Raw genomic sequence first — 56,404 nt, 5'->3', positions numbered from 1 at the left:
AATCTCGCCATGGCGTACCCGTTTTTAGCATCGCATTGAGCCGTACGATAAAGGTCCTCATGCATGCCACGAGAGCGACTTTGGCTACTTTGCCCCGATCGCGAAGCGCCTCATACCGAGCCTTGAGCGCTGGGTTGTACTTCACAGCCACAAGGACGGCCATATACAGCGTCCGCCTGATCTCAAACCGGCCTCCTGAGATTGAACGCTTGCCGACCGACTTTCCGCTGTCGTGGTTAAACGGCGCAACACCGACCAGGGACGCTATTTCCCTGGATTCCACGCGGCCTAGCTCTGGCAGCAACGTTACAAGCTTGCCCGCTGTCACCATCCCAATGCCCTTGACCCGAGTCAGCTGAGTAATTCGCCCATCGAGTCAGCGAATTTCCTGGCTCGCAAGGGATTGACGCGTATGACCTTGTAGCCAGCGTCCTGCAGAAAGCGCAGAACATCACGCTCGTAGCCACCTGTAGCTTCTAGCAAGACGCGCTTGATACTGAACTTGCGCAGGATCCTTTCCAGCGCCTCAAATCCAGCCGGGTCATTGGTCACAGCAATTTTGACGCCCTGCGGACTCACCCAGCCATCCAGAGAAAGTTTGGAAACATCGATACCCAAGAAGGAAGCCATCACCAAAACCTCCTAAACTCAACACAGTGAGAGGACTTTGGCTTGGCCCACGCTTGTGATTCGAGATCAGAGCCGCATCCAACTGTTTGGGCTCTCGCCAAAGTGGAACGGTGAATGGCAGCTTGTGCTCCCACTCGTGCTCATGGCACCTGCGGCATTCAGCTGGCCATTCACCGCTCTCACTCCAGATTCTAATCCCACCTCAAGACACAAGCGGGTTTACCCGCGAAGAGGCCGGTACAGGCTACCGAGCAATGATCAGGCCGGTACCATGGCAAACCCGACCCCGAAGCGGTTCCAGGCATTGATGGTGGCAATCGCCAGGGTCAGGTTGGCCACCTCTGCTGGCTCGAAGTGTTCCTGCAAGGCTTCGTACTCCCCCTGCGGAGCCCCACGCTCAGGCAGGCGGGTCAGGCTCTCGACCCAGGCCAGCGCCGCACGTTCACGCGGGGTGAAGTAGGCGGTTTCGCGCCACACGCTCAAGGTCTGCAGGCGTGCTTCGGTCTCACCGGCCTTGCGCGCATCGTTGGCGTGCAGGTTGACGCAGTAGGCGCAGCCGTTGATCTGCGAAGCCCGCAGGCGCACCAGTTCCAGCAGCGAGCTCTCCAGGCCGCTCTTGGCCAGGGCCTGTTCCAGGCCGACCATGGCTTTGTAGGCTTCCGGGGCGTGCTTGGCCCATTCGATACGGTTGTGCATGGCTGTCTCCAAAGGGTGTGGGGTGGGAATGGCTCTACTGTAGCGCTGCCCTTTGGCGTCCCCGATAGCCAATTGCACACATAAGCCGGAGTCCAATCGTCCATTCAGGTGGCCACTGACAAGCATCCAATCTCTTCATTTCTGCCAGGCCCGCCAAGCCGGGATAATGGCCGTGTCCTGCTACCCGAGAACCGATGCACAATGAGAGCTGCCTTGAACCTGTTGCTGGTGATTTTGCTGGCGCTGAACCTGCGGCCGATCCTGACCAGTATCGGCCCGTTACTCGAACCCATGCGCGCCAGCACCGGCCTGGGCTACCAGCAGGCCGCCCTGCTGACGGCGTTGCCGGTGCTGTGCATGGGCCTGGTGCCGTTGCTGCAGCCGTGGTTGCGCCGCTGGATCAGCGAGCACGGCGGCATGCTCGGTGGCCTGGCCGCCATTGCCTTGGCCTGTCTGTGGCGCCTGCAACTGGACAGCGCCTGGGCGCTTATCGCCAGTGCGGTGGTCGCCGGCCTGGGCGTGGCGGTGGTGCAGGGCATGATGCCGGGGCTGGTCAACCGCTGGTTCCCCAGCCGCCTTGCGGGGGCGATGGGGCTGTACTCGGCGGCGTTGATGAGTGGTGGCGGCATGGCTGCCGTGCTTGGCCCGCATATCAGCGGCCATTTCGGCCACTGGCAGGTCGGCCTGGGCCTGTGGGCGATCCCGGCGCTGCTGGCGCTGCTGGCCTGGGCCGTGCTGCGGCCTCGGCAGGGGGCGCCAAAGCTGGCCGGGGCCGCTGGCGGGCACTGGTTCGGCACGCGCCGGGCGTGGTTGCTGGCCTTGTACTTCGGCCTGATCAATGGCGGCTACACCAGCATGGTGGCCTGGCTGCCGGCGTACCACATCGAGCACGGCGGCAGCGCTCAGGGCGGCGCAGACCTGGTGGGCCTGATGACGGTCTTCCAGGTGGCCGGCGCACTGGGGTTGCCGCTGTTGCTGCGGCGCTGGGCGGATCGCCGCCCAGGCCTGTGGTTGGCGCTGGCAATCCAGCTGGCCGGTTTCCTCGGCCTGCTGCTGGCACCCACGCAGGCTTCGGGGCTGTGGGTGGCGATGATCGGTTTTGGCCTGGGCGCCTGCTTCAGCCAGAGCCTGACGCTGACCCTGGAGCACCTGAAGACGCCCGCCGAGGCCGGCAGCCTGGCGGCGTTCGTGCAGGGCATCGGCTTCATCATCACCGGTATCGTGCCGTACATCACCGGCTGGCTGCGTGACGTGAGTGGCGACTTCCAGGCGTCGTGGACGCTGCTCACCGTGACCGTGCTGGCCATGCTGCTGGTGACCACCTGCTTCAACCCGCGTGGCTATGCCGCAGCTATCGCGCGCCCGGCCGCAACGGGCAAGCCCGTGCCGGTCAACTGAGGCGTTGCAGGGTATCGCGTACCCGGTCCAGTGCCGGGTCGATGTCCAGCAGTTCGATGGCGCCGAACCCCAGCAACAGCCCCGGGCGTACCGGCGCTTCGCTGAAGAACGGCGCCAGCGAGTACAGGCCCACTTCCACCTTGCGCGCCAGGTTGGCCAGCAACTCGACATCCACCCCGGGTTTGGCCAGGGCACTGAGGTGGAAGCCGGCGCTGGCGGGAATCGCACTCAGCCACGGCGACAGGTCACCGCCCAGGCGCGTCAGGATGCGCTCGCGCCGGGCGCTATAGATTTCGTGGCAGCGACGGATGTGCTTGTTCAGGTGGCCTTCGCCCAAGAAACGCGCCAGTGCCCATTGCAGCAATGTCGGGCTGTGCCAGTCACTGAGGTGCTTCGCCACGCAGGCAGCCTGCAGTACCTCTGGTGGCAGCACGGCATAGCCCAGGCGCAACTCGGGTAGCAGCGTTTTGGAAAAGGTCCCCACGTAGGCCACCAGGCCATGCCGGTCGAGGCGCTGCAGGGCATCCGAGGCCGGCCCGTGGTAGCGGAACTCGCAGTCATAATCGTCTTCGATGATCAGTGCACCCAGTTCGGCGGCCCGTGCCAGCAGGGCGTGGCGGCGTGGCTCGCTCATCGGCATGCCCAGCGGGAACTGGTGCGAGGGTGTTACGTAGATCAGCCGGGTGCCCTCGGCGATCTGCTCCACGCACAGGCCTTCATCATCCACTGGCACGGCCTGCAGGTTTGCGCCCAGGGCCAGGAACAATTGCCGTGCCGGCGGGTAGCCGGGGTCTTCCATGGCCACCTGGCAACCTGGCTCGACCAGCACCCGGGCGATCAGGTCCAGTGCTTGCTGGGCGCCGTTGCACACCAGCAGGTCGGCCGCGCTGCAGTGCACGCCACGGGCGTAGGCGATGTGGTGGGCAATGGCCTCGCGCAGCTCCGGCAGGCCCTGGGCTGTGAACTGTCGCTCGGGGTGGCGCTGGCTGCGGCGCAAAGCGTAGTTCAGGCAGCTGCGCCACTGGTCGAACGGGAACTGGGCCTTGTTCGAGGCACCGCCGATAAAGTCATAGCGCGAGGGCGCTTGCAACTGGCGTTGGCTGAGTACGGTGGCGCGCTGCTGCCAGCGTTCGAGGGACGCGGCGCCGGCCAGGGGAACACTGGCGGATTCATTGGTACGCAGTGGTTGGCGCGGGCTGATGAACGTGCCGCGGCCGACCACGCCGCTGAGCAGGTTGTCGTAGGTCAGCCGCGAATAGGCCTCGGCCACGGTCTTGCGCGACACCCCCAGTTGCTCGGCCAGCAGGCGGGTTGGCGGCAGCTGGGTGCCGGCGGCCAGGTGGCCGCTGTCGATACCGGCGCGCAGTTGCTGGTAAAGCTGATCGGCCAGGCCTTTGCGGCCCTCCAGGCGAATGTGCAGTTCCATGGGGCGGTCCGGAGCGGGGAAGTGCTCAGGATAGCGGATTGGACAGGGAAGGGCATGGGGCCGCCTTGCGGCCCATCGCCGGCAAATCAGCTCCCACAGGTATCGCGTATGCATCAGGCTTGACGCGGTCCTGTGGGAGCTGGCTTGCCGGCGATGGGCTGCAAAGCAGCCCCAAAAAACTCAGAACCGGGCGGTGCTCACGGTGATATAGCCCTTGTCCGCCACCGCGATGCGGATCACCGTCTCGTCCGCTGGCGCCTTGCGGTTGCGCTTGATACGCACGCCATCCACTGCGGCAGCTTTCAGGTGTTCGGTGATGGCCCGCCCGTTCGGGTCGAAGAACACCTCGCTGGCCAGCAACTCGATACGTTCGATCAGTTGCCGGGAGTGCTCGTCGGTGGCGCAGAAGAACATCACCCCCGACAGATGGGGGTCTTCATCGGGGTTGCTGATGTCATGGGTCAGCATTTCGCGCAGGCTGCTGCGCAGTTCGGCAATGGAGCGGGCGTACAGGTGCATACCGAGCCTCCTCTGGATCGCGACCTTGCGTTGTCCAGCTCCGATCTTGTTTTCTGGGTGCAGAGGCAGCAAGTAGGACGCTTCTGAGAAGGCCGTGGGAAAATTCCGAAGACGCCGGAATGCCACCCCTTGACTGGCAGGTGGCAGAGGTCTGCGGCACAATTCGCCCGTCTGATACCTGCCTTGCCGAGGATTGCCGTGAACAGCCATTTCCAACCCGTCGACCTGAAAAAGGCCTATCGCCTGCTGAACCATGGCCCGACGGTGCTGGTGTCGTCCAGCCACGAGGGGGTGGACAACGTGATGGCGGCTGCCTGGGCCTGCGCACTGGATTTCGACCCGCCCAAGGTGACCGTGGTGCTCGACAAGATCGCCCGCACCCGCCAGTTGGTGGAGGGCAGTGGCTGGTTCGTGATTCAGGTGCCGACTGCGGCCCAGGCGCACCTGACTCACCAGGTCGGTACCCGCAGCCTGTTCGACCAGCCTGACAAGCTGGCCAGCATCGGTGTGCAACTGGCGCGGGTCGAAGGGCATGCGGCGCCGCTGGTGCAAGGTTGCTCGGCCTGGCTGATGTGCCGGGTGATCGATGAACCGCACAACCAGAGCACCTATGACCTGTTCATTGGCGAGGTAGTGGCGGCCTGGGCGGATGACCGGGTGTTCCGGGATGGGCACTGGGCCTATGAACATGCCGACCCGCAGTGGCGCAGCTTGCACTACGTGGCGGGTGGGCATTTTTATGCGATTGGCGAGGCGGTGGTGGTCGATTCGCAGGGTTGAGTCCACATGCACCGGCCTCATCGCCGGCAAGCCAGCTCCCACAGGTGCTGCGCCGCCCTGAGGTTTGGCGCTATCCCTGTGGGAGCTGGCTTGCCGGCGATGGGTCGCAAAGCGGCCCTGTCATTTTCAGTGCAAAAGGTCTTGCTTGAAGCGCAACCGCCAACCATGCAACAACGGCTCGGTATAGCCGCTTGGCTGCTGCCGCCCTTTGAACACCAGCTCCCGTGCAGCGCGGAAGGCATGCGATGCCTCGAAACCGGCCGCCATTGGCCGGTACGCCGGGTCCCCGGCATTCTGCTGGTCCACCACCCTGGCCATGCGCTGCAGGGTCGCTTCGACTTGTGCGTCATCCACCACCCCATGGTGCAGCCAGTTGGCAATGTGCTGCGCCGAAATGCGCAGGGTGGCGCGGTCCTCCATCAGGCCCACATTGTGAATGTCCGGCACTTTGGAGCAGCCGACCCCTTGTTCGACCCAGCGCACCACGTAACCGAGGATGCCTTGGCAGTTGTTGTCCAGCTCGGCCTGGATATCCGCGGCGCTCCACGGCCGTTCGGGGCTCACTGGAATGCTCAGCAAGTCATGCAGCAACGCCTGGCGCTGGGCATTCAGGTCAACCTGTTCCAGCGCCTGCTGCACGGCGGCTACGTCCACCTGGTGGTAGTGCAGCGCATGCAGCGTAGCGGCAGTGGGCGACGGCACCCAGGCGGTGTTGGCACCGGCCTTTGGCTGGGCAACTTTCTGTTCCAGCATGGCTGCCATCAGGTCAGGCATGGCCCACATGCCCTTGCCGATCTGCGCCTTGCCGCGCAGGCCACAGGCCAGGCCGACCAGCACGTTGCTGCGTTCGTAGGCCTGGATCCAGGCGCTGCCTTTCATGTCGCCCTTGCGCAGCATGGCGCCGGCTTCCATGGTGCTGTGCATCTCGTCCCCGGTGCGGTCGAGGAAGCCGGTGTTGATGAACACCACCCGTGACGCGGCACTGGCAATGCAGGCTTTGAGGTTGACGCTGGTGCGCCGCTCCTCGTCCATGATGCCCATCTTCAGGGTGTGCGCAGGCAAGCCCAGCAGTGCCTCGACACGGCCGAACAGCTGGTCGGCGAAGGCCACTTCGGCCGGCCCGTGCATCTTCGGCTTGACGATGTACAGGCTGCCTTCGCGGGAGTTGCCGCGGCGCTTTAGGTCGTGCAGGCCGATCAGGCTGGTGACCACGGCATCGAGGATGCCTTCGGGGATTTCCCGGCCATCGCGGTCGTGGATGGCCGGGTTGGTCATCAGGTGGCCGACGTTGCGGATGAACAGCAGCGAGCGGCCCGGCAGCGTCAGGGGTTGGCCGTTTGTACCCTGGTACTGGCGGTCGGCGGCCAGGGTGCGGCTGAAGGCCTTGCCGCCTTTGCTGATCTGCTCGCTGAGGTCTCCCTTCATCAGGCCCAGCCAGTTGCGGTAGACGTTGACCTTGTCGTCGGCATCCACGGCAGCTACCGAGTCTTCGCAGTCGATGATGGTGGTCAGTGCGGCTTCCAGAACGATGTCCTTGACCCCGGCCAGGTCCTGCTGGCCGATTGCACTGGTCGGGTCGATCCGGATCTCGAAATGCAGATGGTGGTGCTGCAACAGGATCGCCGTGGGTGTGTTCGGCTCACCCTGGTAGCCCTGTAGGTGTGCAGGATTCTGCAACCCGACCTGGCGGCCGTCGGCCAACGTCACCTGCAGCGTACCCTGGTTGATCGCATAGGCCTTGGCGTCGCTGTGTGAAGCGCCGTCGAGGGGCGCGTTGGCGTCGAGGAATTGCCGGCCATAGGCAATCACCTTGGCGCCGCGTACCGGATTGTAGCCCTGGCCGCGTTCGGCGCCAGCGCTTTCGGCAATGGCATCGGTGCCGTACAGCGCATCGTACAGTGAACCCCAGCGGGCGTTGGCGGCGTTGAGGGCGTAGCGGGCATTGCTCAGCGGCACGACCAGTTGCGGGCCGGCTTGCACGGCGATTTCACGGTCGACGTTGACGGTGCTGATCTGCACGTTTTCGGGGGCGTCGACCAGGTAGCCGATGCCTTGCAGGAAGTGCTGGTAGGCGGCCATGTCGCGGACCGGGCCGGGGTGCTGGCGGTGCCAGTTGTCCAGCTCGGTTTGCAGGCGCTCGCGTTCGGCGAGCAGGGCACGATTTTGCGGGGCGAGGTCGTGGACCAGGGTGCTGAAGCCTTGCCAGAAGGTGGCGGCTTCGATGCCGGTGCCGGGGAGGACTTCGTCTTCGATGAAGCGCTGGAGGGTGGGGGCAACCTGGAGTTCGTTTGGCATTATCTGTTCGCTCGATGATCGGTCTACGGGAATTCAGTCGCCTGTACCGGCCTCTTCGCGGGCTTGCCCGCTCCCACAGGTACTGCGTGGGATTCGGGACCTGTGCGGTCCTTGTGGGAGCGGGCAAGCCCGCGAAGAGGCCGGTACAGGATTTACAAGGCAGCAGCCCCAGCCTTGGCTACCTGGGCATCCTGTTCGGACTTGACCCCGGACACGCCAATGGCACCCACCACCTGGCCATCCACCCGCAACGGCACGCCACCTTCCAGGCTGGTCAGCAGCGGTGCGGTGACGAATGCGGTGCGGCCACCATTGACCATTTCCTCGTAGTCCCGTGTTTCCTTGCGCCCCAACGCGGAAGTACGGGCTTTCTCCACGGCAATGTAGGCACTGGCGGGCGCACAGCCATCCATGCGCTCCAGGGCCAAGGGGTGGCCACCGTCGTCGACCACGGCGATGGTCACGTTCCATTGCTGGGCCAGGGCTTCCTGGCGGGCGGCGGTCAGCACACGGGCGACTTCGGCCTGGCCGATCACGAACTTGCTATGCATGGGGGTTCTCCGGGTTCAAGGCTGCTTCGACGATTTCGATCCAGTGCCGTACCGGCGTGCGTCCGGCCCCGTCGAGGTGGGCCTGGCAGCCGATGTTGGCGGTGGCGATGACTTGCGGTTTGTCGCTTTCCAGTGCGTTGAGGCGGTTGTCACGCAGTTGCAGCGATAGCGCTGGCTGGGTCAGCGAATAGGTGCCCGCCGAGCCGCAGCACAGGTGGCCGTCTGGCACCGAGGTCAGGGTAAAGCCCAGGCGCGTCAGCAGCGCCTCTACTGCACCCCCCAGTTTCAGGGCGTGTTGCAGCGTGCACGGGCAATGGAAGGCCAGGCGTTGTTCGGCGCACAGGCCCAGTTGCTCGACCGGCTCATCGCGCAGTACTTCTACCAGATCGCGGGACAGGGCGCTGACCCTTGCTGCTTTGGCGGCGTAGCGCGGGTCGTGCGCCAGCAGGTGGCCATAGTCGCGCACGAACGCGCCGCAGCCGCTGGCGGTTTGCACGATGGCCTCGGCGCCTGCTTCGATGGCCGGCCACCAGGCGTCGATATTGCGCCGTGCACGTTGCAGGCCTTGCGCCTGGGCATTGAGGTGGTAGTCCACCGCGCCGCAGCAGCCGGCCTGGTGGATGGGTTCGATGCTGATGCCCAGGCGGTCCAGCAGGCGTGAGGCGGCGGCATTGGTATTGGGCGACAGGGCCGGCTGCACACAGCCTTCCAGCATCAGCACCCGGCGCACATGGCGCGGTGCCGGGCGCTGGCCGGGTGGGGCTATCCGCGCCGGCAGCTTGCGCTTGAGGGTAGCCGGTAAGAGAGGGCGCAGGGCCTGGCCGCTGCGGGTCAGGGCCTTGAACAGCGCCGGGCGCGGCACCACCGCACGCAGGCCCTGGCGCAGCAGGCGCTGGCCGAGCGGGCGCGGCACCTGCTGTTCGACCACTGCGCGGCCGATGTCCAGCAGGTCGTGGTACTTCACCCCGGATGGGCAGGTGGTTTCGCAGTTGCGGCAGGTCAGGCAGCGGTCCAGGTGCAGTTGGGTGCTGGCGGTGACCGGCTCGCCTTCGAGCATCTGCTTGATCAGGTAGATGCGCCCGCGCGGGCCGTCCAGTTCATCGCCCAGCAGCTGGTAGGTGGGGCAGGTGGCGGTGCAGAAACCACAGTGCACGCAGGACCGCAGGATGCTTTCGGCCTCGTCGGCGCGGGCCAGCCGGCGGGATGTTTCGCTCAGTTTGGTTTGCATGGTCTGGCCTCACAGGTCCGGGTACAGGCGGCCAGGGTTGAACACCCCCTGGGGGTCGAGCTGCTGCTTGAGGGCGCGGTGGTAACGCATCAGTGCGGCGGGCAGGGGTGGGCTGCTGGCCGCGCCGGGTGCGTAGCAGGTGGCGTGGCCGCCCACCTTGGCGACGTGGTCGCGAATCGCCTGCGCCGGTGCACTGGACTTCAGCCAGCGCTGGGCGCCACCCCAGTCGATCAGTTGCTGGCCAGGCAGGTGCAGCTCGCCGGTGGCGTTGGGCAGCGACAAGCGCCAGAGCGGCGCAGGGTCGTTGAAAAACGCCAGGCGCTGTTCGCGCAGGTCGCTCCAGAAGCCGCTGTCGAGGGTATCGCCGCCCAGGCGCTGGCGTGCCGACTGCACCGAGCCTTCACCGCCTTCCAGGCGCAGGTACAGCGCCTTGCCGTCATGGCAGGCGGCGCTGATCGGCAGTGGCTGTTGGCCCCACTCGGCCAGCTCGGCCAATGCCTGGTGGCAGCCCATCGGCAGGCGCAGGCTCAGGCATTCGCGCGGCCGCGGCAGCACTTTCAGGGACACTTCTGTCAACAGCCCCAGGCAACCAAAGCTGCCCGCCATCAGCCGGGATACATCGTAACCGGCCACGTTCTTCATCACCTCGCCACCAAAACGCAGCAGCTTGCCGTGGCCGGTGATCACCCGCGTGCCGAGCACGTAGTCACGTACCGACCCGGCCCAAGGCCGCCTGGGGCCAGACAGGCCCGCCGCGACCATGCCGCCCAAGGTGGCCTCGGGGCCCAGGTGCGGGGGTTCGCAGGGCAGCATCTGGCCGGCCGCGTGCAGGGCTGCTTCGATGTCGCGCAGCGGTGTGCCTGCCCGGGCGGTGAGCACCAGTTCGGTCGGGTCGTAGCTGACGATGCCACGGTGGCTGCGGGTGTCGAGTACGTCGCCGGTTACCGGGTTGCCGAGCATGGCCTTGCTGTTGCTGCCCTGGATACGCAATGGCGTGCGCTGCTTCAAGGCCTGGTTGACCTGCTCCAGCAGGGCTTGGCTGATGTCGCGGTCCATGCTCATCAGAAGCGCTCCAGGTCGGGGAAGGGCAGTTGCCCGTGGTGCACGTGCATGGCGCCGAACTCGGCGCAGCGGTGCAAGGTAGGAATGTTCTTGCCGGGGTTGAGCAGGCCCTGCGGGTCGAAGGCGGCCTTGACCGCATGGAACAGGGTGATTTCGTCGCTGTTGAACTGCGCACACATCTGGTTGATTTTCTCGCGGCCTACGCCGTGCTCGCCGGTAATGCTGCCGCCAACCGCCACGCACAGTTCGAGGATCTTGCCGCCGATGGCTTCGGCCCGCTCCAGTTCGCCGGGCAGGTTGGCATCGAACAGGATCAACGGGTGCATGTTGCCGTCGCCGGCGTGGAACACGTTGGCCACGCGCAGGCCGTATTCGCTGGACAGGTCACTGATGCCCTTGAGCACCCGCGGCAGTTCGCGGCGTGGGATGGTGCCGTCCATGCAGTAGTAGTCCGGGGAAATGCGCCCCACCGCCGGGAAGGCGTTCTTGCGTCCGGCCCAGAAACGCACGCGCTCGGCCTCGTCGCAGGCCAGCCGCACCTCGCGGGCGCCGGCTTGCTTCAGCACGGCGGCCACCCGTTCGCAGTCGTCGTGCACATCGGCCTCCACGCCATCCAGTTCGCACAACAGGATGGCCGCCGCGTCCACCGGGTAGCCGGCGTGGATGAAGTCTTCGGCGGCGCGGATCGCCAGGTTGTCCATCATTTCCAGGCCGCCGGGAATGATGCCGGCGGCAATGATTTCGGCCACCGCCCGGCCGGCGTCTTCGACGCTGTCGAAACTGGCCAGCAGCACCCGCGCCACCTGGGGTTTGGGCAGCAGTTTCACGGTAACTTCGGTGACGATGCCGAGCATGCCTTCAGAACCGGTGAACAGCGCCAGCAGGTCGAAGCCGGGGCTGTCCAGTGCATCGCTGCCCAGGGTCAGGTGTTCACCTTCTACCGTGAGAATGTCCACCTTGAGCAGGTTGTGCACGGTCAGGCCGTACTTCAGGCAATGCACGCCACCTGCGTTCTCGGCAACGTTACCACCGATGGAGCAGGCAATTTGCGAGGAGGGGTCGGGTGCGTAGTACATACCATGGGGCGCGGCGGCCTGGGAGATGGCCAGGTTGCGTACGCCAGGCTGCACCCTGGCATAGCGGCCCTGCGGGTTGACTTCAAGGATGCGGTTGAAGCGTGCCATCACCAGCAGAATGCCCTTGGCCAGCGGCAGGGCGCCGCCCGACAGGCCGGTACCGGCGCCACGGGCGACCACCGGCACACCGCGCTTGTGGCACAGCTTGAGCAGCGCCTGCACCTGCTCCAGGCGCTCGGGCAATACCACCAGCAGCGGCACCGTGCGATAGGCCGACAGGCCATCGCATTCGTAGGGTTTGAGGTCTTCTTCGCGGTGCAGGACTTCGAGGTCCGGCAGGGCACTGCGCAGTGCCTGCAGCAGTTCTGCCTGGTCCACGGCGGGCAGCGCGCCATCGACGCGTTCGTCGTACAGGATATTCATCGGCTCACTCGGCAACGGTTTTTGTTGTTGTTGGCAAAGCGGTCACCGTTGCAGCCTGCGCGTGAGAACGGCTGGGGTCGAGTAGGGTGGGCACTGGTCCTACCAGTTTTTCCTCTGGGTACTGGCTATTGATGGATTTACCCGGCTAGATTGGGGCAGGTGGTCTAACTGGTCCTACCAGCAGGAGGGTACGCAGTGGTTACTGATGGCAAGGCCAAGGTCGCCGACCAGGTGGCCGAGCGGGTCGAGCGGCTGATCGTCGACGGCGTGCTGAAGGTGGGCCAGGCCCTGCCTTCGGAGCGGCGGTTGGTGGAGAAGCTGGGTTGTTCACGCTCGGCCCTGCGTGAAGGGCTACGCATTTTGCGGGGGCGCGGCATCATCGACACCGAGCAGGGGCGAGGCTCGTTCGTCGCCGACCTGACGGGGCAGGCGGGCGCCACACCGTTGATGCACCTGTTCAGCTCGCAGCCACGTACGCTGTTCGATTTGCTGGAGGTGCGGGCGTTGCTGGAGGCCGAGTCGGCGCGGCTGGCGGCGTTACGTGCCACCGAGGTCGACCGCTTGCTGATTCGCCGGCGTTATGAAGAAATGCTGGCCGCCCACGAGGCTGCAGAGGCGCTGGACGCCCGTGAGCACGCCCGCCGTGACCATGCCTTCCACCGGGCGATCAGCGAGGCGTCGCACAACCCGGTGCTGGTGCATACCCTGCAATCGCTCAGTGACCTGACCTTGAGCACCGTGTTTGCCTCGGTCAACAACCTGTATTGCCGGCCGGCGCAGAAACGCCAGATTGATCGGCAGCATGCGCGGCTGTATCACGCGGTGATGGAGCAACTGCCCGAGCAGGCGCAGCGGGCGGCACGTGAGCATATCAACGGGATACGTGACAGCTTGCGGGAGATTGAGCAGGAAGAGCAGCGGCTGGTGCGGGCGACCATGCGTATGGATGGCTGGGGGTGATGTCTTCCTGCACCGGCCCTATCGCCGGCAAGCCAGCTCCCACAGGTACAGCACAGCCTTCGAATGCAGTGATGTACCTGTGGGAGCTGGCTTGCCGGCGATAGGGCCGGTACAGGCTGACTTCAATGATCAGCTATGCGGTCATCCTGGGAAAGAATAGCCCTGGCCAATTCTTCATCATTTGCCTGGAGGCCAGGGTGGTCCTTGCGGGCCTGTTCCAGCGCCGACTCTACATAGGCGCCACGGATCGCACCGCCGCTGGCGACGAAGGCAGAAAGCTCGTCACGGGCCGGGATGATCCGTTTGTCGTCCTTGAAGGTCGAATACAGCGAAGCGGAAACACCGGCCGAGGTGGCGACGTCGCCCGCATCGACGCGGGCCAGGGCAGCACCGGCAGGCAGCAGGAGCAGCAGCGCAGGGGCGAGGAGTAGGTGGCGCATGACGTGTTCTCCAGTAGCGTGAAGCACAGGGAAATAAACCACTCAGTGCTTAAGAGAGCCGGAGTGTGCGGGTAGTTCCCTTTGCTGGCTGGAGATTGTCGGGGCCGCCATGCGGCCCAATCGCCGGCAAGCCAGCTCCCACCCCGACCGCATGGGCAGAAGCCGTGTGCAGTACCTGTGGGAGCTGGCTTGCCGGCGATAGGGCCCTGTCAGGCGAGTTGGTAAGTGGTCTTCACCCGGGTAAAGAACTGCCGCGCATGCGTCCCCTGCTCACGCGAACCCAAACTCGATGCCCCATTCCCCCCAAACGGCACGTGATAATCCACCCCGGCAGTAGGCAAGTTGACCATCACCATCCCCGCCGAGCTGTTGCGCTTGAAATGCTCGGCATGACGCAGCGAGGTGGTGACGATACCGGCCGACAGGCCAAACGCCGTGTCCTCAGCGGCAGCGAATGCTTCGTTATAGTCACGCACCCTGAGCACACTCAGCACCGGCCCGAAAATTTCTTCGCGGTAGATGCGCATGTCCGGCGTCACCTCGGTAAACAGGGCCGGAGTAAATAAATACGCCCCATTCTGGCTGTCGATCCGCTCGCCGCCACACGCCAGCGTCGCGCCCTGTTCAAGGCCGGCGGCCACGTACGCCAGGTTCTGTTCCAGCTGCCGGCTGTCGACCACCGGGCCGACGTCGGTACTGGCCTGTAGCGCATCGCCCACCTTCAGGGCGCGGGTGCGTTCGGCCAGGCGTGCGACGAAGGCATCATGAATGCCTTCGGTCACGATCACCCGCGAGCTGGCGGTGCAACGTTGGCCGGTGCTGTAGAACGAACCGTTCAGCGCCACTTCCACGGCCTGCTCCAGGTCGGCATCGTCCAGCACGATCAGCGGGTTCTTCCCGCCCATCTCCAGCTGCACCTTCTTCATGCCTTCGGCGGCCAGCCGGGCAATGTGCCGGCCAGTATGCTCGGAGCCGGTAAAGCTGATGCCATCGACCAGCGGCGAGCGAATGATGGTATCGCCGACGCTGCGCCCCGGGCCGATCAGCATGTTGAATACCCCGGCCGGCAAACCGGCGCGGGAGATGATGTCGGCCAGCGCCCAAGCTGAGGAGGGCACCAGCTCGGCCGGCTTGAACACCACGCAGTTGCCAAAGCACAAGGCCGGGGCGATCTTCCACGCTGGAATGGCAATGGGAAAGTTCCACGGGGCGATGATGCCGATCACGCCCAGCGGCTGGGTGAACACATCGATCCCCACGTCCTGGCGCACCGACTGGTACTTCTCGCCTTCGGCACGCAGCGCTTCCTGGGCGTAGAACTTGAACGAGCGCCCGGCGCGGTCCACTTCGCCCAAGGCTTCACGTACCACCTTGCCTTCTTCGCGGGCCAGCAGTGTGGCCAGCTCCTCACGGCGTGCGAGGATTTCGCTGCCGATGAAGTCCAGCGCGTCGGCGCGCTGCTGCGGGTTGCTGCGCGCCCAGGCGGGCTGCGCGCGGCGCGCTGCGGCGATGGCCCGTTCGGTCAGCACCTGATCGGCGCGTTCGAAGCGCTCGACCACTTCACCGGGGTTGGATGGGTTGCGGTTTTCCAGGATGTCTGCGCTGCTAGCGAGCGGGACGAAGGCGCCGTCGACGTAGCTGCTTTTGGTGGCAAGGGTCATGCGGTGCGAATCCTTTTTTCAGAAACTTGGCGGGCGACGAAGTCGCTGATATTGTCCACGGCGCTGTCCATCAGCTGCTGCATGGCGTCTTCGCTGCTCCAGGCGATGTGCGGGTTGAGCAGGAAGTCGTCACGGTCGATCAGCTGGAACAGCGGGTTGCTGGGGTGCAGCGGCTCCACTTCCACCACATCCAGCGCCACACCGCCCAGGCGCCCCTGTTGCAGCGCCTGGATCAGCGCCGCTTCGTTGACCACACCGCCACGGCCGGTGTTGACCACGATGGCATCGGGCTTCATCAATGCCAGTTGCGCGGCATCGACCAGGTTGTGGGTTTCTGGCGTGAGCGGGCAATTGATCGACAGCACGTCGCAGCTTTTCAGCAGCTCGGCCAGCGGCCGGCAATCGGCGCCCTGGCGCTTGCCGCCACGGTCTTCGAACAGCACCTGCATGCCGAACGCCCGCGCCAGGTGCGCCAGGCGCAGGGCAATCGGGCCGCTGCCGATGATCGCCAACTGCTTGTCGCGTACATCGCGGATGCGGTGGTTGAAGTAGATGTTCTGGTACGGCTTGTCGCCGGCATGCACCTGGCGCATCAGTCGGGTGAAGGCGGCCGGGCGGCGGAACAGCTCAAGGATCATCGCCAGGCTGTGCTCGGCCACGGTGTTGGCGGCATAGCCGGGTACGCTCGATACTTCAATGCCGTGGGCTTCGCAGTAGTCGACATCGACGATGTCGCGGCCGGTCAGGGCCAGCGAGATCATCTTCAGCCTGGGCAGCTGGCGCAGGTGCTCTTCGCGCAGCGGCACGCTGCAGGTCAGCGCCACCGTGGCGTCTTTCAGGTGCTCCAGCATCTGCTCGGGGTGGGTGTAGGCAAACTGCTGCCAGGTATGCTCGCAGTCAGGGCGCTTCAGGCGGGTGGAAGGCGCCAGGCCTTCGTCGTCGAGGAGGACGATGTGTTCGCTCACGTTATTGTCCTTATTTTTTCTGCGCGGGTACGTAGCCGGCGGGCGCCATGCCCACAAGCTGGCGGGTGATGAAGCCGGCATCCTGGTCGTGATCTTCCAGCGATTCCTTGCGCACCAGCGCATCGCGAACCAGGTGCGCGCCAAAGAAGCGGAACGGCTCTGGCGGCAGCAGCTTCATCTTCTGGTCGACCAGGCCACAGTTGGCCCACTCGTCATTGGCATGGGTGGCCAGCGACTTGATGATGCGGCTGGCAAACACGGTGGTGGCCACGCCGTTGCCGGAAAAACCGATGCCGTAGCTGACGGTCTGGTGATGGTCGAGGTAGCCGAAGTTGGGCAGGCCCTTCATGGCGCGGTCGATTGGCCCGGTCCAGCTGCTGACCACCGGCACATCCTGCAACTGCGGGTACAGGCGGCGCAGTTCGGCAGCGACCTTGTCGGCGGCCGGCGAGGGTTTTTCATACAGGTTGCCGATGCGCCCGGCATAGGCGAACTGGCCCAGCGGCTTGCCGAACACCACGCGCCCGTCCGGGGTGTTGCGCCAGTAGTTGAGCACGGTGCGCGAGTCGGTCATGCATTCGCCGCCGCTGAAACCGATGGCGTCGAGCTTGGCCTTGACCGGCGCGGTGGCGACCATGTCGCTGGACATGATCGCGATCATCCGGCGCAACTCGGGGAATTGCGCGCCCCAGGCGTTGAGCGCCAGCACCACGTGGTTGGCTTTTACATGGCCTTTGGCGGTGTGCACCACCGGGTGCTTGCCGCGTTGCAGGTGGGTGAACGGCGATTTTTCGAAAACCTGCACGCCCAGCTTCAGCGCCACACGGCGCAGGCCGCGGGCCAGCATGGCGGGCTGTACGGTGGCGGCGTTGGGGTCGAAGATGCCGCCCAGCACCAGTGGCGAGCCGACGCGGCCGCGAATGGTCTGGCGGTCCAGTTCCTGGAACGGGTTGACGTCGAGCTTCTGCAGGCCGTCGGTGAGCACGCGCCAGGAGTTCATCTGCCGCTGGTTGGTGGCCGTCCACAGCCAGCCGTCCTTGCGGTACTGGGCGTCGATGCCGTGCTCCTGGCAGAAGCTGCCGATCTCGTCGATGGCCGACTCGGCCGCCTCGCAGATGCGCCGCGCCTCGACATCCCCGCAGATGGTGCGCACCGACAGGTACTTGCCCCACCAGTTGGTGGCCACGCCACCGTTGCGCCCGCTGGCACCCGAGCCGCAGCGGTCGCGCTCGACGATGACGATGGTTTTTTCCGGGTGCGCCTGTTTCAGGCGGATGGCCGACCACAGGCCAAGGAAGCCACCGCCGACGATGCACACGTCGGCTTGAATCGAGTCCTGCAGGGCAGGGGCCAGGTCGTTGTCCAGGTCAAGCGCCTGGGCATACCAGAATCCACGGTACATGAGGGGTGCCTCTGAGCATGTTTGTCTTGTGCCTACATGATGCTCAGCCGGGCCAGGGGCTGATATTACAGCCATGACAATTGATAGAACGGCGCCGCCTTTTGTCACGCATTTCCTATTTGTGGTGATGCATATGATATGACGGACGCAGGGCGCGCTTTAGAATGGCGCCATTACGGATGTCACGAGGCCAGCGTCCATGTTTGCCGAACAACAAGAAGAACCGGTACAAGCCCCCGTCATCACTGCGCAGGTCAAGCCCGAACTGCGGGTAGGTTTCGTGCTGATGAACCACTTCACCTTGGTGCCGGTGGCGGGGTTGGTGGACTCGCTGCGCTTTGCGGCGGACAAGTCATTCCGCAGCCAGCAGGTGTTCTGCCAGTGGGACTGGATGACGCTGGACGACCAGCCGATCACCGCCAGTTGCGGCATGCCCATTTCGCCGACCAAGCCACTGAACCTGTTCGCCCAGTACGACTATGTGGTGCTGGCCGGTGGCCTGCTGGAGGAGACCCGCAACCCGCCGGCCTGGCTGCTGGATGCGCTGCGTGAGGTGCATGCGGCGAACATCCCGATCATCGCCCTGTGCTCAGGGTCGTTCGTGCTGGGCAAGGCCGGGCTGCTCGATGGCCGGCGGTGTGCGCTGCATTTCACTTTGCGTGATGAGTTCAAGGAGCGCTTTCCACTGGCCACGGCGGTGATCGACAAGAGCTACGTGGACGACCGCGGCATCATCACCTGCCCGGGCGGCACGGCCATTGACCTGGCGGCCAACCTGATTCGCCGGCATTGCGGCGCGGTGCGGGCGCAGAAGGGGCTGGAATACCTGCTGGTGGATGAGCGCGCCGAAGAGCAGCAAGACAAGGCGGCCAGCGAATGCGTGTACCAGAACGACCGCGTGCAGCGGGCGATCAGCTTCATGCGCGCCAACCTGGATGCCTCGATGACGCTCAAGGCCGTGGCCGAAGCGGTGGGCACTCATCCCCGGCAGTTGCACCGTGAATTTGTGGCCAATACCCAGGAGCCACCGGCCAACTACTGGCGCAAGCTGCGCCTGGACCATGCCCGGCGGTTGCTGGTGAACACCAGCCAGAACATCACCACTATTGCCTTGGCGTGCGGGTTTTCCGATGCGTCGCACTTTATCTTGTGGTTCCGCAAGCAGTATGGCGAAACGCCGTATAGCTTCCGCAAGCGCAGGCATGAAGTGGAGCGGTTTGACTGGCATGGCGACAAGGTGGGGCTGGCCCCGGAGCTCTGAGACTATTTCCTGGTGGCCCACACCTTCTTGTAGGAGCAGCCTTGTGCTGCGAAGAGGCCCGCCATGCCAACACAAATCGGTTGGCCATTCGGGCCTCTTCGCAGCACAAGGCTGCTCCTACAAATATTCGCGCATGCCTCAGATTTGGCCGAAGGCCTGGATCTCGATGCGGTACTCAGGGGCAGCCAGGGCTGCACCTACACAGGCCCGCACCGGTGGCTGGTCACCCACCCAGGCGTCGTACACCTCATTCATCGCCGCAAACTCACCCATATCCGCCAGCCAGATCTGCATGCGGGTAAGGTTGCCTTTGCCCGCCCCGATCTGCGCCAGCCACTGCTCCAGCTGCGTCAGCACGCAGCGGGTTTGCGCAGCGATGTCGCCTGGCTGCAGGGCCACAATGCCGGAGGTTTCGATACGGCCATCCACCAGTACCATCTGGCTGGCCCGTTTGCCGGGGTTGATACGTTCGATCATCGGCTCGTTCCTTAGAACAGTACGTAAGTCTTGCGCAGGGTTTCACGAATGTCCCAGACACCCTCGCAGTTCTCCAGGAACAGCACCGCGTCGCCGGCGCGCAGCTCCACCGGCTCGCCACCGTCGGGGGTGAAGGTGCACCAGCCGCTGACAATGTGGCTGAACTCACGGTTTTTCAGGTGCCGGCGGAACACACCCGGGCTGCTTTCCCATACGCCGATGCTGGCGCCGATGGCTTCGTCGGTCTGGTCCTGTGCAGTGGCGGCCTGGGCGATGGGTTCACCGATCGGCAGGCGGGCCGGGGCAGGGGCCCCCAGCGACGCGAGGGGGGCATTGCGCACGACAGTCAGTACTTGGCTCACGAATAGGCTCCTTCAGGCTTTACGAACAACGGGTTTGGCAGCGGAAGTGGTGCGGGTGGAGTTACCCAGCGCCGCGGCTTGCTGCAGGTCGAGCTTGCTGGTCTCGGGGGCCAGCCACCAGGAAATCAGCGCGCCGAACAGCGAGATCAGGGCCGCAGCGAACATGGTGTTGGCAATGCCGTAGGAGGCCAGGGATATCGGCACCAGGTACGTGCCCACGGCCGCGCCGATGCGTGACAACGAAGTGGCCAGGCCCACCGCCGACGCACGGATTTCGGTCGGGAACAGCTCGTTGGGGTAGACGTATTCAAGCACCTGGGCGCCGCCGATCAGTACGGCATAGGCGCCGAACAGCACCAGTACGGTCGTTGGCGAGGCATCCGGGAACACCCCCAGCAGCACCAGCGACATGCCCGACCAAAGGAAGCTGTGGATCAGCATGTTGCGCCGGCCCAGGCGGTTGATCAGCTTGGTGGCCACCAGGCAGCCCAGGGTGAACAGCAAGGTGATGGCGATGGAGCCAAAGGCCGCCCAGTCACCGGTCAGTTGCAGTGCCTGCAGCACTTTGGGGGCGAACGAGTAGATGGCGAACAGTGGCACGATCGCGCAGGTCCAGAACAGGGTAACGAAGGCCATGCGCTTGCCGTAACCGGAGTGGAACAGCGACCACACCGACACCGGTTTATCGGTGGTCTGCTCTGGCAGGTCGGCAATGGAGTAGTCGGGCCCATAGACTTTCTTGATCACGGCGTCGGCTTCGGCGGTTCGGCCTTTGCTCAGCAGCCAGCGTGGCGATTCTGGTGTACCACTGCGGGCAACCAGGAACAACGCACCGGGTATCAGGGCGCTGGCCAGTACATAGCGCCAACCGTCTTCACCACCCACGCGCAGCAGCAGTTCGCCAACCATGTAGGCCACGGCGGCACCGGCAAACCACATCAGCACCATGGCGGCCAGCAACGGGCCACGCTGCTTGCGTGGCAGGAACTCGGCCAGTAGCGACGTGGCGATCGGGTAATCGGCACCGACCGCGATACCGATCAGCAACCGCCAGGCGAACAGTGCCCAGGCCGACTCGACCCAGAACTGCGCCACCGAGAAACCGACGATGGCGACCAGGTCGACCAGGTACAGCACCTTGCGCCCGTACTTGTCGGTGAACCAGCCACCGAGAAAACCACCCAGGAACACACCGATCAATGCTGACGCCGCGATCAGCCCCTCCCACAGGGCCGACAGCTGCAAGGCGTTGGTGATTTGCAGCATGGCGACGCCGATGATGCTTAATACATAGCCATCGAGAAAAGGCCCGCCAGCCGAATAGACTGTCAGTTTGCGGTGGAACCCGTTGAGCGGCGCATCTTCTACGGAGCGTTTGGAAACGGACATACGGCTTACCTCTTGTTGTTATGTGGTGCACTAACGTGGCGGCACTATGGCACCGGCTTGCGCGGGCGCCCTATAACGGCTCGGACGAGTCATGGGATGGGATGACCAGGTGTACGGGGGGCTGGGAGATACCGCTGGCCTACCGGTGCCGTGTAATGGGTCGAGCCATGAGCTAGCACTTCTGCTAGTTGATTCACTGGCATCGCAAAGGCACCCTGATGGTCTGGAAATGTGCAGAGTGAGGCGATTAATGAGCAGCCATGCAAGCTCCCTACGTCAGCCGTACGATCCTTATGGTTTTTTCTCGTCAGCCCAAGACCAGGCGCTACTTGGTTTTAACGGGCAAATCAGGCTGGAAATGACAGAGCTCTATCCGCTGGGCAATGGTTATAGAAATTACAGCCCGGTGCTCAGGCGTTTTCAATCCACTGACAGTTGGAGCCCGTTTGGCAGGGGCGGGTTGAATAGTTATGTTTACTGCGGCTGTGATCCGGTCAATCATCAAGACCCTTCCGGGCATATGCCTAACGGGCAGCGTGGGCGGCAAATGGCTCGGCAAGGTAGCCGCAGGCGCTTCAACTCAATAGAATCATCATCATCATCATCGGAGCGCTCATCGAGATCCCCAATTCGCTTTGAGCCTAACTCGCCACCCGCTTCAGGAAGACCCGTGACGCACGGCGATGTTTCCAATCGCCCCAGAGTAGAGAGTACGTATAGGCGTTCGCCTTCCCCTGAGCCCAGTGGATGGGGGGCTTCAGGTCCTCCGCGCGGGCTTCGTCGCTCGGAAGCCTTTGGAGGCGCTTTGACCAACTTACCCATGGAGGTTGAGATTTCTAGGGCGGTAACGAATCTTACAAATAACTCGACCGCAGAGCCGTTTGCTGGGATTAGGAATTTGCCTGTACCGCAGGTGACACAAACCTCTGAAGCCTCAACTAGAGTGCGCACAGGGGGGCTCAACAGGGAGCATATGGAGCAAACTGGCTCGCAATGACGCAACCTTACGTGATCAGGGCACGCTCTACTGGCGATCTGTCAGCATCAATTGGCATGCGCTGGCAGCAGATTCTGTTTCGGCTCACCGCGACCGGGTCTGTAACCCATCCAGCACCACCTCGCAAGCCGCTCCCCAGGTGGCACCGACCGGCTGATGCATCAGCACTTCCAGCCCATCGGCGGTAAAGGTCCCAGGCGTGGCAATGGCCTGTCCCAGGGCCTTGAGGGTGGAATGCGGCTGCTGCCCGGCACTGGCCACGCAGTCTTGCAAGTTGCTCAGCACCAGCGCACGCGCTTCGGCTGCGGGCAGGCCTTTGTCCATCAGCCACTGCTGCAGGTCGTGCAGCAGGAAGTAGAACCAGCCATTCATGCACGCCGCCACGGTGGCCAGTTCGAATTCCGGCTCGCCGTGCAGTACCACCAGTTTGCCCAGTGGCCCCAGGTACTGTGTGGTAAGCGCATCGGGTGGGCACACCACGACCGTGGACTGGTTGTACTGCGCCGCATACGACAGCATCGCACGCACACAGAGGGCGCCAGGGAACGCGGTGGAAAGCTGCGCAAGGTTGACCCCGGCGGCGAGCGAGACCAGGCGCTGGCCGGGGCGCAGGTGTACCTCATCTGCCAGTTCGGCGAGCGAATGCGGGCGCACGCCAAGGATCACCAGCTCCGCCTGGTCGACCACGGCCTGGTTGCTCGTCAACACCTGGCAACCGTGCGCCTGGGCCAGCAGGGCGGCACGTTGCGCATTGCGCGGTGACAGCAGGATGGGGCCTTCGAAACCGCTGCGGCGCAAGCCGATGACCACTTTTTCGGTGAGTTCGCCCACCCCGAGAATGCCAAGGCTTCGCATAGTGAGTGCCTCCTTGTCAGCTTTCCAGGCCGGCGCGGCGCTGGCCCCAGTGCAGGTTGAGGTTGACGCCCGCGCTCAGCAGCGGCTCCGGCGGGTTGCGGTTGGGGCCTGCGGAGCCCAGCAGGAAGTCGATCAGCTCGTCGCGTTCGCCGCTCAGCCAGTCGGCCAGCAGGGTGCCGGTAGCGGTGCCACGGGTGATGCCGAGGCCGTTGCAGCACAGCGCCGCGTGCACGTTGGGCGCGAGGGTGCCGAAGTGCGACAGGTGGTTGCGCGACAGGCACATCGAGCCACCCCAGGTGTATTCGAACGCCATGCCCGACAGCATCGGGAAGCGCCGCTCGAACGAATCGCGATGCTGGCGCCCGGCACGGGCGATGTGGCGTGGGTTGGCGCGGCCGTCAGCATTGAAGCTGAAACTGTTGCGCACCAGCAGGCGCTGGTCCGGGGTGCGCCGCAGGGTGCTGCCGAACGGGTCTGCCGGGATGATGCCCCAGGTGTTCTTGCCGCCCAAGCGGGCTTGTTCCTCCTCGGTCAGCGGGCGGGTCATGCTGGCGTAGGTAAAGATCGGCAGCAGGCGGCCAGGCAGGAAGCCGAAGTACGAGGCAAAGGCATTGTTGGTCAGCAACAGCTGGTCGGCGACGATCTCACCGTTGGCGTGCTTGAGGGTGATGCGCCGGCCCTGCTCGATGTGGGTGATGGTGGTGCGTTCGTGCAGGGTCACATTGCCCGGCAGGCTGTCGGCCAGGCCTTTGGCCAGGGCGGCCGGTTGCAGCAGCTGGGTGCCCGGGGTGTACAGCGCCTTGCGGTAGAAGGTGGTGCCGAAGTGCTCGGGCAGGTCGCGGGCATCGATCATCTGGTAGGGCTGGCCGAGTTTTTCCAGGCCGCTGCGGTAGGCTTCGAGCACCGCCAGGCCTTTGTCTTCGACGGCCGCCTGGTACTTGCCGTCCGGGCGGATCTGGCAGTCGATGCCGTGCTGGTTGATCAGCTCGCGCAAGATCGCCTGCGCACGCAGGTTGAGCTTGAGGTTCATCCGCGCCGTGGGCAGGTCGCCGATGTAGTCGGCGGCGCCGATGTCGTGGGGCAGGTCGATGGCAAACCCGGAGTTGCGCCCCGAGGCGCCGAAGCCGACTTCCTGGGCGTCGACCAGGATCACTTCGTCGTCAGGGTGATGCAGGGCCAGTTGCCGCGCGGCGGCCAGGCCGGTGAAGCCCGCGCCAAGCACCACCCAGCGCGCCTCGCCCCGCCCCCGGTGCGCGGCGCGTGGCTGGCGCGGCGGGCTGAGGTGGAACCAGCCGCAACCGTTATCGTCCGCGGGGGTAGAGGTGTTTCTGTACATGGTTTTTATCCGTGTTGTTTTCTCCACTATGGCATTGGCGGTTGTGCGGGGACTATGACGGGAGGGACGGGGAATGGGATGTTCTGGCTGAGGGCATTGACCGTTCCGGGCCGGGCGTGATTTGCTCGGGCTACACGATCATTCAAAGGAAATTGAAGGTCCCGCCATGCCCGACTACAAGCTGCATTGCTTCGCCGAATCCGGCAACGCCTACAAGGCCGCGCTGATGCTTGAACTCACCGGCCAGGACTGGCAGCCGGTGTTCGTCGACTTCTTCCATGGCCAGACCCGGGAGCAAACCTGGCGTGACGAGGTGAACGAGCAGGGCGAGGTGCCAGTGATGGAGCACGCGGGCAAAACCTTCACCCAGTCTGCGCTGATTTTGGAATACCTGGCCGAACAGACCGGCCAGTTCGGCCCGCGAGACGCTGACGAAAAGCGCGAAATCTGGCGCTGGATGCTGTTCGACAACCACAAGTTCACCAGCTATTACGCCGCGCTGCGCTTCCTGTTCTGCCTGAAGAACACCGGCGAAACGGACGTGACCCGGTTCCTGCGCGAGCGTGCCACGGCGGCTTACCGCATTGTCGACGCGCACCTGGCGAAGACACCGTTCATGGTCGGCGGCCGGCTGACCATTGCCGACCTGTCGTTGGCGGGGTATGTGTTCATGCCGGAGGACACCGGCATTCCATTGGCTGACTTCACCCATATCGAGGCCTGGAAGGCGCGGATCCAGGCGCTGCCGGGCTGGAAGCACCCGTATGACCTGATGCCGCGCACAGCATCTTGAGCCATTCGCGGCTAAAGCCGCTCCCACAGGGAACTCACAACACTTGAGCCTTGTGCAGCACCTGTGGGAGCGGCTTTAGCCGCGAAGAGGCCAGCACATGCACTACAAGGCTCAGATGGACAACCGCACCACCCGGTTGTCCAGCACCTGCTGTTCCTGCCCGCGCCGTTTGTTCACCACCAGCTCGCCAATCGCAATCAGCCGCGTGCGCGTGATGTTGCGCGACAACCCCAACAACTGCGCGGTATGCACCTGGTTGTAATGGCAGAACCGATAGGCCGACCGCAGCAGGGCATTTTCCACTTTCTCGTACAGGTCGCCCGCCTGCTCCTCGTACAACCGGCTGAACGCCCGCTGCAGCAAGTCCTCCACACCATTGCCTGCCGGTTCTTCTTCTTGCCGCTCGATGCGCAGGTTAGACAAGCGCAGGTCCTGTGCCTGTATCGTGCCGTCGCCACAGGTCAGCAAACTGTGGTGAATCACGTTCTCCAGCTCACGAATATTACCCGGCCAACTGTATTCCACCAGCTTGGCCTGGGCCTTGGGGCTCAGTTCCACCGGGCCGTAGCCCAGCCGGTCGCTGTAACTGCGGATGAAGTGCCGGGCCAGCGGCAGGATGTCCCCCGGGCGGTCGCGCAACGGGTGCAACTGCAAGGTCACCACGTTCAGGCGGTAATACAGGTCTTCACGGAAATGCCCGGCATTGATGGCCTTTTCCAGCTGCACGTTGGTCGCAGCCAGTACCCGCACGTTGATCGGGATGCTCTTGCGCGACCCCAGCCGCACCACCTCGCGCTCCTGCAGTACGCGCAGCAGCTTGACCTGGATCGGCAGCGGCAGGTCGCCGATTTCGTCGAGGAACAGCGTGCCGCCGTTGGCCTCCTCGAACCAGCCGGCCTTGGCCGACAGGGCGCCGGTGAAGGCGGCTTTTTCATGGCCGAACAGTTCGGCTTCCACCAGCGATTCAGAGAACGCGCCGCAGTTGACCGCAACGAACGGGCCGTTGCGCCGGCCGCTGAGGTTGTGGATGTGGCGTGCGACCAGCTCCTTGCCCGTGCCGGTTTCGCCAATGATCAGGACGCTGGCCTCGCTGGGGGCGACCTGTTGCAAGTGGGCGAGCAGCGCCTGCGACCTGGGGTCTTCGAAGACCTGTGCGGTCGCCCTGATCGAGGTAGCCAGTGTCGGTGACGGGGGGAGGGTCAGCAGTTGCATGGGCAGTCCTCAGGAGTAGAAGGAAGGGGCAGGGCGTTTGTCGTTGAGGGCCCACTCGCCGAGTTCGTGGATACGGTAGTCCACCGGGTCGTGCAGGGTTTGCGTGCGCAGGTTGCGCCAGTGCCGGTCGAAGCGCAGCGAGGCATGGGTGGCACGGGCACCGGTGACTTCGAACAGGCGGTTGCAGATGTCCAGGCCATGGCGGCTGGCGGCGACCTTGGCGGTGCCGATGGCCAGCGCCAGGTCGCCGCGCTCTTCGGCGGTGAGGGCGTGTTCCTTGGCCCAGGCAGCGTCCAGCTGGCGCGCGGCCCGTTCGATCAGCAACCGCACGCTTTCCAGGCCGACCCAGAACTCGCCGTAATGGCGCAGTACGTAAGGGTCTTCGGCACTGCTGGCGGCGCTGGAGCGGAACCACGGCCGGCTTTCCTTCAGCGTGTACTGGCGGGCTTCGTCGAAGGCGCCCTCGGCAATACCGAGGAACAGGTTGGCGAAGTGCAGCTGGGCAATCAGCGGTCGCAGGGCGGCAAACGGGGTGCTCAGGGGGCCTGGGTCGAGCAGCAGTTCATTGTGCTCGACCCGCACCCGCTCGAACGTGGCGCTGCCACTGTCGGTCTGGCGCTGACCGATGTTGTTCCAGTCGCTGTGCAGGCTGATGCCGGTGCGGCCGCTGGGAATGGCGGCGATCAGCAGTTTGCCGCCGGCACGTTCGTCCACCGCCGAGGCGATGAGCATTTCCGAGTCGCTGGCGCCGGAGCAGAAGCTTTTCTTGCCAGAGAACTCGCACCAGCCGTCGAAGTGCTTGACCACCGTGCGCGTGTCCAGCGGGTTCAGGGCATTGCCCCAGAACCACTGTTTACGGGCCGTCTGTTCAAACCACGGCTGCCACTGGTCCGGGCGCGAGAACAGGCGCACGGTGGCCAGCATCAGGTGGTGAAAGCCGAATACATGGGCGATGGAGCTGTCGACCCGGGCGAATTCGCGCACCACCGCGAAGGTGTCGTGCCAGTTGGCACCCTGGCCGCCGAACGCCTGTGGGATCGCCAGCGACAGCAGGCCGCTGCCACGCAGGGCATCGCGCTCGGCTTTCGGCGTGCCGCCGCGCTCGTCGCGCTCGACGGCGGTCTGGGCAAACTGCCCGGCCAGTTCGCGGGCGATGGCCAGGGCCGGGCGCAGCGGGGTATTTACAGGTGCATTCATGGCCGCTCCTCAGGCGCTTTTACGCAGTGCGTAGTGGGCGCCGAACAGCGGCACGGCACGTTCGGCGGCCAGGCGGATACGGGCGGCGAGGGCATCGCTGGAAACCCGGTAGTCGGCCAGTTCCGCCTGGCTGGCGAACACGCCGATGGGCAGGGTCAGGGCTTGCAGGAAGCTGAACAGCGGGCGCAGCTGGTGGTCGAGTACCAGTGCATGGCGTTCGCTGCCACCGGTGGCGGCGAGCAGTACCGGGGTGTCGACCAGGGCGTCCTGGCCGATCAGGTCGAACAGGTGCTTGAAGTGGCCGGTGAAGCTGCCGCGGTACACGGGGGTGGTCACCACCAGCAGGTCGGCCTTTTCCACCAGGCGCAGCTGCTGTTCGACGGTTTCGGGCAGTTCGCTGCGCCACAGGGCACTGCCCAGCGGGCGGGCAATGTCGCCCAGTTCGATCAGGTGCGGCTTGATGTGCAGGTGTTCGGCCAGTTCGGCGAGGATCGCCTCGGTCAGGGCCAGGGTGCGCGATGGGCGGGAAGTGCCGCCGGACAGGGCTACGACGTTCAGTGGGGTGCTCATGGGCAGGTCTCCGGTTCTGGTTGAGCGGGACTTTGCTTGAGCAATCGTCGTGCCGGGTTCTAATGTTCTTGTAAATCAACACGTTAGCAGTTTCACAAAGGTGGGCTGCTGTTGCCGGGCGGGCGTTTCGTGTTGATCGGGTGTTGCGCTGCCAACAGTTGGCCAAGTGTTGGCGGCTGTGCAGTGGGGAGAGTTATAGAGGATTACTTTCCAATAAAAAAAGAATAAGAATTTATATTGTTATTCCATTTTATTGATTTACGGCTGCCCTGCGCGGGGTTGTGCGTGACGCGGCGGCGAGTGGGTATGGCGGGGAGGGCGGTGTTCGGGGGTCGAGCATTTGGGGCTGCTTCGCAGCCCATCGCGACACAAGGCCGCTCCTACAGGAGAGCGCATTCTCCCTGCAATCGCGATCCCTGTAGGAGCGGCCTTGTGTCGCGATGGGCCGCAAAGCGGCCCCGGCAATCTCAAATGTGCGGCACGTTCCGGCCACTAGCACCGCCCGCATACTCAGGCTTCAGATGCCCCTGCTCATCCAGCAGGTAAGCATCCATCACCTCCCGCACCACCGGCCCCGCCACCCGGCCCCCCGCCTCACCGTTCTCGATCATCACCGCCACCACCACACTCGGGTGGTCGGCCGGCGCAAAGCCGACAAACAGGGCGTTGTCGCGGTGCCGTTCGAGGGTCTTGTTGCGGTTGTAACGCTCGCCCTGCTTGATCGCCACCACCTGCGCGGTACCACTCTTGCCGGCAATCCGGTACTGCGCGCCAGCAGCCGCCGCGCGGGCGATGCCGCGTGGGTCGTGCATGACCATCTGCATGCCCTGGCTGACCTGGTCCCAGGCATGTTTGTCGTGCAGCACGATGTTGGGCATCGGGTTGGGGTCGACCGGCGTATCGCCGCCCACGGTCATGGCCAGGTGCGGGCGATGCCACACGCCCTTGCTCGCCAGCAGGCTGGTGGCCTGGGCCAGTTGCAGCGGGGTGACCTGCATGTAGCCCTGGCCGATACCCAGGATCAGTGTTTCGCCCGGGAACCAGGCCTGGCGCCGGGTGGCGCGTTTCCAGGCAGCCGACGGCATCAGCCCGGAGGCTTCCTCGAACATGTCCAGCGACACCTTCTGGCCCAGGCCGAACTCGGCCATGTAGTCGTGCAGGCGGTCGATGCCCAGCTTGTGCGCCAGGTCGTAGAAGTAGGTGTCATTGGACCGCATGATAGCGGTGTACATGTCCACCCAGCCGTCGCCGCTGCGGTTCCAGTTGCGGTACTTGTGGTCGTAGTTGGGCAGTTCGTAGTAGCCCGGGTCGAACACCCGGCTGCCCGGGGTGATCACGCCGCTGTCGAGGCCGGCGATGGCCACTTCCGGCTTCACCGTCGAGCCGGGTGCATACAGGCCGCGCAGTACGCGGTTGAACAGCGGGCGGTCGATGGAATCGCGCAGTTCGGCGTATTGCTTGAAGCTGATGCCCTTCACGAACAGGTTGGGGTCGAAGCTGGGGTTGCTGACCATGGCCAGCACGTCGCCATTGGCCGGGTCCAGTACCACCACCGAGCCACGGCGGTCGCCCAGCGCTTTTTCTGCGGCCACCTGCAAGTGGGCGTCCAGGGTCAGGACAATGTCCTGGCCCGGGGTAGGGGCCTTGTGGTTGAGCACGCGCATCACCCGGCCCTGGGCGTTGGTCTCGACCTCTTCGTAGCCCACGTGGCCATGAAGCTGGCTTTCGTAGAAGTGTTCGATACCGGTCTTGCCGATTGACTGGGTGCCACGGTACTCGGTGCTGTCGAGGACCTTGGCTTCCTTCTCGTTGATGCGCCCCACATAGCCTACCGAGTGGGCGAAATGCCCGGCCAGCGGGTACTCGCGGATGAACTGCGGCTCCACCTCCAGGCCCGGCAGGCGGAACTGGTTCACCGCCACCAGGGCGATCTGCTCTTCATTCAGGCCCACCATCAGGGTCACTGGTTCGAACGGCTTGCGGCCACGGCGCAGGTCTTTATCGAACTGCTTGCGGTCGTCTTCGGTCAGGCCTAGCACCTGGGTGAGGGTGTCGAGCACCTTGGCCGAGTCGCCGCCGGCCCGCTCGCGGGTCATGGTCAGGTCGAAGCTGGGTTTGTTGTCGGCCAGCACCACCCCGTTGCGGTCGTAGATCAGCCCGCGTTCGGGGGCGATGGGCAGCACGTGCACACGGTTGTTTTCCGACACGGCGGTTTGCTGGTCGTGCTGCAGCACTTGCAATACATACAGCCGCCCCACCAGCACGGCGACCAGGCTGAAGACCAGGATGGCGCAGGCCAGGAGCCGGCGATTGACCAGGTGCTTTTCCTTTTCGTGGTCCTTGAGGGGGATGGGTTGTGGCATCAGTAGCTCTTTTTTGCAGGTATCGCGGTGGCTGTACGGGCGCGCGATCGGGCCGGGGATGCTACGCAACACCTACCGCGGCCTCAAGGCGAGTGGCGAGTGGCGGTGGGCGGGTAACGGCTGTTCACCCCCGGAATCAGGGCGCTGGCGGGGAACATGAAGATTTGTTCATGGCGGTGGTGTCATGAACGGTCAGGCATGGAACTCGTGTGCTTTTATGGATCCATGAAATTGTATCGTTCGATAAACGAACGAAAAATGGATCAAGCGTTAAATTCATAACATATTGAAAAATATATTAAAAAATACGTGATTATCAAATTTACACCTTGGCTATGAGTGATTTTCTCGGAGTGATCAAATGCACCCTGTTGTTCGTGGATCCATTATCTGGTTGATTAGCGCCTGACAACGGCCGGAGCCCTCCTGCCGTATGCAATAACAATTACAAAAAGGGTTCAGTCATGAATGGCTATCCAGCGGCCCGGAACTGTCAGGGTTCCCCCCGTCTTGCCTGCGCGTGCGCATCTGTCCTCCCGCCTGTGGCCAACCAGGGCCGGCAGGTGACCCCATGAATACCGATCTCAAGCACCGCCTGGACAACGACCCGATGGGCCGCTTCCAGTACCTGGCCATTGGTATTTGCATCGTCCTCAACATGATCGATGGCTTTGACGTGCTGGTCATGGCCTTCACTGCATCGTCGGTGTCCGCCGAGTGGAACCTGAACGGTGCACAGGTCGGGCTGCTGCTCAGCGCAGGCCTGTTCGGCATGGCGGCCGGTTCGTTGTTCATCGCGCCCTGGGCCGACCGTTTTGGCCGCCGCCCGTTGATTTTGCTGTGCCTGGCAGTTTCCGGCGTTGGCATGCTGCTCTCGGCAATGAGCCAGAGCCCGTTGCAACTGGCGCTGCTGCGCGGCCTGACCGGGCTGGGCATCGGCGGCATCCTGGCCAGCAGCAACGTGATTGCCAGTGAGTACGCCAGCAAACGCTGGCGCGGCCTGGCAGTGAGCCTGCAGTCAACCGGTTATGCCCTGGGCGCGACGCTGGGTGGTTTGCTGGCGGTATGGCTGCTGGGGCATTGGGGCTGGCGCTCGGTATTCCTGTTTGGCGGCATCGTCACCGTGCTGGTGATCCCGCTGGTGCTGTTGTGGCTGCCAGAGTCGCTGGACTTTCTGCTGGCGCGTCGCCCGGCCAATGCCCTGGCACGGGTCAACCGCCTGGCCGAGCGCCTTGGCCAACCGGCGCTGGCACAACTGCCAACAGCCACAGCAAGGGAACAGGGCGCCGCCCGCGGCTTCCGGCAACTGCTGACACCTGCCATGCGCCGCACCACGCTGGTGATCTGGTTGCTGTTCTTCCTGGTCATGTTCGGCTTCTACTTCGTCATGAGCTGGACGCCCAAACTGCTGGTGGCCGCTGGCCTGTCGGCACAGCAGGGCATTACCGGCGGGGTGCTGTTGAGTGTCGGCGGCATCCTTGGCGCGGCGCTGATCGGCGGCCTGTCTTCGCGCTGGCCGCTCACCCGCGTGCTGGGGCTGTTCATGCTGATCACGGCGACGCTGCTGGTGCTGTTCGTGGTCAATGGCGCGTCGGTCAGTGCTGCCTTGGCGCTGGGGTTGCTGATCGGGCTGTTCTCCAACGGCTGCGTGGCCGGCCTGTACGCCCTGTCGCCGGTGGTCTATGACGCCTCGGTGCGTGCTACCGGCGTGGGCTGGGGCATCGGCATCGGCCGCATGGGCGCAATCCTGTCGCCGACCGTGGCCGGTGTGTTGCTCGATGGCGGCTGGCAACCGCTGCACTTGTACGGGGTGTTTGCCAGCGTATTCGTGCTGGCCGCGGGTTGCCTGCTGTTGCTGCGCCCGTCGGCCAGCCCCGCGCGGCCTGTGCTGGCCGACGCCTAAGCCTGGCCGTCGATGATCGCCTGGGCGACCGTGGCGTAGAACCATTGCAGGGCGGCGGAGTGGTCGCTGTTGGGGTGCCAGTTCAGCGACACGTTGAACTCGGCAACCTGGAACGGCAGCTCAAGCATTTTCAACCCCCCGTCCTGCATGAACAGCCGGCCGATCTGCGCCGGCAGCACGGCAAGCAGGTCGGTGCCGGGGATGATCTTCGGCAGCACCGAGAAGTGCGGCACCTGCAGGCTGATGCGCCGCTGCAACTGCATGCTGGTGAGCACGTCTTCGACACTGCCGTGGCCGGTGGTACGGGTAACGCTGATGTGGCGCTCGGCAATGAACTGCTCAAGGCTCAGTTCATTGCCGATGCGTGGGTGGTCGAAGCTGAGCAGGCATACATAACGTTCGCGCATCAGTACCTGGCTATGGGTGCCCGGCACCGGTGGGCGGCAGATGGCGGCGTCGATCTTGCCGCTGGCCAGCCAGTCGCCCACCTGGTCGACCTGCAGTGGCAGCACCTCGACTTCGGCCTGCGGGGCATCGCGGTTCAGGCGCGCCAGAATCAGCGGCAAAAAGCCCATTTCGCCAAGGTCGGAGAGGGCGATGCGAAACCTGCGTTCGGTGGTGCTGGGGTCGAACTGTCGGGTGCTCTGCACGGCGCCTTCGATGCGCGTCAGCGCGTCACGCAGGGTGCCGTACAGCTGCTCGGCAACAAAGGTTGGCTGGATGCCGTCACGCGTGCGGCTAAACAGGGCGTCGTCGAACAGTTCGCGCAGGCGGGCCAGGCCATAGCTGACCGACGGCTGGGTGACGAACAGGCGCTCGGCGGCAAGGGTAACGCTGCGGGCCTCGTACAGGGTGACGAAGGTGCGGATCAGGTTCAGGTCGATGTGGCTCATGGGGTGCTGGCTTCACATAGATAGGTTTTATTTTTAGTAAAGATAGTATCAATTTGATCAATCTGGCCGTGGCTGCAAAAGTAACCCGAATTCCAAAAACAAGCTGCAAGGGGCTTTATGAAAACTGTTCACGGCGCCACTTACGACATTCTTCGCCAGCATGGCCTGACCACCATCTTCGGCAACCCTGGCTCCAACGAGCTGCCGTTTCTCAAGGGCTTCCCGGAAGATTTTCGCTACATCCTCGGCCTGCACGAAGGCGCCGTGGTCGGCATGGCCGATGGCTACGCACTGGCCAGCGGCCAACCCACCTTCGTCAACCTGCACGCGGCTGCCGGTACCGGCAATGGCATGGGCGCCCTGACCAATGCCTGGTACTCGCACAGCCCGCTGGTGATCACCGCCGGCCAGCAAGTGCGCTCGATGATCGGGGTGGAAGCGATGCTGGCCAATGTCGATGCCGCACAGTTGCCCAAACCGCTGGTCAAGTGGAGCCACGAACCCGCTGCCGCGCAGGATGTGCCGCGTGCCCTGAGCCAGGCGATCCACACTGCCAGCTTGCCACCACGTGGGCCGGTGTACGTGTCGATCCCTTATGACGACTGGGCGTGCGAAGCGCCAACCGGTGTCGAGCACCTGGCACGGCGCCAGGTGAGCAGTGCCGGGCTGCCGTCGCCGGCGCAGTTGCAGCACCTGTGCGAACGCCTGGCAGCGGCGCGCAACCCGGTGCTGGTGCTGGGCCCGGATGTCGACGGCAGCGCCGCCAATGGCCTGGCTGTGCAATTGGCCGAGAAGCTGCGCATGCCGGCCTGGGTCGCGCCTTCGGCCTCGCGCTGCCCGTTCCCCACACGGCATGCGTGCTTCCGCGGGGTATTGCCGGCGGCCATTGCCGGTATCAGCCACAACCTGGCCGGGCACGACCTGATTCTGGTAGTGGGTGCCCCCGTGTTCCGTTACCACCAGTTCGCCCCTGGCAACTACCTGCCGGCCGACTGCGAGCTGCTGCACCTGACCTGCGACCCGGGCGAGGCGGCGCGCGCGCCCATGGGCGACGCCCTGGTCGGCGACATTGCGCTCACCCTCGAAGCCCTGCTGGGCGGCGTGCCGCAAAGCACGCGGCCGATGCCCACCGCATTGCCTGCTGCCGAAGCGGTGGCGGATGACGGTGGCCTGTTGCGCCCTGAAACCGTGTTCGACCTGCTCAACGCCCTGGCCCCCAAGGACGCCATCTACGTCAAGGAGTCCACCTCCACCGTGGGGGCGTTCTGGCGCCGCGTGGAAATGCGTGAGCCGGGCAGCTACTTCTTCCCCGCAGCCGGTGGCCTGGGCTTTGGCCTGCCAGCAGCCGTAGGCGTGCAGCTGGCATCGGCTGGCCGGCAGGTGATTGGCGTGATCGGCGACGGCTCGGCCAACTATGGCATCACCGCGCTGTGGACCGCCGCGCAATACAACATCCCGGTGGTGTTCATCATCCTCAAGAACGGCACCTACGGCGCGTTGCGCTGGTTTGCCGATGTGCTGGACGTCAACGACGCGCCCGGGCTGGACGTGCCAGGCCTGGACTTCTGCGCCATCGCCCGTGGCTATGGCGTGCAGGCGGTGCATGCGGCCACCGGTAGCGCCTTCGCCCAGGCCTTGCGTGAAGCGCTGGAGAGCGACCGGCCCGTGCTGATCGAAGTACCGACCCAAACCATCGAACCCTGAAACCGACACACACGCACACCACGCGACACCGACAAAAACAATAAACGAGGTGGCTATGAAGACAACTTCCGTCAGTGAAGTGATCGATGCTGCACCCTTCAATCGCACGCACCTGCTGATACTGCTGTGGGGCTGTTTCATCATGCTGTTCGACGGCTATGACATGGTGATCTACGGCTCGGTGGTGCCACGCCTGATGCAGGAATGGCAACTCAGCGCCATCGAAGCCGGCACGCTTGGCAGTTGTGCGCTGTTCGGCATGCTGTTCGGCGGTACCTTGCTGGCGCCACTGGCCGACCGTTTCGGCCGGCGCAAGCTGATCATCCTCACCACACTGCTGGCCAGCCTGGCGGCGTTCATGACCGGGCATGCAGAAACCCCGCTGGAGCTCGGTGCCTGCCGCCTGGTGACCGGGCTGGCCTTGGGCGCGCTGGTACCCAGCGCCGTCAACCTGATCAGCGAGTTCGCCCCACAAGGGCGGCGCAGCACCATGATTACCGTGATGTCCAGCTTCTACTCGGTGGGCGCAGTGCTGTCGGCCTTGCTGGCGATCGCGGTGATCCCGCAGTGGGGGTGGCAGGCTGTGTTCTATGTGGCGGTGCTGCCGGTGCTGGCCGTGCCGTTCATGCTGCGCTACCTGCCGGAGTCGGCGGCGTTTCTTGAACTCAAGGGCCGGCGTGCCGAGCTTGAGCAGTTGCTGGCGAAGGTCGACCCGGCGTTTCGCCCAGGCACCGAGCTGCGTTTGGCGGGCAGCGACCAACCGGTAGACAAGGCGCGCCTGGCGCAGTTGTTTGGCCGTGGTCAGGCCTTGGCCACCGTGTTGCTGTGGGTGGCGTTCGCCATGTGCATGCTGATGAGCTACGGCCTCAACACCTGGTTGCCCAAGCTGATGGCGCAGGGCGGCTACGCCCTGGGTTCGAGCCTGGCGTTTCTGGTCACGCTGAACATTGGCGCCACGGTCGGTGCGTTGTTTGGTGGCTGGCTCGCCGACCGCCTGGGGGTGCAGCGCACGCTGGCGCTGTTCTTCGTGCTGGCAGCACTGTCGCTGGCGGCGCTGGGGCTGAACCCGGGCCCGCTGCTGCTGAACCTGCTGTTGCTGGTTGCCGGCGCTACCACCATTGGCACGCTGGCGGTAATCCACGCCTACGCCTCTATCGCCTACCCGGCGCACATCCGCTCCACCGGGGTGGGCTGGGCTGCGGGTATCGGCCGCCTCGGCGCCATCGCCGGGCCCATGCTGGGTGGCACCCTGCTGTCGTTGCAGTTGCCGATCCAGCAGAACTTCCTCGCCTTCGCCCTGCCTGGGGTGATCGGTGCGCTGGCCATCGCCTTCATCCAGGTGCGTGCGCCACAACAGGCCAGTGAGCCTGAAGCTGCCAACAAACCTACGTGCTGACCAAGGAGCCTTGTATGTCTGCCAATAGTCCCCGTTATCAAGACCTTCAACTGCTGCCGATTGCCGGCCAGTGGCGCGCCGGCAGTGCCGGCAAGACCCTGAACGTGCACAACCCGTACAACGACGACTTGTTGCTGCAGGTTGAACAGGCCAGCCGCGCCGACCTTGATGCCGCCTACCAGGCGGCAGCCCAGGCACAGCTGAAATGGGCGGCACTGGGGCCCGCCGCACGCGCGGCGGTGCTGTACGAAGTGGTGGCGATCTTTGACCGGCGCCGCGACGAGATCATCGAATGGATCATTCGCGAGTCGGGCAGTACCCGGCTCAAGGCCCAGCTGGAATGGGGCGCGGCGCGGGCGATTGCGCTGGAGTCGGCATCGTTCCCGTCGCGGGTGCACGGGCGCATTGTCGAGTCCAACGTGCCGGGCAAGGAAAGCCGCGTGTACCGCAGTGCCCTGGGCGTGGTCGGGGTGATCAGCCCGTGGAACTTCCCGCTGCACCTGACCCAGCGCTCGATTGCCCCGGCACTGGCGCTGGGCAATGCCGTGGTGGTCAAGCCTGCCAGCGACACCCCGGTGTGCGGCGGCCTGCTGCTGGCACGCATTTTCGAAGAGGCCGGGTTGCCAGCCGGGGTGCTCAGCGTGGTGGTCGGCGCGGGCAGCGACATCGGTGATGCCTTCGTCGAGCACCCGGTGCCGGCGCTGATCACCTTCACTGGCTCCACGCCGGTCGGGCGCGGCATTGGCCGTATCGCCAGCGGTGGCGAACACCTCAAGCACGTTGCCTTGGAGTTGGGTGGTAACAGCCCGTTCGTGGTGCTGGACGATGCCGACCTTGAACAGGCAGTGAATGCGGCCGTGTTCGGCAAGTTCCTGCATCAGGGGCAGATCTGCATGGCAGTGAACCGGATCATCGTTGACGACAGCCTCTACGACGCTTTTGCGCAGCGCTTCGTCGAGCGTGTCAGGGCGCTGGTGGTAGGCGACCCGGACTCGCCCGCTACGGTGATCGGGCCGGTGATCAATGCCCGGCAATTGCAGGGCCTGCTGGACAAGATCAGCCTGGCACGCGGCGAAGGTGCCGAGCCGCTGTACGAGGGCGGGGTCAACGGTAACTTGCTGGCCCCGCATGTGTATGGCGAGGTCACCGTCGACATGGACCTTGCGCGTAACGAAATCTTCGGCCCGTTGGTGGGCTTGCTGCGCGCGCGTGACGAAGCGCATGCCCTGGAGCTGGCCAATGCCAGCGAGTTCGGCCTTTCCAGCGCGGTATTCAGCCGCAACCTGGAGCGTGCCGTGCGCTTTGCTCGCCAGGTGCGTGCAGGCATGAGCCACATCAACGACATCCCGGTGAACGACGAGGCCAACGCGCCGTTCGGTGGCGAGAAGAACTCGGGGCTTGGCCGTTTCAACGGGGACTGGGCCATCGACGAGTTCACCCGCGATCACTGGGTCAGCGTGCAGCACGTGCCGCGCCAGTATCCGTTCTGATGCATTAAGCCACTGAGTCGCGCCCGACCCAGGCCGGGCATTCATGCAGCCTTTCGACCACGGGCTCTGGGCAGCCTGCGGGGGGCGGCTGCGCCCAAGTAACGCGGAGAACAATAATAATGATGCACACAAACTGCACCCTGGCCCGTTCCGCCCTGGCGGTTTCGCTGGCGCTTGGCCTGGGTTTGCCGGCCTGGGCCGAGGAGGGGGGCTTCCTTGAAGATGCCAAGGCCGGGCTGACCCTGCGCAACTACTACTTCAACCGCGATTTCCGCGACCCGGGGGCGGCCAAGAGCAAAGTCGAAGAATGGGCCCAGGGCTTCATCTTCAAGTTCACCTCTGGCTACACGCCGGGGCTGATCGGTGTTGGCCTGGACGGCATCGCCATGTTCGGCGTGAAGCTGGACAGCGGCCGCGGTACCAGCGGCTCCGAACTGCTACCGGTGCACGACGACGGGCGTGCGGCCGACAACTATGGCCGCGCCGGGCTGGCGGCCAAGCTGCGTGTTTCATCGACCGAGCTGAAGGTGGGTGAGTTGCTGCCGGACATTCCGCTGCTGCGCTACGACGATGGCCGCCTGCTGCCGCAAACCTTCCGGGGCGCCATGCTCGACTCCCGCGAGATCGAAGGCCTGAGCCTGCAAGCCGGCCAGTACCGCGAGGTCAGCCTGCGCAACTCGTCCGACATGCAGGACCTTTCCGCCTGGGCTGCGCCCGGGGTCACTTCGGACGGCTTCAACTACGCCGGCGCCGAGTACCGCTTCAACCAGCAGCGCACCCTGATCGGCGCGTGGCATTCGCAGCTGGAGGACATCTACCAGCAAAGCTATTTCAACCTGCTGCACACCCAGCGAGTGGGCGAGTGGACGCTGGGCGCCAACCTGGGTTACTTCATCGACCGTGATGACGGCCAGGCGCGCATCGGCGACATCCAGAGCCGCACGGGCTACGCCTTGCTGTCGGCCGCGCACAGTGGCCACACGCTGTACCTGGGGGTGCAGAAAGTCAGTGGCGACAGCCAGTGGATGTCGGTGTACGGCAGCAGCGGTCGCACCTTGGGCAACGACATGTTCAACGGCAACTTCAGCAACGCCGACGAGCGCTCGTGGCAAGTGCGCTACGACTACAACTTTGCCGCGCTGGGTGTGCCGGGGCTGCTGGCCATGGTGCGTTACGGGCATGGCGAAAACGCAACCACGGCGGCGGGCAGCAATGGCAAGGAGTGGGAGCGTGATACCGAAGTGAACTACACATTCCAGAGTGGGGCGTTGAAAAACCTCAACATCCGCCTGAACAACGCGACCAACCGGCGCAGCTTCAACAGCGACTTTGACCAGACCCGCCTGATCGTCAGCTACCCCCTGACGCTGTAAGCAATTTCTATCCTCACAGCGCAGCCCATCAGGTGTGCGCGGTACCTGTAGGAGCAGCCTTGTGCTGCGAAGAGGCACGAATGGCTGACGAGATGTTTGGCTGTACCGGCCTCTTCGCAGCACAAGGCTGCTCCTACAGGTACGGCGTTTGCCTTGATGCGGATGTGTGGTCGTGTAATCCGGCCGACCCGAACAGGCCAGCAACAACCCTTCACCTTGCGCTAAGATGCCCGCTCACGCCCCTGGAAGTAGCCTGGATGAGCAAACCCGGTCAAATGGTGCTGGTTGCGCTGCGCAAGATGATCGCCTCGGGCGAGCTGGCGGCCGGCGAGCGCCTGATGGAAGTCCCTACCGCCGAACTGTTCGGCGTCTCACGCATGCCGGTGCGCATGGCGTTTCGTACCCTTGAGCAGGAAGGCCTGCTGGTGCGCTTCGGCGGCCGGGGGTTTCAGGTGCGCTCGGTCAGCGCTGATGATATCGCTGGCGCGGTCGAGGTGCGTGGAGTACTGGAGGGGTTGGCCGCTCGCCAGGCCGCAGAGCGTGGCTTGTCAGCGCAAGCACGCGCGGCGCTGCAACAGTGCCTGGTCGATGGCGACCAGCTGTTCGACAAGGGCTTCGTGACCGAAGAAGACCTGCAGGCCTACCACGACCTGAACATGCGCTTTCACCAGGTAATCATCGAAGCCAGCCACAACCCAGCCATCGCCGATGCCCTGGCGCGTAACGACCACCTGCCGTTCGCCTCGGTCACCGCACTGGCAGTGGACCGCCATGACCTGGTCCGCGAATACCGGCGCTTCAACTTCGCCCATATGCAGCACCACGCAGTGTTCGACGCCCTGACCAACCGCCAGGGTGCCCGCGCCGAAGCGATCATGCGCGAGCACGCCAATGCCACTTTGCGTTACGCCGAGACCTTTGGCGGGGCAACGGCAGACGCGGGCATGAAGGTTATCCTGCCCTCGTCGTAAGCCGGTTCAGATATCCAGCACCAGCAGCGGCGTTTTAGAACGCGAGCAGCAGGGCGTGAACTGATCGTTCAGCGCCTGCTCCTCTTCGGTGAGGAACATGTCGCGATGGTCCGGCGTGCCCTGCAGCACACGGGTCAGGCAGGTGCCGCAAATACCCTGCTCGCACGACATGGCAATCTCGATACCGTGCTGCTCCAGCACCTGCACCACGGTCTGGTCGGCCGGTACCTCGAATACCTGCCCCGTGCTGCCCACCTGCACCGAGAAACTGCCGTCGTTGCTGGCATCCACTGGCGCCGCGGCAAAGTACTCGCGGTGCAGGTTGGCCTCCTGCCAGCCCAGCCCCTTGGCGCTGTCCAGCACATGCTGCATGAACCCGCCGGGCCCGCAAACATACAGGTGCACACTCTCTAGCGGATTGGCCAGCACACGGGCGATATCCAGTGCGGTTTCCGGTTGCTCGTCAAAGTGCACGAACAGGCGATCGGCGAACGGCGCGTTGCGAATGCGCTCGACAAAGGCCGCACGCTCGCTGGAGCGTGCGCAGTAGTGCAGCTCGAAGTCATGGTCGCTGTGGGACAACTGTTCGGCCATGCACAGGATCGGGGTAATGCCGATGCCACCGGCAAACAACAAGCTGCGCTTCGCCCCCTCGGTCAGCGGAAACAGGTTGCGCGGCGCGCTGATGCGCAGCCGTGCGCCGGCCTGTACCTGCTCGTGCAGGCTGCGTGAGCCTCCCCGCGAAGCCGGGTCGTTGAGCACGCCAATCAGATAGCGGTGGCGTTCTTCGGGGTGGTTGCACAGCGAATACTGGCGCACCAGCCCATCAGGCAAGTGCACATCGATATGCGCGCCAGCGCTGAACGCCGGCAGCAGGCTGCCATCCGCTGCCGCCAGCTCGAAGCTGCAAATACCCTGCGCTTCATCGTTACGGGATACCACTACGGCATCGATCATGTCGGCTGTTCCTCAGGCAGGGGTGGCGCTGGTAGCAATCAGTTGCGGTTGCGGCGCACGCTCTTTGGCGATGATCCGCTCCAGCATCTTGCGCGACTGCACGCCGCCCGCATCGATGTTCAGCTTCAAAAGGTTGCGCTCGGGGTAGGCCAGCAGGTTCTGTTGCTGGCGTTCGAGCATCTCCAGGTCTTCGCTGAAAATCTTGCCCTGGCCCTCACGAATGTTGTCGGTGAGGGTCTGGTCGTGCGCGGCGAAGTTGCGCGCCATGCCCCAGAAGTACCAGATCGAGGTGTCGGTTTCCGGGGTGATGAAATCCACCACGATGCTCGACGCCTTGTGCTGCGCCTCGGCGTGGTAGCCACCCTTGCCGGCATGCGCCACGCCCACTTCGATCAGCACATGGCTGGGCGGGGTGAAGCGGCAGATCTGCCAGCGGTCCACCGGCACATCGTCGGCCAGCCCGTTGCCACGCAGGGCCATGCGCCAGAAGGGCGGGGCCATGATGTTTTCCATGTGCCGCGAGGTGACCACCTCGTCGCCGGTGACGGCGGTGACCGGCGGCGCCTCGTCGATTTCCTTCTGGCCGATGCTGGAAGCGTGCACGTAGGTTTCGTGGGTGAGGTCCATCAGGTTGTCGATCATCAGGCGGTAGTCGCAACCGATGTGGAACAGGCCGCCACCGTAGGCCCATTCATCATTCACCGCCCATTCAAGGTGCGGAATCAGCGCCGGGTCGGCCTGCGCCTGGTCGCCGGGCCAGACCCAGATAAAGCCATAACGCTCGACGGCGGCGAAGGTCTTGTTGCAAGGAAAGCCCCGCACCCGCTGGCCTGGCATCGACACGGTCTTGCCATCGCAGCCCATGACCAGGCCGTGGTAGCCACACACCAGGTTGCCGTCTTCGACATAACCCAGCGACAACGGCGCGCCACGGTGCGGGCAGAAGTCCTCGACGGCGGCCACTGTGTTCTCCTGGGCACGGTAGAACACGATTTTTTCCCCGCAGATCTGCCGGCCCAGCGGCTTGGTGGCGATCTCATCGGGGGTGCAGGCGACGTACCAGGTGTTTTTGGGGTACATGGGAGGCTCTCCAGGGTTTTGTTTTTATTTAATGGATCCATTAGAGCTGTGACAAGGAGTCTGGTCAACAGTCCTTGGCTTTTTATCACCGGATTTGTGCGGTTATCGGATTTTAGTGGATCCATAATTCGTACCTAGGTCGTGCTCTTCAGCAGTAGAACAGGCCGTAAGACCGCACCTGATCGGTTGACTCGGCAAGTGCAGGAGCGGCCTTGTGCGCTGAATCTCCCCGAACCTGCTATTCCTGAAAGAACACCCAACCCACCAAGGCCCGTCGATGCTCGCCATCGAACAGCTCCACAAATCATTTCCCACCCCCCAAGGCCCGCTCCCTGTCCTGCAGGGCGTGGACCTGCGCCTGGCACGCGGCAGCAGCCTGGCGCTGATGGGCGAGTCGGGCAGCGGCAAGAGCACGTTGCTGCACCTGATTGCCGGCCTGGACCGTGCCGACAGCGGCCGCATCCTGATCGACGACGTCCCGCTCGACAGCCGCTCGGAGGCGTCGCTGGCACAGTGGCGGCGGGAGGGAATTGGCCTGGTGTTCCAGCAATACAACCTGATCAGCAGCCTGGACGTGGCGGCGAACCTGGCCTTTCAGGCCAGGCTGGCCGGCAGGCATGACCCGCAGTGGGTGGCTTACCTGGCAGAGCGCTTGGGCCTGGCAGGTTTGCTGGTGCGCTACCCTGAGCAGTTGTCCGGTGGCCAGCAGCAACGGGTCGCCATCGGCCGTGCCTTGGCTGGGCGCCCGGCCTGGTTGTTGGCCGACGAGCCCACCGGCAGCCTTGACGAAGCCAGCAGCGATGAGGTGCTTAGCCTGTTGCTGCAACTGGTCGCCGAGGCCGGCAGCGGTGTGTTGATGGTGACCCACAGCCCCCGGCTGGCGGCACGCTTGCAGCGGCGTTGCCAGCTGCAGGCCGGTCGCGTTCAGCCAGAGCTGGGGTGATGAGGCTTTTGTCGCTGGCCCTGTTGGCGTTGCTCAGCCATTGGCGGCGCCATCGTGTGCAGTTTTTCAGCATCTTCACCGGGCTGTGGCTGGCCACGGCGCTATGGACGGGCGTGCAGGCGCTGAACAGTCAGGCTCGCAGCGACTACGCCCGGGCCAGTGCCGTGCTGGCCGGGCCGCTGCAGGCGCAGTTGGTGCCGCGCAACGGTGAGCGCTTCGACCAAGGGTTTTACGTGCAATTGCGCAAGCAGGGTTGGCCAGTGACGCCGGTGCTGGAAGGGCGCTTGCGTTTGCCTGGGGAGCCCGCGCGCAGCGTGCGCCTGCTGGGCATCGACCCCTTGAGCCTGCCGCCGGCCAGCAGCATCGCCGGTGTGCAGCCGCAAGCATTCGACGTGCAGGCGTTCATTGGCACGCCCGGGCAAGCGTGGGCCGGGCCAGATACCTTGCGGCAACTGGGCGCAGAGCCTGGGGCTTCAGTGCGCGACAGCGAAGGGCAACTGCTCCCGCCCATGCACCTGCAGCCTGCGCTGGCGCCCGGGGTGATCGTGGTCGATATCGGCCATGCCCAGCGGTTGCTGCACGCACCCGGGCAGCTGTCGCGATTGCTGGTGGCCGGCAAGCCAGGGCCGCTGCCGGCTGATATTGCGGTTTACCTCGAACTGCAACCGCAACAGGACGACGGCGGGTTGCAGCGGCTGACTGAGAGCTTTCACCTCAACCTGACTGCCCTCGGCCTGCTGGCGTTTGTGGTAGGCCTGTTTATCGCCCATGCCGCAATCGGTCTGGCGCTGGAACAGCGGCGTGGCTTGATCCGCAATCTGCGCGCCTGTGGGGTCAGCTTGAATACCCTGCTGTGCGCCTTGGTGCTGGAGCTGGGCCTGTTCGCCGTTTTGGGCGGGCTGGCCGGCGTGGCCAGCGGGTATGTGCTGGCCGCGTGGTTGTTGCCCGATGTGGCCGCCAGTTTGCGCGGGCTGTATGGCGCCCAGGTTGCCGGCACCCTGAGCCTGCCCGCATGGTGGTGGCTGGTGGGGGTGCTTGTGAGTGTGCTGGGGGCATTGCTGGCAGGGCTGGGCAGCGTGTTGCGTGCAGCCCGGTTGCCGGTGCTGGCGTTGGCGCAGCCGCAGGCTTGGCGGCTGGCGCAGGGGCCATGGTTGATGCGCCAGGCTTGCGTGGCGGGCGTTCTGTGGCTGCTGGCCTTGGGCTGTGGCGTGCTGGGTAACAGCCTGGCCGCCGCGTTTGCCATGCTGGCTGGGCTGTTGCTGGCGGCAGCGCTGTTGTTGCCGGCCTTGCTCGACCGGCTACTTGTAGTGCTGACGCGGTATTGCCGGCGACCCTTGGCGCAATGGTTCGTCGCCGATTGCCGCCAGCAACTGCCAGTCCTGAGTTTGGCGCTGATGGCACTGTTGCTGGCGCTGGCTGCCAGCGTCGGCGTGGGCAGCATGACCGAGGGCTTTCGCAAGACCTTTGTCGGCTGGCTGGACCAGCGTCTGTCTGCCGACCTGTATGTCACCCCTCGGGATACCGCCCAAGGCCTGGAGATTGCGCAATGGCTCGGGCAGCAATCGCCTGCCAGTGTGGTGCTGCCCGGCTGGCGTGTGGAAACGCAGTTGCAGGGCTGGCCGGTGCAGCTTCAGGGCATCGTCGATCACCCGGTCTACCTCAAGCGTTGGCCGTTGCTGCAGCAGCAGCCTCACGCTTGGGAAACGCTGGCCAGCGGGCATGCGGTGATGCTCAGCGAACAGCTGGCCAGGCGCCTGAAGCTGCGACTGGGCGACCGCCTGGCGCTGCCTGCAGAGGCGATGACGGTAGTGGGGATCTATGCCGATTACGGTAACCCCAAGGGCCATGTACTGGTCAATGCCAGCTGGTTGCGCAGGCAATGGCCGCAGGCAACACTGACCGGGTTGAGCGTTGACCTGCCCACCGAGCAGGTGCCCGTCATCAAGGCCGCGATGCAACAGCACTTCGCCTTGGACGACAGCCGTGTGGTGGAGCAGGCGCGCCTGAAGCGCTGGTCCACCGAGGTGTTCAACCGTACCTTTGCCGCCACCGCCGCGCTCAACAGCCTCACGCTTGGCGTGGCCGGCGTGGCGCTGTTCATCAACCTGCTGACGCTGGGCCAAACGCGGCTGAGCCAACTGGCACCCCTGTGGGCGTTGGGTGTGCAGCGCCGGCAACTGGTGTGGCTGAGCTTGGGGCAGACACTGATGCTGAGCAGTTTCACGGTACTGCTGGCAATCCCCTTGGGGGTGTTGCTGGCCTGGTGCCTGGTGGCGGTGGTCAACGTGCAGGCGTTCGGCTGGCGCCTGCCGCTCTACGTCTTCCCTGTGCAGCTGCTGCAACTGGCTGCGCTGGGGTTGTTCACCAGCCTGCTGGCCAGCGCCTGGCCGCTGTGGCAGCTGGCGCGCCGCCAGCCCCGCGAACTGTTGAGGCCGTTTACCGATGAAGCGTAACGCCTTGCTGTTGCTGTGCGGTCTGCTATGCGCATGTGACCCGCCGGCGCCACAAAGCTATGCCGGGCTGGGGCAACAGGCGGGCGGTTTCAGCCAGGTGGCCCGCGCGCATCGCCTGGAATTCCCCCGTGACCACAGCGCACACGATGGCTTTCGCATTGAATGGTGGTATGTCACCGCCAACCTCAAGGACGCCCAGGGGCGTGACTGGGGCGCGCAGTGGACGCTGTTCCGCTCGGCCCTGCGCCCCGGCCCTGAAACCACCGACTGGCACAGCCCCAACCTGTGGATGGGGCACGCGGCCCTGACTGGGCCGGACGGTCACCAGTCTGGCGAAACCCTGGCGCGCGGCGGTATCGGCCAGGCCGGCGTGCAGGCCCAGCCGTTCCGGGCGTGGATCAATGATTGGTCATTGCAGGGCAAGGGGGGTATCGAAAACCTGCAAATGGCTGCCGGTGGCGAAGGCTTTCGCTACGACTTGCGTTTGCGCAGTGATCGGCCCTTGGTGCTGCACGGCGATCAAGGCTACAGCGAGAAATCCGGCAAGGGGCAGGCCTCTTACTATTACAGCCAGCCGTTTTACCGTGTGCACGGGGAGGTGGAGCGTGATGGCATGTGCATCGCGGTCACCGGCCAGGCCTGGTTGGACCGGGAGTGGAGCAGCCAGCCGCTGGCGGCAGGGCAAACGGGGTGGGACTGGTTTTCACTGCACCTGGACAGTGGTGCCAAGCTGATGCTGTTCCAGGTACGGGAGGCGCAAGGGGAGGCGTATCGCGCCGGCACCTGGGTTGGGCCGCAGGGCGAGGTGGTGGCGCTGGAGGGAGCACAGATCCAGTTGCAGGCGCAGGCCTGGGCCAAGCAGAAGAATGGCAAGCAGGTACCCACGCGATGGCGGGTGCAGGTGCCGGGGCATGGGGTGGATGTGCAGGTTGAGGCGGTGGAGCCGCAGGCCTGGATGGATACCCGGTTCCCGTATTGGGAAGGGCCGGTGCGCATGAGCGGGAGTACGGGTGGGCGCGGGTACCTGGAGATGACTGGCTACTAGTACTACACGTTCCCGCCATGATGCACCCTCCCTGTGGGAGCGGCCTTGCCGGGGCGCCGGATCGGTCGGAAAGGGCTGCAAAGCAGCCCCAGCAACTTATGCATCTGCGCTGAAACCCTGGGGCTGCTGCGCAGCCCTTTCGCGACACAAGGCCGCTCCCACAGTGATCGTGCGGGCTTTCAAAGATTGAGCCAGACCCTAGCCCCAAAAGATCGCAGCAGGCCTTTCAATCCTTGATCAGCCCTCGCAGCACCGCCCGTGCTTCCTCGGTGCGCAAGCACTCGATGAACAACCGGCTTTCCCGCGCCACGGTTTCCTCCAGCGCCGCCCGCTGGCTGTCCTTGAGCAGCCGCTTGCTGATGCGCAGCGCCGCCTGCGGGTAGCTTTGCAGCTGCCGCGCCAGCTTGCGCGCTGCGGCCAGGCACTGTTCGCCATCTTCGTGCAGCTCATTGGCCAGGCCCCAGGCCACAGCCTGCTCGCCATCCAGCAACGCATTGCCCAGCAGCAAGCGGGCCGCCCGGGCCTGGCCAAGCATGCGTGGCAGCAGCAGGCTGGAGCCAAACTCCGGGCACACACCCAACGGTGCGAACGGCATGCGCAGTTTGGTCGAGCGGCTGACCAGCACCTGGTCGCAATGCAGCAGCAAGGTGGCGCCGATGCCGATTGCTGCGCCACTGACTGCCGCGATCAGCGGCTTGTCCAGGCCCATGACCACCCGCATCAGGCGGAACACCGGGCTGTCCAGGTCAGTGGGCGGGTTGTCGAGGAAGTCGCGCAGGTCGTTGCCAGCGGTGAAACAGTGGGGGCCGCCGGTCATGATGATGGCATCGACACCGGGGTCTTCACCCGCTGCCAGCAGCAGGTCGCCCAGTTGCTGGTACATGGCGGTGTTCAGGGCATTGAGCTTGTCGGGGCGGTTGAAGGCCAGGGTCAGCAGGCCTTGGTCCAGCTCGCGTGTGATCAGGTCGTTCATGGCAGCCGCTTTTGTTGTTGTGGGCAAGTGTGCCAAGGGTTTATCACGCAGTCCGGCTTGTTGTACAGTCGTTCAGTCCAGCCCTTGAACCGAGAACCCTTGATGAGCCAGGAAGCCCGCTACCACCGCATGCTGCCGGAATTGCGCAAGGCCAACCTGGTCGAAGCGACCCTGGTGTGCCTCAAACGCCATGGATTCCAAGGGGCTTCGATCCGCAAGATTTCGGCCGAGGCCGGGGTCTCGGTCGGGCTGATCAGCCACCACTACGCCGGCAAGGACGAACTGGTGGCCGAAGCCTACCTGGCCGTCACCGGCCGGGTGATGGGCCTGTTGCGTGAGGCCATGGCCCAGGCTGCGCCCAATGCCCGCGAGCGGTTGTCGGCGTTTTTCCGCGCCTCGTTCTGTGCAGAGCTGCTCGACCCGCAACTGCTCGACGCCTGGCTGGCGTTCTGGGGCGCAGTCAAGACGGCCGATGCGATCAACCAGGTGCATGACCATTCCTATGGCGAGTACCGCAAGGAACTGAGCCGGTTGCTGGCCGAACTGGCCACGCAGGAGGGCTGGCAGGGCTTCGATGCCGACCTCGCGGCCATCAGCCTCAGTGCCCTGCTCGATGGCCTGTGGCTGGAGTCGGGGCTCAACCCCGGCACCTTCACCCCCGAGCAGGGCGTGATTATCTGCGAGGCCTGGGTCGACGGCCTGCAGGCCGGTGGTCGGCGGCGCTTCAGCCTGCCCGAGGGCTGTTGATCGTCTGTTCAGTAACGAGTACGCTGCTGGCGCGAGTGTGTAGAACAACACCAATAAAAAAGAGACAACACGCAATGACGCCTCGGGTATTGATCGTCGATGACGATCCGCTTATTCGTGACTTGCTGCAGGCCTATCTGTCCCAGGAAGGCTACGACGTGCACTGTGCCGACACGGCGGAAAAGGCCGAAGCCCTGCTTGGCAGCCAGGATGTCGACCTGGTGCTGCTGGACATCCGCCTGCCTGGCAAGGACGGCCTCACCCTGACCCGCGAACTGCGGGTGCGCTCGGAGGTGGGCATCATCCTCATCACCGGCCGCAACGACGACATCGACCGCATTGTCGGCTTGGAGTGCGGCGCCGACGATTACGTGATCAAACCGCTCAACCCCCGTGAGCTGGTATCGCGCGCCAAAAACCTGATCCGCCGCGTGCGCCATGCCCGCGAAGTGCATCCGGCACCGGCCTGCGCGCAGTCGCTCAAACAGTTTGCCGACTGGGCGCTGGACACCGACCGCCGTCGCCTGATCGACCCACGCGGTGGGCAAACCCTGCTGACCCACGGTGAGTTTCAGTTGCTCAGCGTGTTCCTGCGCAACAGCGGCCATACCCTGAGCCGCGACCAGCTGATGGACCAGATTCGCAACCGCGAGTGGGTGCCCAACGACCGCTCCATCGACGTGCTGGTCGGTCGCCTGCGGCGCAAGCTGCACGATGACCCGGCCGAGCCGCAGCTGATCATCACCATTCACGGCACCGGCTACCTGTTCACTGCCAGCGTGGCTGCATGACCCACCGCGCCCGCCGTGCCTGGGGGATGGCGCTGGCGTTGCTCGCTGTGCCGGCCGGCGCGGCGCAGACGGTGCGCTATTGCGATTACCCGGTGTACCCGCCGATTTCCTGGAGCGACGGCCACCAGGTACGTGGCCTGGCGCCAACCGTGGTGCGCGAACTGTTCGCACGCATGGGCTACGACGTGCAGACCGTGGTGCTCGGCAACTGGAAGCGCTGCCTGATGGACGCCGCCGCCGGGCGGGTGGACGTGGTGCTGGCCTACAACAGCGACCAGCGTGACCAGCGCATGCATTTTTCCACGGAGCCGGTAGTGCGCGAAGAAGTGGCGGTGTTCTACAACCGCAAGCGGCCGGTGCAGTTCCAGCAGCTGGAGGACCTGGCCGGTTACCGCGGCGGCCTGTTGTACGGCGAAAGCTACGGCGCCGAATTCGACCGCTTCATCGCCCGCCACCAGAACATCGAACGGGTGTCTTCCAGCCAGCAGAACTTCGGCAAGCTGATCCGCGGGCGCATCGACTACGTGATCCAGGAGCGGCGCACCGGCCAGCTGTTCATCGAGCACCTGCCCGGCGCGCAGGATATCCGCGTATTGCCCAGCGCCCTGAGCGTGGACTACCTGCGGGTAGCCGTCTCGCGGCAATCACCCCTGAGCCAGCACATGGACGAAATCGACGCGCAGCTGCGGCGCATGAACCAGGCTGGCGAGATCGCGCGCTGGCTGGAGCAGAGCGAGGTCACCTACCGCGACATGATCAACCTGCCGGCAGATGCCCGATGATTCGCCTGCACACCGATGGCCTGCTGCGCCGCCTGTTGCGGTTCATCCTGTTGTTCAGCCTGTGCTTCACCGTACTGGCCAGTAGCGTGCAGCTGTATTTCGAATACCGCCGCGAGATGCGCGACATCGAAGCACGCATGGCGTTGATCCGCGCCGGCTACCTGGCCAGCCTGGAGCGCAGCCTGTGGGACCTGGACGAGGCGCAGCTGGACACGCAACTGCGCGGCCTGGTGGATTTTTCCGACGTGGCCCGGGTGCGCCTGGTCAGCGACGATTTTCAACTGCTGCGAGGGGAGGCCGAACCCAAAGGGCCGCTGCGCATCGAGCGCTTCCCCCTGGATTATCAGCCCCCCTCGGGCCCGGCCAGGCACCTGGGTGAGCTGGAAGTGAGTATCGACCTGGGGGCGGTACACCGTCGGCTGTACGCCACCGGCCTTGCCAGCCTGCTGTGGATGGGCGTGTTCCTGTGTGGCCTGGCAGTGGCGCTGTCTGGGCTGTTCTATCGCCTGGTCACCCGCCACCTGCAAGTGATGGCCGAGTTCGCCCGGCGTATTGGCGCCGGCCAATGGCAGGAGCCGCTGCGGCTGGGGCGCCGCCGCTCATCGCGCCCTGACGAAATCGACACGGTGGCCAATGCCCTGGACGACATGCGCCGCGCCATCCTCAGCGACATCGAACGCCGCGAGCGCGACCGGCTGGAACTGCAAGACAAACGCGACGAACTGCAGGCCATGGTCGAACGACGTACCGCCAGCCTGGCCCGGGCCAAGGATGACGCCGAGGCCGCCAACCTGGCCAAGTCGCGCTTCCTGGCGACCATGAGCCACGAACTGCGCACTCCGCTCAACGGTATCCTGGGCATGGCCGAGCTGCTCCGCGGTGGCCGGTTGGAAGCGGCCGACCGCCAGCGCCTGGAAGCCCTGTACAAGGCCGGCGAGGGGCTGTTGGCGATTCTCAACGAAGTGCTGTATTTCGCCCGGCTCGAAGAAGGTGAGAGCCACGCCGAGCTGGTCGGCTTTTCGCTGCGCCAGCTGTGCCAGGAAGTGCTGGCGCTGCTCGAACCCATGGCCGCGGACAACGGCGACACACTGCATCTGGAGGTTGATGAGCAATTGGCCGGTTACCAGCACGGCGCCGAGCAATACCTGCGCCAGGTGCTCAGCAACCTGCTGGCCAATGCCATCAAATTCACCGAACACGGCCAGGTGCGGCTCAAGGTGCAGGTGCTGGCCAGCGACGCGGCCACGCAGCGCCTGCGGCTGTCGGTCAGTGACAATGGCATCGGCATCGAGCCGGCCGTACAGGCAAAAATCTTCGACCGCTTTGTCCAGGCCAGCGAGGCCGTGGCCCGCCGCTACGGCGGCACCGGTCTGGGCCTGGCGATCTGCAAGCACCTGGTGGAAAAGCTGGGGGGCAGCATTGGCCTGGACAGTGTGCAAGGGCAGGGCAGTTGCTTCTGGTTCGAACTCGACATTGCCCTTGGGCAGCCGGTTGCGGCCACTACCCCGGTCCGGTCGGCCAGCCCCAGTCTGGATATCCTGGTTGTCGAGGACGTCGCGCTGAACCGTGAGGTGGCCGGCGGCCTGCTGGTGCGCGATGGCCACCGGGTGAGCTTTGCCGAAGATGCCGGGCAGGCTCTGCAGCTGTGCGCAGAGCGGCGCTTCGACCTGATCCTGCTCGACGTTCACCTGCCCGGCATGAGCGGGGTGGAACTGTGCCGGCAGCTTCGCGCCACCCCTGGGCCTAACCACCGCAGCCGCATAGTGGCGCTGACCGCTGGCGTGCAACCGGGGCAAGTGTCGGGTTACCTGGAAGCCGGCATGCAAGGTGTGCTGGCCAAGCCCCTGCGGCTGGTCAACCTGCGCCAGGCGCTGGCCGACGCGACGCCAACCGAACAGGCCGGTATTGACGCGAACATGGACTGGTCGCTGCTGGCCACCCACCGCTCGCTGCTGGGCGAGCAGAAGCTGCAGGGCCTGCTGCACGTGTTGCGCCAGTCACTGGAGCAGCACGCCGCAGCGTTGGCCGAGGCGCTGCCAGCCCAGGACTTCACCGAAGTGCTGCACCTGGCCCACCGCCTGGCCGGCAGTTGCGATTCCCTGGGGTTTTCTGGCCTGGCTGCGCTGTTGCGACGCCTGGAAGACGCAGCCCGCCAGCATGACGGGCAGGCGCTGAACGCACTCGCCGAGCCACTGGCAAGCCAGCTCGGCCAGGCCCGTGCGACCCTGGAACAGTTGATCCAGCGCTGACGTACAAAAAACTTACGACTTTTTACATCTTCGATCCGTTCGTACAACGGCACCTTACATCCGTTTCCAATAATCCATGGCAACCGTGTTGCACGCGGTCCATGAGGCTTATTGGAGACAAGAATAATGACATGCCGTAGCGCTCAGCCCCTCCTTCGCATCGCCAAACGTACCTGCCGCAATGGCGAGGTGCGCCATGACTGACCCCGTTGAAAAAATCCAGCTCACCCGCGCCCTGAAAAGCCGGCACATCTTCATGCTGTCGCTGGGCGGGGTGATCGGCACCGGCCTGTTCATGGGCTCGGGCGTGACCATCAACCAGGGCGGGCCGGTGGGTGCGATCCTGGCCTATCTGGTGGCTGGCCTGCTGATGTACCTGGTGATGGTCTGCCTGGGCGAACTGTCGGTGCAGATGCCGGTGTCTGGCTCGTTCCAGGCCCATGCCACGAAGTTCATCGGCCCGGCCACCGGCTTCATGATCGGCTGGGTGTACTGGATGAGCTGGGCCACTACCGTGGGCCTGGAGTTCACCGCTGCCGGCATGCTGATGACCCGCTGGTTCCCCGAGGTGCCGATCTGGTACTGGTCAGCACTCTTTGTGGTGGTGCTGTTCGGCCTCAACGCCCTGGCCACTCGCGCGTTTGGCGAGGCCGAGTACTGGTTCTCGGGCATCAAGGTGGCGACCATCGTTGGCTTCATCATCATCGGCCTGCTGGTGATTTTCGGCGCCATCCCGCTGAGCAGCGGGGCGCCGGCACCGATGCTGGACAACCTGGTGGGCGAGTCGCTGTTCCCCCACGGCCTGTCGGCGGTGTTCGCGGTGATGATGACCGTGGTCTATGCGTTCCAGGGCTGTGAAATCATGGGTGTGGCGGCGGGTGAAACCGAGCACCCGGAAAAGAGCATCCCGCGGGCCGTGCGCAACGTGGTGTTCCGCGTGCTGATTTTCTATGTGCTGGCGATTGCCGTGCTCTCGGCCATTGTGCCGTACGAGCAGGCCGGGCTGATGGAAAGCCCGTTCGTGCAGGTGTTCGACATGGTCGGCATCCCCTTTGCTGCCGACGTGATGAACTTCGTCATCCTCACCGCCATCCTGTCGGTGGGCAACTCCGGGCTGTATGCCTCCACGCGCATTCTCTGGGCGATGTCCAAGAGTGGCATGGCGCCGAAAAGCCTGGCGCCGCTGAGCAAGCGCGGTGTGCCGCTGCGGGCGCTGAGCATCACCCTGTGCTTTGCCCTGGTATCGCTGATGACCAGCTTCATTGCCGCCGACACCCTGTTCATGGTGCTGATGGCGGTGAGCGGCATGTCCGGCACCGTGACCTGGATCGTCATCGCCCTGGCGCAGTACCGCTTCCGCAAGGCCTACCTGCGTGAAGGCGGGCAACTGCAGGACCTGAAGTACAGGGCGCCGCTGTACCCACTGGTGCCGCTGCTGTGCATCACCCTGTGCAGCTCGCTGTTCGTGTTCCTGGCGCTGGATGAAACCCAGCGGCCGTCGTTGTACTGGGGCTTTGGCTTTATTGCCCTGTGCTACGCGGCGTACTTCTTCGTCAACCGACGTCGGCAGGGGGCCTTTGAGCCTAGCGCGCCAGGGGTTTGAGCCGCAGCTCGTTGCCAGTACGTGTCCGTCGCTGCATGTTAGTCGCCTGTGATATCGAGCGCCGCCCGCGCGGCGCATCGCGAGCTGCGCTCGCTCCTACGTTTGTTTCGGGCCAATTATTCCTATGGGATTTACGCGCGGACGCCTTGGCGCATGGCGCGATATCGCGTCCTACAAACCAGGCGTTCGCGCGCGTCTGCCACAGGCGTTACTGGCCCGAAACAAACGTAGGAGCGAGCGCAGCTCGCGATGCGCCGCGCGGGCGGCGCTCGATATCACGGGCAACAAGCACGTCATGGCGAACCCCCTTCTGTAACACCAAAAACCGAGTTGTGCGAAGTTGTAACAGCCCATCCCGCCTTGTTGAACACTCGTTTAGTATCTCCTTCATCAAGCCCTCCCAAAACCATCACAACAACACCGAGGCCCCCCATGACCACCCCGTCGTCGTCACTGTTGAGCAAGGTCGAAGCCGGCGTTGCCTGGATCACCCTCAACCGCCCAGAGCAGCGCAACGCACTGGACATCCCCACCCTCAAGCAGCTGCACGCCTTGCTCGACAGCCACAACGCCGACCCGGCCGTGCGCGTGGTGGTGCTCACCGGCAGCGGCCGCAGCTTCTGCGCCGGCGCCGACCTGGCCGAATGGGCTGCCGCCGAAGCCGCAGGCACCCTGGAAAGCTACGGCTGGACCGAAACCGCCCACGCCCTGATGTTGCGCCTGCACAGCCTCGACAAGCCCACCATCGCCGCCATCAACGGCACTGCCGTAGGCGGTGGCATGGACCTCAGCCTGTGCTGCGACCTGCGTATCGCCGCTGCCTCTGCGCGCTTCAAGGCCGGCTACACCAGCATGGGCTACAGCCCCGATGCCGGCGCCAGTTGGCACCTGCCACGGCTGATCGGCAGCGAGCAGGCCAAGCGCTTGTTGTTCCTCGATGAACTGTGGGGTGCCGAGCGTGCCCTGGCGGCCGGGCTGGTCAGCGAAGTCTGCGCCGACGAGCAACTGTCCGCCGTGGCGGCCGAGCTGGCCGGGCGCCTGGCCAATGGCCCGACGTTCGCCTACGCGCAGACCAAGCAACTGATCCGCGACGGCGCCCACCGCACCCTGGCCGAGCAGCTGGAAGCCGAGCGCCACGCCGGCCTGCTGTGCGGCCGCAGCCAGGATGGCGCCGAGGCGTTGCAAGCCTCGGTTGAACGCCGCGCCCCCCGTTTTACCGGCCAGTAACCCGAAACCGACCCTGACCAGGACCTTCGCAGATGAATTTCCAACTGACCCAAGAACAAGAAATGTTGGTGGAAGCGGTACGCAGCTTTGTTGCCAAAGAGCTGCTGCCCCATGAGGAAGCGGTGGACCGCGCCGATGCCGTGTCGCCCGAGCTGGCCGCGCACATCCGGGGCAAGGCCATCGCTGCCGGGTTCTATGCCTTCAACATGCCCGAGGAAGTCGGCGGTGGTGGCCTGGACTACCTGTCCCAGGCGCTGATCGAACGCGAGCTGTCCAAGGTGTCCTGGGCGCTGCACGTGTTTGTCGCACGCCCGTCGAAAATTCTCATGGCCTGCAAGGACGAGCAGATCAACGACTACCTGCTGCCCTGCGTGCAGGGCGAGAAGACCGACTGTTTCGCCCTTACCGAACCGGGTGCCGGCTCGGATGCCAACGCCATCAAGACCCGCGCCGTGCGCCAGGGCGATGACTTTGTCATCAACGGCAGCAAGCACTTCATCAGCCACGCCGGCCACGCCGATTTCGCCATTGTCTTCGCGGTCACCGACACCTACGAGCACAACGGGCGCAAGCGCAACGCGGTCACGGCGCTGCTGGTCGACCGCGGCACACCGGGCATGACCATTCGCCGCGGGCCCAAGTGCGTGAGCAACCGTGGCTACCACACTTACGAGCTGTTCTTCGATGACTGTCGGGTGCCGGCCAGCAAGGTGCTGGGCGAAGTCGGCAAGGGCTGGGAAGTGGCCAATGCCTGGCTTACCGCTGGCCGGGTGATGGTTGCCGCCAACTGCGTGGGCCAGGCCCAGCGCGCCCTCGACCTGTCGCTGCAGTGGGCCGCCGACCGCAAGCAGTTTGGCCAGCCCATCGGCAGCTACCAGGGCGTGTCGTTCAAGCTGGCCGACATGGCCACGCAGATTCGCGCCGCCGAAATGCTCACCCTGCACACTGCCTGGAAGATGGACCAGGGCAGCATGACCGACGGCGAAGCCGGCATGGCCAAGCTGTTTGCCAGCGAAGTGCTGGGCAAGGTGGCCGACGAAGCCGTGCAGATCTTCGGTGGCATGGGCCTGATGGACGAAGGGCCGGTCGAGCGCATCTGGCGCAACGCGCGTATCGAGCGCATCTGGGAGGGCACCTCGGAAATCCAGCGGCACATCATCGCCCGCGAACTGCTGCGCCCGCTGCTGCGTTGAGCGCCAGGAGAACACCCATGTCGCAACCGATTCGTGACAACCTCAAGCGCCTGCTGGCGCCCCGGCACCTGGCCTTCGTTGGCGGGCGCAGCATGGCGCGGGCGCTCAAGCGCTGCGCCGAAGGTGGCTTTGGCGGCGAGCTATGGCTGATCAACCCGCAGCATGAAAGCCTGGAAGGTATCCCTTGCGTGGCCCGCGTGGCCGACTTGCCTTACGCCCCGGACGCGGTGTTCATCGCCACCAACCGTGAGCTGACGTTGCAGTGCGTTGCCGAGCTGGCCGCGCGTGGCGCCGGTGGTGCCATCTG

The 56,404-nt window shown here is 64.7% G+C and carries 48 protein-coding genes and 1 pseudogene (2 of these 49 running past the window's edge); 23 read left to right on the top strand and 26 right to left on the bottom strand.

Features of this window, described 5'->3' with window-relative positions; all coding sequences use genetic code 11:
• Both ABOC32_RS20795 and ABOC32_RS20790 read right to left on the bottom strand, forming a co-directional pair.
• Positions 1-630, bottom strand: a pseudogene (locus tag ABOC32_RS20795) (transposase) (it extends 32 nt beyond the left edge of the window).
• Positions 631-888: 258 nt separating this feature from the next.
• On the bottom strand, positions 889-1,326 hold the full coding sequence (locus ABOC32_RS20790) for a carboxymuconolactone decarboxylase family protein (RefSeq protein WP_086974250.1): 438 nt from the start codon (positions 1,324-1,326) through the stop codon (positions 889-891).
• 201 nt (positions 1,327-1,527) lie between these two features.
• Between ABOC32_RS20790 and ABOC32_RS20785 the strand changes: the two genes are divergently transcribed.
• Entirely contained in the window at positions 1,528-2,724 is a 1,197-nt protein-coding gene (locus tag ABOC32_RS20785) for a cyanate transporter (RefSeq protein WP_426808665.1), read from the top strand.
• Here the strand turns inward: ABOC32_RS20785 and ABOC32_RS20780 are convergent.
• Both ABOC32_RS20780 and ABOC32_RS20775 read right to left on the bottom strand, forming a co-directional pair.
• A complete protein-coding gene (locus ABOC32_RS20780) occupies positions 2,717-4,150 on the bottom strand; it encodes a PLP-dependent aminotransferase family protein (RefSeq protein WP_426808664.1) in 1,434 nt (477 codons plus the stop codon). The two genes, ABOC32_RS20785 and ABOC32_RS20780, sit on opposite strands and share 8 nt — an antisense overlap.
• A 180-nt stretch (positions 4,151-4,330) precedes the next feature.
• The gene (locus ABOC32_RS20775) at positions 4,331-4,669 is read right to left on the bottom strand and encodes a hypothetical protein (RefSeq protein ID WP_086974247.1); all 339 of its coding nucleotides are present in this window, start codon (positions 4,667-4,669) and stop codon (positions 4,331-4,333) included.
• A 198-nt stretch (positions 4,670-4,867) separates the two neighbouring features.
• Here ABOC32_RS20775 and ABOC32_RS20770 point away from each other — a divergent pair, with 198 nt between their 5' ends.
• Positions 4,868-5,449 carry a flavin reductase family protein gene (locus ABOC32_RS20770; RefSeq protein WP_426808663.1) on the top strand — a complete coding sequence of 194 codons (582 nt, stop codon included), beginning with the start codon at positions 4,868-4,870 and terminating at the stop codon, positions 5,447-5,449.
• A gap of 126 nt (positions 5,450-5,575) precedes the next feature.
• Here ABOC32_RS20770 and ABOC32_RS20765 read toward each other — a convergent pair whose 3' ends face one another.
• The 5 genes from ABOC32_RS20765 to glcD form a co-directional block, all read right to left on the bottom strand.
• Positions 5,576-7,744, bottom strand: a complete 2,169-nt coding sequence (locus ABOC32_RS20765; RefSeq protein ID WP_426808662.1) for a malate synthase G — start codon at positions 7,742-7,744, stop codon at positions 5,576-5,578.
• Between the two features lie 152 nt (positions 7,745-7,896).
• Entirely contained in the window at positions 7,897-8,295 is a 399-nt protein-coding gene (locus tag ABOC32_RS20760) for a heme-binding protein (protein WP_043196107.1), read from the bottom strand.
• Positions 8,288-9,523, bottom strand: a complete 1,236-nt coding sequence (glcF, locus tag ABOC32_RS20755; protein ID WP_426808661.1) for a glycolate oxidase subunit GlcF — start codon at positions 9,521-9,523, stop codon at positions 8,288-8,290. The genes ABOC32_RS20760 and glcF overlap by 8 nt, the downstream gene beginning before the upstream one ends.
• Before the next feature lie 9 nt (positions 9,524-9,532).
• Positions 9,533-10,585 carry a glycolate oxidase subunit GlcE gene (gene glcE / locus ABOC32_RS20750; protein ID WP_426808660.1) on the bottom strand — a complete coding sequence of 351 codons (1,053 nt, stop codon included), beginning with the start codon at positions 10,583-10,585 and terminating at the stop codon, positions 9,533-9,535.
• Positions 10,585-12,084 (bottom strand): glycolate oxidase subunit GlcD, encoded by a 1,500-nt coding sequence (gene glcD / locus ABOC32_RS20745; RefSeq protein WP_426808659.1) that lies wholly within the window; start codon positions 12,082-12,084, stop codon positions 10,585-10,587. The genes glcE and glcD overlap by 1 nt, the downstream gene beginning before the upstream one ends.
• A 195-nt stretch (positions 12,085-12,279) precedes the next feature.
• Here glcD and glcC point away from each other — a divergent pair, with 195 nt between their 5' ends.
• Complete coding sequence (glcC, locus tag ABOC32_RS20740) at positions 12,280-13,044, top strand: transcriptional regulator GlcC (RefSeq protein ID WP_197898485.1); 765 nt, start codon at positions 12,280-12,282, stop codon at positions 13,042-13,044.
• Positions 13,045-13,166: 122 nt separating this feature from the next.
• On the opposite strand, the gene ABOC32_RS20735 is transcribed toward glcC, so the two are convergent.
• The 4 genes from ABOC32_RS20735 to ABOC32_RS20720 form a co-directional block, all read right to left on the bottom strand.
• A complete protein-coding gene (locus tag ABOC32_RS20735) occupies positions 13,167-13,484 on the bottom strand; it encodes a DUF2388 domain-containing protein (RefSeq protein WP_016487609.1) in 318 nt (105 codons plus the stop codon).
• Positions 13,485-13,693: 209 nt separating this feature from the next.
• Entirely contained in the window at positions 13,694-15,145 is a 1,452-nt protein-coding gene (locus tag ABOC32_RS20730; RefSeq protein WP_426808658.1) for an aldehyde dehydrogenase family protein, read from the bottom strand.
• Positions 15,142-16,110, bottom strand: coding sequence for an NAD(P)-dependent oxidoreductase (locus tag ABOC32_RS20725; protein WP_234227285.1), 969 nt, complete (start codon positions 16,108-16,110; stop codon positions 15,142-15,144). Before ABOC32_RS20725 ends, ABOC32_RS20730 begins: the two co-directional genes overlap by 4 nt.
• A 10-nt stretch (positions 16,111-16,120) precedes the next feature.
• Positions 16,121-17,512, bottom strand: a complete 1,392-nt coding sequence (locus ABOC32_RS20720; RefSeq protein WP_426808657.1) for an NAD(P)/FAD-dependent oxidoreductase — start codon at positions 17,510-17,512, stop codon at positions 16,121-16,123.
• Positions 17,513-17,711: 199 nt separating this feature from the next.
• Here ABOC32_RS20720 and ABOC32_RS20715 point away from each other — a divergent pair, with 199 nt between their 5' ends.
• Positions 17,712-18,773, top strand: coding sequence for a GlxA family transcriptional regulator (locus ABOC32_RS20715; protein ID WP_426808656.1), 1,062 nt, complete (start codon positions 17,712-17,714; stop codon positions 18,771-18,773).
• Positions 18,774-18,911: 138 nt separating this feature from the next.
• Here ABOC32_RS20715 and ABOC32_RS20710 read toward each other — a convergent pair whose 3' ends face one another.
• The 3 genes from ABOC32_RS20710 to ABOC32_RS20700 are packed head-to-tail and all read right to left on the bottom strand — an operon-like array spanning position 18,912 to position 21,001.
• The gene (locus tag ABOC32_RS20710) at positions 18,912-19,250 is read right to left on the bottom strand and encodes a RidA family protein (protein ID WP_426808655.1); all 339 of its coding nucleotides are present in this window, start codon (positions 19,248-19,250) and stop codon (positions 18,912-18,914) included.
• An 11-nt stretch (positions 19,251-19,261) separates the two neighbouring features.
• A complete protein-coding gene (locus tag ABOC32_RS20705; RefSeq protein ID WP_426808654.1) occupies positions 19,262-19,612 on the bottom strand; it encodes a cupin domain-containing protein in 351 nt (116 codons plus the stop codon).
• Between the two features lie 12 nt (positions 19,613-19,624).
• Positions 19,625-21,001, bottom strand: a complete 1,377-nt coding sequence (locus ABOC32_RS20700; RefSeq protein WP_426808653.1) for an MFS transporter — start codon at positions 20,999-21,001, stop codon at positions 19,625-19,627.
• 91 nt (positions 21,002-21,092) lie between these two features.
• Here ABOC32_RS20700 and ABOC32_RS20695 point away from each other — a divergent pair, with 91 nt between their 5' ends.
• On the top strand, positions 21,093-21,998 hold the full coding sequence (locus ABOC32_RS20695) for an RHS repeat-associated core domain-containing protein (RefSeq protein ID WP_426808652.1): 906 nt from the start codon (positions 21,093-21,095) through the stop codon (positions 21,996-21,998).
• A gap of 84 nt (positions 21,999-22,082) precedes the next feature.
• Here ABOC32_RS20695 and ABOC32_RS20690 read toward each other — a convergent pair whose 3' ends face one another.
• Together ABOC32_RS20690 and ABOC32_RS20685 are read right to left on the bottom strand one after the other, a co-directional pair.
• Positions 22,083-22,853: an NAD(P)-binding domain-containing protein gene (locus ABOC32_RS20690; protein ID WP_426808651.1), complete on the bottom strand. Its 771-nt coding sequence runs from the start codon at positions 22,851-22,853 to the stop codon at positions 22,083-22,085.
• A gap of 16 nt (positions 22,854-22,869) precedes the next feature.
• Positions 22,870-24,189 carry an NAD(P)/FAD-dependent oxidoreductase gene (locus ABOC32_RS20685; RefSeq protein ID WP_426808650.1) on the bottom strand — a complete coding sequence of 440 codons (1,320 nt, stop codon included), beginning with the start codon at positions 24,187-24,189 and terminating at the stop codon, positions 22,870-22,872.
• A 166-nt stretch (positions 24,190-24,355) separates the two neighbouring features.
• On the opposite strand from ABOC32_RS20685, the gene ABOC32_RS20680 reads away from it, so the two are divergent.
• Positions 24,356-24,982, top strand: coding sequence for a glutathione S-transferase family protein (locus ABOC32_RS20680; protein WP_426808649.1), 627 nt, complete (start codon positions 24,356-24,358; stop codon positions 24,980-24,982).
• A 111-nt stretch (positions 24,983-25,093) separates the two neighbouring features.
• Here the strand turns inward: ABOC32_RS20680 and sfnR are convergent, their stop codons facing one another.
• The 4 genes from sfnR to mrdA form a co-directional block, all read right to left on the bottom strand.
• Positions 25,094-26,194 (bottom strand): sigma54-dependent transcriptional activator SfnR, encoded by a 1,101-nt coding sequence (gene sfnR, locus ABOC32_RS20675; RefSeq protein WP_426808648.1) that lies wholly within the window; start codon positions 26,192-26,194, stop codon positions 25,094-25,096.
• Between the two features lie 9 nt (positions 26,195-26,203).
• Positions 26,204-27,391, bottom strand: coding sequence for an acyl-CoA dehydrogenase family protein (locus ABOC32_RS20670; RefSeq protein WP_234228098.1), 1,188 nt, complete (start codon positions 27,389-27,391; stop codon positions 26,204-26,206).
• Between the two features lie 9 nt (positions 27,392-27,400).
• A complete protein-coding gene (msuE, locus tag ABOC32_RS20665) occupies positions 27,401-27,961 on the bottom strand; it encodes an FMN reductase (RefSeq protein WP_234228097.1) in 561 nt (186 codons plus the stop codon).
• Positions 27,962-28,428: 467 nt separating this feature from the next.
• A complete protein-coding gene (gene mrdA / locus ABOC32_RS20660) occupies positions 28,429-30,324 on the bottom strand; it encodes a penicillin-binding protein 2 (protein WP_426808647.1) in 1,896 nt (631 codons plus the stop codon).
• 571 nt (positions 30,325-30,895) lie between these two features.
• On the opposite strand from mrdA, the gene ABOC32_RS20655 reads away from it, so the two are divergent.
• Positions 30,896-32,227 carry an MFS transporter gene (locus ABOC32_RS20655; RefSeq protein ID WP_426808646.1) on the top strand — a complete coding sequence of 444 codons (1,332 nt, stop codon included), beginning with the start codon at positions 30,896-30,898 and terminating at the stop codon, positions 32,225-32,227.
• Here ABOC32_RS20655 and ABOC32_RS20650 read toward each other — a convergent pair.
• Positions 32,224-33,120, bottom strand: coding sequence for a LysR family transcriptional regulator (locus ABOC32_RS20650; RefSeq protein ID WP_426808645.1), 897 nt, complete (start codon positions 33,118-33,120; stop codon positions 32,224-32,226). The two genes, ABOC32_RS20655 and ABOC32_RS20650, sit on opposite strands and share 4 nt — an antisense overlap.
• Before the next feature lie 117 nt (positions 33,121-33,237).
• Between ABOC32_RS20650 and mdlC the strand changes: the two genes are divergently transcribed.
• The 5 genes from mdlC (at position 33,238) to ABOC32_RS20625 (ending at position 40,054) form a co-directional block, all read left to right on the top strand.
• On the top strand, positions 33,238-34,824 hold the full coding sequence (gene mdlC, locus ABOC32_RS20645) for a benzoylformate decarboxylase (protein ID WP_426808644.1): 1,587 nt from the start codon (positions 33,238-33,240) through the stop codon (positions 34,822-34,824).
• Positions 34,825-34,879: 55 nt separating this feature from the next.
• Complete coding sequence (locus ABOC32_RS20640; RefSeq protein WP_426808643.1) at positions 34,880-36,220, top strand: MFS transporter; 1,341 nt, start codon at positions 34,880-34,882, stop codon at positions 36,218-36,220.
• A 14-nt stretch (positions 36,221-36,234) separates the two neighbouring features.
• Positions 36,235-37,710 (top strand): aldehyde dehydrogenase family protein, encoded by a 1,476-nt coding sequence (locus ABOC32_RS20635; RefSeq protein WP_426808642.1) that lies wholly within the window; start codon positions 36,235-36,237, stop codon positions 37,708-37,710.
• Positions 37,711-37,829: 119 nt separating this feature from the next.
• The gene (locus ABOC32_RS20630; RefSeq protein ID WP_426808641.1) at positions 37,830-39,083 is read left to right on the top strand and encodes an OprD family porin; all 1,254 of its coding nucleotides are present in this window, start codon (positions 37,830-37,832) and stop codon (positions 39,081-39,083) included.
• A gap of 257 nt (positions 39,084-39,340) precedes the next feature.
• Positions 39,341-40,054, top strand: a complete 714-nt coding sequence (locus ABOC32_RS20625) for a GntR family transcriptional regulator (protein WP_426808640.1) — start codon at positions 39,341-39,343, stop codon at positions 40,052-40,054.
• A 6-nt stretch (positions 40,055-40,060) separates the two neighbouring features.
• On the opposite strand, the gene ABOC32_RS20620 is transcribed toward ABOC32_RS20625, so the two are convergent.
• Positions 40,061-41,011, bottom strand: a complete 951-nt coding sequence (locus ABOC32_RS20620; RefSeq protein ID WP_426808639.1) for a PDR/VanB family oxidoreductase — start codon at positions 41,009-41,011, stop codon at positions 40,061-40,063.
• A 12-nt stretch (positions 41,012-41,023) separates the two neighbouring features.
• A complete protein-coding gene (locus tag ABOC32_RS20615) occupies positions 41,024-42,091 on the bottom strand; it encodes a Rieske 2Fe-2S domain-containing protein (RefSeq protein ID WP_426808638.1) in 1,068 nt (355 codons plus the stop codon).
• A 277-nt stretch (positions 42,092-42,368) separates the two neighbouring features.
• Here ABOC32_RS20615 and ABOC32_RS20610 point away from each other — a divergent pair, with 277 nt between their 5' ends.
• Genes ABOC32_RS20610 through ABOC32_RS20600 form a run of 3 tightly spaced genes read left to right on the top strand, consistent with a single transcriptional unit; the run spans position 42,369 to position 46,532 of the window.
• Complete coding sequence (locus tag ABOC32_RS20610) at positions 42,369-43,034, top strand: ABC transporter ATP-binding protein (RefSeq protein ID WP_426808637.1); 666 nt, start codon at positions 42,369-42,371, stop codon at positions 43,032-43,034.
• Positions 43,034-45,487 (top strand): FtsX-like permease family protein, encoded by a 2,454-nt coding sequence (locus tag ABOC32_RS20605; protein ID WP_426808636.1) that lies wholly within the window; start codon positions 43,034-43,036, stop codon positions 45,485-45,487. Before ABOC32_RS20610 ends, ABOC32_RS20605 begins: the two co-directional genes overlap by 1 nt.
• On the top strand, positions 45,477-46,532 hold the full coding sequence (locus tag ABOC32_RS20600) for a lipocalin-like domain-containing protein (RefSeq protein ID WP_426808635.1): 1,056 nt from the start codon (positions 45,477-45,479) through the stop codon (positions 46,530-46,532). Before ABOC32_RS20605 ends, ABOC32_RS20600 begins: the two co-directional genes overlap by 11 nt.
• A gap of 226 nt (positions 46,533-46,758) precedes the next feature.
• Here ABOC32_RS20600 and ABOC32_RS20595 read toward each other — a convergent pair whose 3' ends face one another.
• Entirely contained in the window at positions 46,759-47,505 is a 747-nt protein-coding gene (locus ABOC32_RS20595) for an enoyl-CoA hydratase (RefSeq protein ID WP_426808634.1), read from the bottom strand.
• 102 nt (positions 47,506-47,607) lie between these two features.
• On the opposite strand from ABOC32_RS20595, the gene ABOC32_RS20590 reads away from it, so the two are divergent.
• The 8 genes from ABOC32_RS20590 to ABOC32_RS20555 all read left to right on the top strand — a co-directional run.
• Complete coding sequence (locus ABOC32_RS20590; protein ID WP_016499178.1) at positions 47,608-48,252, top strand: TetR family transcriptional regulator C-terminal domain-containing protein; 645 nt, start codon at positions 47,608-47,610, stop codon at positions 48,250-48,252.
• 74 nt (positions 48,253-48,326) lie between these two features.
• On the top strand, positions 48,327-49,043 hold the full coding sequence (locus tag ABOC32_RS20585) for a response regulator (protein WP_016499179.1): 717 nt from the start codon (positions 48,327-48,329) through the stop codon (positions 49,041-49,043).
• Positions 49,040-49,825 (top strand): substrate-binding periplasmic protein, encoded by a 786-nt coding sequence (locus ABOC32_RS20580; protein WP_426808633.1) that lies wholly within the window; start codon positions 49,040-49,042, stop codon positions 49,823-49,825. Before ABOC32_RS20585 ends, ABOC32_RS20580 begins: the two co-directional genes overlap by 4 nt.
• Positions 49,822-52,074: an ATP-binding protein gene (locus tag ABOC32_RS20575; protein WP_426808632.1), complete on the top strand. Its 2,253-nt coding sequence runs from the start codon at positions 49,822-49,824 to the stop codon at positions 52,072-52,074. Before ABOC32_RS20580 ends, ABOC32_RS20575 begins: the two co-directional genes overlap by 4 nt.
• Before the next feature lie 196 nt (positions 52,075-52,270).
• On the top strand, positions 52,271-53,677 hold the full coding sequence (locus ABOC32_RS20570) for an amino acid permease (protein ID WP_426808631.1): 1,407 nt from the start codon (positions 52,271-52,273) through the stop codon (positions 53,675-53,677).
• A 432-nt stretch (positions 53,678-54,109) separates the two neighbouring features.
• Positions 54,110-54,904 carry an enoyl-CoA hydratase/isomerase family protein gene (locus ABOC32_RS20565; RefSeq protein ID WP_426808630.1) on the top strand — a complete coding sequence of 265 codons (795 nt, stop codon included), beginning with the start codon at positions 54,110-54,112 and terminating at the stop codon, positions 54,902-54,904.
• 32 nt (positions 54,905-54,936) lie between these two features.
• Positions 54,937-56,097 (top strand): acyl-CoA dehydrogenase family protein, encoded by a 1,161-nt coding sequence (locus ABOC32_RS20560; protein WP_172218836.1) that lies wholly within the window; start codon positions 54,937-54,939, stop codon positions 56,095-56,097.
• Positions 56,098-56,114: 17 nt separating this feature from the next.
• Positions 56,115-56,404, top strand: partial view of an acetate--CoA ligase family protein gene (locus tag ABOC32_RS20555; RefSeq protein WP_426808629.1) — the 5' end (the start) only. 1,828 nt of this gene lie beyond the right edge of the window; only the first 290 of its 2,118 coding nucleotides appear in the window; the start codon lies at positions 56,115-56,117; its stop codon lies beyond the right edge, outside the window.

The organism is Pseudomonas sp. WOUb67 (assembly GCF_050058005.1).
Classification (GTDB): domain Bacteria; phylum Pseudomonadota; class Gammaproteobacteria; order Pseudomonadales; family Pseudomonadaceae; genus Aquipseudomonas; species Aquipseudomonas putida_R.
This window is presented reverse-complemented; position numbering and strand designations above follow the sequence as displayed.

Excerpts from the sequence above, each read along its gene's own strand:
- ABOC32_RS20790 (WP_086974250.1), bottom strand. The coding sequence starts at position 1,326 with ATGCACAACCGTATCGAATGGGCCAAGCACGCCCCGGAAGCCTACAAA.
- ABOC32_RS20785 (WP_426808665.1), top strand. The coding sequence starts at position 1,528 with ATGAGAGCTGCCTTGAACCTGTTGCTGGTGATTTTGCTGGCGCTGAAC.
- ABOC32_RS20780 (WP_426808664.1), bottom strand. The coding sequence starts at position 4,150 with ATGGAACTGCACATTCGCCTGGAGGGCCGCAAAGGCCTGGCCGATCAG.
- ABOC32_RS20775 (WP_086974247.1), bottom strand. The coding sequence starts at position 4,669 with ATGCACCTGTACGCCCGCTCCATTGCCGAACTGCGCAGCAGCCTGCGC.
- ABOC32_RS20765 (WP_426808662.1), bottom strand. The coding sequence starts at position 7,744 with ATGCCAAACGAACTCCAGGTTGCCCCCACCCTCCAGCGCTTCATCGAA.
- ABOC32_RS20760 (WP_043196107.1), bottom strand. The coding sequence starts at position 8,295 with ATGCATAGCAAGTTCGTGATCGGCCAGGCCGAAGTCGCCCGTGTGCTG.
- glcF (WP_426808661.1), bottom strand. The coding sequence starts at position 9,523 with ATGCAAACCAAACTGAGCGAAACATCCCGCCGGCTGGCCCGCGCCGAC.
- glcE (WP_426808660.1), bottom strand. The coding sequence starts at position 10,585 with ATGAGCATGGACCGCGACATCAGCCAAGCCCTGCTGGAGCAGGTCAAC.
- glcD (WP_426808659.1), bottom strand. The coding sequence starts at position 12,084 with ATGAATATCCTGTACGACGAACGCGTCGATGGCGCGCTGCCCGCCGTG.
- ABOC32_RS20735 (WP_016487609.1), bottom strand. The coding sequence starts at position 13,484 with ATGCGCCACCTACTCCTCGCCCCTGCGCTGCTGCTCCTGCTGCCTGCC.
- ABOC32_RS20730 (WP_426808658.1), bottom strand. The coding sequence starts at position 15,145 with ATGACCCTTGCCACCAAAAGCAGCTACGTCGACGGCGCCTTCGTCCCG.
- ABOC32_RS20720 (WP_426808657.1), bottom strand. The coding sequence starts at position 17,512 with ATGTACCGTGGATTCTGGTATGCCCAGGCGCTTGACCTGGACAACGAC.
- ABOC32_RS20715 (WP_426808656.1), top strand. The coding sequence starts at position 17,712 with ATGTTTGCCGAACAACAAGAAGAACCGGTACAAGCCCCCGTCATCACT.
- ABOC32_RS20710 (WP_426808655.1), bottom strand. The coding sequence starts at position 19,250 with ATGATCGAACGTATCAACCCCGGCAAACGGGCCAGCCAGATGGTACTG.
- ABOC32_RS20700 (WP_426808653.1), bottom strand. The coding sequence starts at position 21,001 with ATGTCCGTTTCCAAACGCTCCGTAGAAGATGCGCCGCTCAACGGGTTC.
- ABOC32_RS20695 (WP_426808652.1), top strand. The coding sequence starts at position 21,093 with ATGGGATGGGATGACCAGGTGTACGGGGGGCTGGGAGATACCGCTGGC.
- ABOC32_RS20690 (WP_426808651.1), bottom strand. The coding sequence starts at position 22,853 with ATGCGAAGCCTTGGCATTCTCGGGGTGGGCGAACTCACCGAAAAAGTG.
- ABOC32_RS20685 (WP_426808650.1), bottom strand. The coding sequence starts at position 24,189 with ATGTACAGAAACACCTCTACCCCCGCGGACGATAACGGTTGCGGCTGG.
- ABOC32_RS20680 (WP_426808649.1), top strand. The coding sequence starts at position 24,356 with ATGCCCGACTACAAGCTGCATTGCTTCGCCGAATCCGGCAACGCCTAC.
- sfnR (WP_426808648.1), bottom strand. The coding sequence starts at position 26,194 with ATGCAACTGCTGACCCTCCCCCCGTCACCGACACTGGCTACCTCGATC.
- ABOC32_RS20670 (WP_234228098.1), bottom strand. The coding sequence starts at position 27,391 with ATGAATGCACCTGTAAATACCCCGCTGCGCCCGGCCCTGGCCATCGCC.
- msuE (WP_234228097.1), bottom strand. The coding sequence starts at position 27,961 with ATGAGCACCCCACTGAACGTCGTAGCCCTGTCCGGCGGCACTTCCCGC.
- mrdA (WP_426808647.1), bottom strand. The coding sequence starts at position 30,324 with ATGCCACAACCCATCCCCCTCAAGGACCACGAAAAGGAAAAGCACCTG.
- ABOC32_RS20655 (WP_426808646.1), top strand. The coding sequence starts at position 30,896 with ATGAATACCGATCTCAAGCACCGCCTGGACAACGACCCGATGGGCCGC.
- ABOC32_RS20650 (WP_426808645.1), bottom strand. The coding sequence starts at position 33,120 with ATGAGCCACATCGACCTGAACCTGATCCGCACCTTCGTCACCCTGTAC.
- mdlC (WP_426808644.1), top strand. The coding sequence starts at position 33,238 with ATGAAAACTGTTCACGGCGCCACTTACGACATTCTTCGCCAGCATGGC.
- ABOC32_RS20640 (WP_426808643.1), top strand. The coding sequence starts at position 34,880 with ATGAAGACAACTTCCGTCAGTGAAGTGATCGATGCTGCACCCTTCAAT.
- ABOC32_RS20635 (WP_426808642.1), top strand. The coding sequence starts at position 36,235 with ATGTCTGCCAATAGTCCCCGTTATCAAGACCTTCAACTGCTGCCGATT.
- ABOC32_RS20630 (WP_426808641.1), top strand. The coding sequence starts at position 37,830 with ATGATGCACACAAACTGCACCCTGGCCCGTTCCGCCCTGGCGGTTTCG.
- ABOC32_RS20625 (WP_426808640.1), top strand. The coding sequence starts at position 39,341 with ATGAGCAAACCCGGTCAAATGGTGCTGGTTGCGCTGCGCAAGATGATC.
- ABOC32_RS20620 (WP_426808639.1), bottom strand. The coding sequence starts at position 41,011 with ATGATCGATGCCGTAGTGGTATCCCGTAACGATGAAGCGCAGGGTATT.
- ABOC32_RS20615 (WP_426808638.1), bottom strand. The coding sequence starts at position 42,091 with ATGTACCCCAAAAACACCTGGTACGTCGCCTGCACCCCCGATGAGATC.
- ABOC32_RS20610 (WP_426808637.1), top strand. The coding sequence starts at position 42,369 with ATGCTCGCCATCGAACAGCTCCACAAATCATTTCCCACCCCCCAAGGC.
- ABOC32_RS20605 (WP_426808636.1), top strand. The coding sequence starts at position 43,034 with ATGAGGCTTTTGTCGCTGGCCCTGTTGGCGTTGCTCAGCCATTGGCGG.
- ABOC32_RS20600 (WP_426808635.1), top strand. The coding sequence starts at position 45,477 with ATGAAGCGTAACGCCTTGCTGTTGCTGTGCGGTCTGCTATGCGCATGT.
- ABOC32_RS20595 (WP_426808634.1), bottom strand. The coding sequence starts at position 47,505 with ATGAACGACCTGATCACACGCGAGCTGGACCAAGGCCTGCTGACCCTG.
- ABOC32_RS20590 (WP_016499178.1), top strand. The coding sequence starts at position 47,608 with ATGAGCCAGGAAGCCCGCTACCACCGCATGCTGCCGGAATTGCGCAAG.
- ABOC32_RS20585 (WP_016499179.1), top strand. The coding sequence starts at position 48,327 with ATGACGCCTCGGGTATTGATCGTCGATGACGATCCGCTTATTCGTGAC.
- ABOC32_RS20580 (WP_426808633.1), top strand. The coding sequence starts at position 49,040 with ATGACCCACCGCGCCCGCCGTGCCTGGGGGATGGCGCTGGCGTTGCTC.
- ABOC32_RS20575 (WP_426808632.1), top strand. The coding sequence starts at position 49,822 with ATGATTCGCCTGCACACCGATGGCCTGCTGCGCCGCCTGTTGCGGTTC.
- ABOC32_RS20570 (WP_426808631.1), top strand. The coding sequence starts at position 52,271 with ATGACTGACCCCGTTGAAAAAATCCAGCTCACCCGCGCCCTGAAAAGC.
- ABOC32_RS20565 (WP_426808630.1), top strand. The coding sequence starts at position 54,110 with ATGACCACCCCGTCGTCGTCACTGTTGAGCAAGGTCGAAGCCGGCGTT.
- ABOC32_RS20560 (WP_172218836.1), top strand. The coding sequence starts at position 54,937 with ATGAATTTCCAACTGACCCAAGAACAAGAAATGTTGGTGGAAGCGGTA.